We start from the raw sequence: 56270 nt of genomic DNA, 5'->3' as shown, positions 1-56270 counted from the left end.
TGCCGGGCAACCTGCCCAAGAAGACGGCCCGCGCGCTGCTCGACATCGAGGACAAGGACTACGTGCCCATCATCCGCAACCCGCAGGCGACCACGGCGGACAGCGAGGCCGTGTTCTATTTCCCGGGCTGCGGTTCGGAGCGCCTGTTCAGCCAGGTGGGCCTGGCCACCCAGGCCATGCTGTGGCATGCCGGGGTGCAGACCGTGCTGCCGCCGGGCTACCTGTGCTGTGGCTACCCGCAGCGTGGCAGCGGCCAGTTCGACAAGGCGGAGAAGATCATCACCGACAACCGGGTGTTGTTCCACCGCGTGGCCAACACGCTCAACTACCTCGACATCAAGACCGTGGTGGTGAGCTGCGGCACCTGCTACGACCAGCTGCAGGGCTATGAGTTCGAGAAGATCTTCCCGGGCTGCCGCATCATCGACATCCACGAGTACCTGCTGGAGAAGGGCATCACGCTCGACACCTCGGGCGGTGGCGCAGGCTACCTGTACCACGACCCCTGCCACACGCCCATGAAGCTGCAGGACCCGATGAAGACCGTCAAGGCCCTGATCGGCGACCAGGTGCTCAAGAGCGAGCGCTGCTGTGGCGAGTCGGGCACGCTGGGCGTGACCCGGCCCGACATCTCCACCCAGGTGCGCTTCCGCAAGGAAGAAGAAATCCGCAAGGGTGAGGCCGAGCTGCGTGCCTCGGGTGCCGTGGGGCCGAAGGACAATGTCAAGATCCTCACCAGCTGCCCGAGTTGCCTGCAGGGCCTGACCCGCTATGGCGACGACCTGAACAACGGCCTGCTTGAGGCCGACTACATCGTGGTCGAGATGGCGCAGCAGATCCTGGGGGCCGACTGGCTGCCGCAGTATGTGTCTGCCGCCAACGCCGGTGGCATCGAGCGCGTGCTGGTCTGATTTCATCGTCAACTTTGTTGTGGAGCCTTTCATGTCGATCGTTCGCCGAGCCCTGATGGTCAACACCCTGCGCGGCCTGGTGGCTGCCGCCACCCTCACGGCCGCGGGCCTGGTGGGTGCGCAGACCGCCAAGCCCATCCGTTTGCTGGTGGGTTTTCCGGCCGGCGGCGGCACCGACGTGATCGCCCGCACCCTGGCCGACAAACTCAAGGACGAGCTGGGCGTGCCGGTGGTGGTGGACAACCGCCCCGGCGCGGGCGGGCAGGTGGCGGCCCAGGCCCTCAAGGCCTCGCCGCCCGATGGCAGCACCTATTTCCTGAGCCATGACCACACCATCTCCATCCTGCCCCTGGTGGTGAAGAACCCGGGCTTCGACCCGGCGCACGATTTCGTGGCGGTGGGCGGTCTGGCCACCTTCGTCAATGCCTTTGCGGTGTCCAGCGGCACACCGGCCAAGTCGTTCAAGGACTATGTCGCGGCAGTGCAAGCGGCGGGCGGCAAGGGCAACGTCGGGGTGCCGGCGCCGGCCTCGGTGCCGGAATTCCTGGTCAAGGTGATTGGCGAGAAGAACAAGCTGGACCTGGTCTCGGTGCCCTACCGGGGCAGCGCCCCCATGCTGGCCGACATGCTGGGCAACCAGATCGGTGCCGGCGTGGCTTCGGTGCCCGATTTCATCGAGAACCACCGGGCCGGCAAGCTGCGCGTGGTGGCGGTGCTGGGCGACAAGCGCCAGGCGGCCCTGCCCGATGTGCCCAGCTTTGCCGAGCTGGGACTGGCTGGTTTCGAAGACGTGCCTTACTACGGCATCTTTACCGTGGCCGGCACGCCCAAGGCCTCGCTGGACCCGTTTTCTGCGGCCCTGGCCAAGGTGCTGGCCCAGCCCGATGTGCACGAACGCCTGACCGCCATGGGCCTGAGCGTGGGTTACTCCACCGGGGCGCAACTGGCAGCGCGCGAGCGCAGCTACGCCCAGACCTGGGCGCGCATCATCAAATCCAGCGGTTTCCAACCTCAGTAAATGCTTTGTGCTGGGGCACAGACTTGACACGCGTCAGGTTTGAGTCCCCCAGGCCTTGCTGATTTGCCCCTTCTTGTCGCAGGCTTCCTGCGGGTGGTGGGACAATGCGCGATGCAGCGCTCCGGGCGCTTTCACCCTCAAGCAAGGCAGGACGATTTTCATGGCAGGACTCACGGCAGGCGCCCCGACCCCCACGGCGCTCACGGTGCACGGGCAGTCGCGCGTGCTGGAAGTGGCATTCTCGGATGGCGCCGTGTTCCGCCTGCCCTTCGAATTGATGCGCGTCTATTCGCCCTCGGCCGAAGTTCAGGGCCACGGCCCGGGCCAGGAAACCCTGCAGACCGGCAAGCGTGAGGTGGGCCTGCTGGGCCTGGAGCCGGTGGGCAACTATGCCGTCAAGCCCTTGTTCACCGATGGCCATGAGAGCGGCATCTTCACCTGGGACTATCTCTATTCGCTGGGCAGCCGCCAGGCCGAACTCTGGGCCGAGTACGAGGCCCGCCTGCAGGCGGCCGGCCGCGGCCGCGATGACCCGATGCCCGTCAAGGGCGGGCATGGCTGCTCCAGCCACTGAACCACTCCGCCCGAACCGGGCCCCACCCTGCCGCAAGCGGGGTTGTCGCCGGTGACAGAGGCACTAACGTATAGCATTCAGCCATGAGCACGACACATTTCGGTTTTCAGTCGGTGGACGAGCAGGAGAAGGCTCGCAAGGTCCGCGGGGTCTTTGACTCGGTCGCGTCACGCTACGACATCATGAACGACCTGATGTCCCTGGGCCTGCACCGGGCCTGGAAGGCCTACACCGTCATGGTGGCCAACCTGCACGAAGGTGATCAGGTGCTCGACATCGCCGGTGGCACCGGCGACCTGGCGATGGCCTTTTCCAAGAAGGTGGGCCGCACGGGGCGGGTGGTGCACACCGACATCAACGAGGCCATGCTGCGCACCGGGCGCAACCGCCTGCTCGATGCCGGCGTGGTGCTGCCCACCCTGGTGTGCGATGCCGAAAAGCTGCCTTTCCCCGACAACCACTTCGATGTGGTCAGCGTGGCCTTCGGCCTGCGCAACATGACCCACAAGGACCAGGCCCTGGCCGAGATGAACCGCGTGCTCAAGCCGCGCGGCAAGCTGTTGGTGCTCGAGTTCTCCAAGGTGGCAGCGCCGCTGGCCAAGCCCTACGACTGGTATTCTTTCAAGATCCTTCCCCGGCTGGGGCAGATGGTGGCCGGCGATGCCGAAAGCTACCGCTACCTGGCCGAATCGATCCGCATGCACCCTGGGCAGGAAGAGCTCAAGGCCCTGATGAAGCAGGCGGGTTTCGGTCATGTGGATTACCACAACCTCACCGGTGGGGTGGTGGCTCTGCACGTCGGCATCAAGTGTTGAGGGGCGTGCGCGTCCCAAGCGAATGAACGGGGCTTGCCCCCACTGAACGAGAAGATGGAGATGACATGATGAAGCTTTGGTCCGTGGTGCTGGCGCTGGCACTGGTGATGGCTGGCCAGGAGGCCGAGGCCGCACGCAGGCTGGGTGGCGGCCAATCGATCGGGCGTCAATCCTCGAATGTGACTCAGCGTGAGGGGGCTTCGCCCGCTCCGGCAACGCCCGCTTCGCCATCGGTGGCCCCGGCTGGCGCCGCGTCCTCCGTGGCCAAACCCGCACCTGCACCTGCCCCGGCCGCTGCCCAGGCTCCGCGCCGCCCCTGGGGCGCCATGCTGGGTGGCCTGGCGGCCGGCCTGGGCTTGGCCTGGCTGGCGCACTCGCTGGGCTTTGGTGAGGCCTTTGGCCAGATCCTCATGGTGGCCCTGTTGGCCATGGTGGCCATGGCCGTGATCGGCTGGTTCATGCGCAGCCGCCGGGGTGTCGCTGCGGCCTCCGGCCCCTACGCGTTCCAGGGCGCGGGTTCGCCCGCCGCCGCACCGGCCCTGCGCCAGTACAGCCCCGATCACGTCGGCAACGACGCCTCGGCTCGCCCCTGGGAGCGCCAAAGCCAGTTCGGCCCCGAGGCCGCGGGCCGCCAGTCTGGCGGTGCCATGATCGGCACGGCGCTGGGCGGCAGCCAGAGCTGGGGCATTCCGGCCGGTTTCGACACCGAGGGTTTCCTTGGCGCGGCCAAGCGCAACTTCGTGGCCCTGCAGGCCGCCTGGGACCGTTCCGACATCCCGACCCTGCGCGCCATGATGACCGACGGCATGCTCGACGAGATCCGTGTGCAGCTCAACGAGCGCGAAGCCCACCGCCCGGGGCAGCAGAACAAGACCGACGTGGTCATGATCGAGGCGCAGCTGCTGGGCATCGAAGACCTGGGCGAGGGCTACATGGCCAGCGTCGAGTTCTCCGGCATGATCCGCGAGGAGCCCTCGGCGGGCCCCAATCCGTTCCGTGAGGTCTGGAACATGACCAAGCCCAAGGACGGCAGTGCGGGCTGGCTGGTGGCCGGCGTGCAGGCGCTGCAATAAACACGCCGCCTGCCCGGGCCTGTGCAGGGTCATCGGGCTGGCGCCTCACTTTCGGGGAATAATCGCCGGCTATGGCCCAAGCATCCCCTTTCTCTCTGATCGATCAACTGTTTGACCGCGTCACCAGCACCTTCCAGCCACCTGCCTGGCTGGTGAGCGAGTTGCAGCACCGTGGTGTGCTGCTCATCAACCACGTGTTGATGCAAGAGCCCGAGGCCATGGCCCGGCTTGCGCGCCAGAAGGGCCGCGTGGCCAGCGTGCAATGGCGCCTCTTTGACATCAAACTGATCATCACCCCGGCAGGGCTGATCGACCTGGCCGAGCCGGGTGCGAACTCCGACTTGCACCTGGCCGTCACCGAAAGCTCGCCCACCTCCCTGGTGCAGGCGGTCGTGGCGGGCGAGAAGCCGCCGGTGCGCATCGAGGGCGATGTGCAATTTGCCGCCGAAATCAACTGGATCGTCGATCACGTGCGCTGGGATCTCGAAGAAGACCTGGCCCGCGTGGTGGGCGACGGCCCGGCCCACACGGTTGTGCAGGCGGTCAAAAACCTGGCGCGCGGTCTGAAGGATTTTGTGACCCGCTTCCCCGCCACCTCCATCGTGCGTGACAAGGACGGTCTATGAGCCGTCTGTTGCGAGGGTGCTACATCCTCTGGGTGGTCTTGCGCTATGGCCTCGACGAGATGGTGCTGACCCATTTCGGCAGGCCCTGGATGACCCGCCTGGCGCGCATCATCACCATCGGCCGCACGCTGGATGCACCGCGCGGGCAGCGCCTGCGTGAGGCGCTGGAGCAACTGGGCCCCATCTTCGTGAAGTTCGGCCAGGTGCTGTCCACCCGGCGCGACCTGCTGCCCCCTGACATTGCCGAAGAGCTGGCCCATCTGCAGGACCGGGTGCCTCCGTTCAGCTCCGACGTGGCCGTCGCCACCATCGAGAGGGCCTTCCGTCGTCCGGTGGACGAGGTGTTTCTGGCTTTTGACCGCGAGCCCGTGGCCAGCGCCTCGATTGCCCAGGTGCACTTCGGCGTGGTGCGCACGGCCGCCGGGGTGGAGCGTGAGGTGGCGATCAAGGTGCTGCGCCCCGGCATGCTGCCCGTGATCGACAAGGACCTGGCCCTGATGCGCATGATGGCCGGCTGGGTTGAGGGCCTGAGTTCGGATGGCAAGCGCCTCAAACCGCGCGAAGTGGTGGCCGAGTTCGACAAATACCTGCACGACGAACTGGACCTGGTGCGCGAGGCCTCCAATGCCGCCCAGTTGCGGCGCAACATGAGCGGGCTGGATCTGGTGCTGATCCCCGAGGTGTTCTGGGACTTCTGCCACCCCGAGGTGATGGTCATGGAGCGCATGAAGGGCGTGCCCATCAGCCAGCTCGAGCGCCTGCGCGACGCCGGGGTCAACATTCCCCAGTTGGCGCGCGATGGCGTCACCATCTTCTTCACCCAGGTGTTCCGCGATGGCTTCTTCCACGCCGACATGCACCCGGGCAACATCCAGGTCAGCCTGGCGCCCGGCACCTTCGGGCGCTACATCTCGCTGGACTTCGGCATCGTCGGCACCCTGACCGAGTACGACAAGGAATACCTGGCGCAGAATTTCACGGCCTTTTTCCGTCGCGACTACAAACGGGTGGCCGAGCTGCACATCGAAAGCGGCTGGGTGCCCCCGGAAACCCGGGTGGACGAGCTGGAGGCCGCCATCCGCAGTGTGTGCGAGCCCTATTTCGACCGTCCGCTCAAGGAAATCTCGCTGGGCATGGTGCTGATGCGCCTGTTCCAGACCTCGCGCCGCTTCCAGGTCGAAATCCAGCCCCAGCTGGTGTTGTTGCAGAAGACCCTGCTCAACATCGAGGGCCTGGGCCGGCAACTGGACCCCGAGTTGGACCTCTGGAGCACGGCTAAGCCCTTCCTGGAGAAGTGGATGCTCGACCAAGTGGGCCCACAGCGCCTGTTCAAGCAGCTGCGCGATGAGTTTCCGCGCTACGCCAAGCTGCTGCCCGAGCTGCCTCGCCTGCTGGCCGGTTACCTGGAGCAGGGGCCGTCCGGGCATAAGAAGGAGTTGGCCCTGCTGCTGGCCGAGCAGCGGCGCACCAACCGCCTGCTGCAGTCCATCGTCTACGGTGGCATGGGATTTGTATTGGGTCTGCTGGTGTTGCAACTGGTGATCAGAATCCGCCTGTTCTGACGGCCAGCAGCCCGCCTGGGCCCGATTTCGGGATAATCCGCCGTCTTCCTGGAGGTTTCCGTGCTGCTGACCCTGGTCATCATCTACTTGCTCGTCACCATCGCCATCGGCCTGTGGGCGGCCAAGCGGGTGAAAAACACCGCCGATTTCGCGATCGCCGGGCGCCATCTGCCCTTGTTCATGATCGTGACCACCACCTTTGCCACCTGGTTCGGGTCGGAAACGGTGATGGGCATTCCGGCCACCTTCATCAAGGAAGGCCTGCATGGCGTGGTCGAAGACCCGTTTGGGGCGGGCTTCTGCCTGATCCTGGTCGGGCTGTTCTTCTCGGCGCGGCTGTACAAGATGTCGCTGCTCACCATCAGCGATTACTACCGTGAACGTTATGGCCGGGTGATCGAGATCCTGTGTTCGCTGATCATCCTCATCAGCTACCTGGGTTGGGTGGCAGCCCAGGTCACGGCGCTGGGGCTGGTCTTCAACGTGCTGTCCGAAGGCGCCATCTCGCAGCCGGCGGGCATGCTGATCGGCACGGCCTCCATCCTGGCCTACACCTTGTTCGGCGGCATGTGGTCGGTGGCGGTGACCGATTTCATCCAGATGATCATTCTGGTCTGCGGCCTGCTGATCCTGGCCGTGTTTGCCGGGCAACAGGCGGGTGGGGTGGACAAGGTACTGGCCTATGCCCAGGAAAAAGACCTGTTCGCCTTCTGGCCGCCCATGCAGTTCAAGGACATCCTGTTCTTCATCGGCGCGGGCATGACCATGATGCTGGGCTCGATCCCGCAGCAGGACGTGTTCCAGCGGGTGATGTCGGCCAAGGACGAGCGCGCCGCCACCCGGGGCCCGGTGATCGGCGGCATCTGCTACATCCTGTTTGCTTTCGTGCCCATGTTCCTGGTCACCAGCGCCTTGATCATCATGCCCGAGACCACCGAGCAGCTTCTGTCCACCGGCCGCAAGGTGGACAGTCAGATGATCCTGCCCACCCTGGTGCGCACCCACATGCCCTTTGTGATGCAGGTGCTGTTTTTCGGTGCACTGCTGTCAGCCATCAAGAGCACGGCCTCGGCCACCTTGCTGGCGCCGTCGGTGACCTTTGTGGAGAACATCTGGCGCCAGTTCTTTCCGCGCCAGAGCGACCAGCAGGAGCTGCGCACCATGCGCATCACGGTGCTGATCTTCAGCGTCTTCGTGTGCACCTATGCCATCCTGTCCAAGGACAAGCCCATCTATGAAATGGTGTCGGGCGCCTACCAGGTCACGCTGGTGGGGGCCATCGTGCCCCTGACGGCCGGCCTGTACTGGAAGCGGGCCACCACCCAGGGCGCCTTGTTCTCGATCGTGCTGGGTATTTTGTGCTGGCTGATGTTCATCGTGACCTCCGCCGGTGAAGAGGTGCCGGCCCAACTGGCCGGCTTTGTGGCGGCACTGCTGGGCATGCTGATCGGCTCGCTGGGGCCGCAGGGCATCCGCAACAGCCGCGCCTCGCACCATGTCTTGCCGGGGCTTTGAGGCCAGGGCACCTGTGTTCATCCACCGGGCGGCTCTTGCAGAATGACCGCCCGCCTATAATTGAGGGTTTTGCAACCCCCTTCCAAGCTCAGAAAGCCATGCCAATCTACGCCTACAAATGCGAGTCCTGCGGGCACAGCAAAGACGTCTTGCAAAAAATCTCCGACGCCCCGCTGACGGAATGCCCCGCCTGCCATGCCTCGGCCTTCCGCAAACAGATCACCGCGGCCGGTTTCCAGCTTAAAGGCTCGGGCTGGTATGTGACCGATTTCCGGGGCGGCAACAGCGGCGCAAATGGTGCCAGCGCAGGCACCAGTGCCCCGGCCACCGCCCCCGCAGCGGGCGCTGACACCGGTTCCTCCAGCGCGCCGGCCGAGTCGTCGTCGTCCAGCACGGCCAAGGCCGACTCCGCCCCCACCGCCTCGGGTGGCTCGTGCGGTGGCGGTTGCGCCTGTCACGGATGACCACCCCCATGGCTGCCATGCGCAAATGGTTGTTCGCGGGTCTGCTGGTCATCGTGCCGGTGGCCATCACCATCTGGGTGCTCGACTGGATCATCGGCACCCTGGACCAGACCCTGCTCATCCTGCCCCAGAAATGGCGGCCGGACGAGTTGCTGGGTTTCCACATCCCGGGCTTCGGGGTGGTGCTCACGCTGCTCATTTTGCTGGTGGTCGGTGCCGTCGCCAGCAATTTTCTGGGTCGCAAGCTCGTCAAGCTGGGCGATGCCATCGTGCACCGCATCCCGGTGGTGCGCTCGATCTATTCCAGCGTCAAGCAGGTCTCGGACACGCTGTTCTCGGAAAGCGGCAACGCGTTCCGCAAGGCGGTGCTGATCCAGTGGCCGCGCGATGGCGTCTGGACCGTGGCGTTCGTCACGGGGACCCCGGGTGGTGACGTGCTCACCTACCTCAAGGACGACTTTCTCAGCGTCTACGTGCCCACCACGCCCAACCCCACCGGGGGCTATTTCGTCATGTTGCGACGCAGTGATTGCATCGAACTCGACATGAGCGTGGACGAGGCGCTCAAGTACATCGTTTCCATGGGCGTGGTCGCTCCTGCGGGCCCGGCCATCCTCTCTCAATCTTCTCAGTAATGCGCCCCTTGGCGCTGGATGTTTCTTATGGCTATGCGTTCACACTATTGCGGTCTCGTGACCGAAGCCCTGCTGGGCCAAACCGTTACCTTGTCGGGCTGGGTCAATCGTCGTCGTGACCATGGTGGTGTGATCTTCATCGACCTGCGCGACCGCGAAGGTTATGTGCAGGTGGTCTGCGACCCGGACCGTGCCGAGATGTTCAAGGTGGCCGAAGAAGTGCGCAACGAATTCTGCGTGCAGGTCAAGGGGGTGGTGCGTGCCCGTCCGGACGGCACCACCAACGACAAACTCAAGAGCGGTCAGATCGAAGTGCTGTGCCACGAGCTCAAGGTGCTCAACCCCTCGGTCACGCCTCCGTTCCAGATCGATGAGGACAACCTCAGCGAAACCACCCGCCTGACCCACCGCGTGCTGGACCTGCGCCGCCCTTACATGCAGAACAACCTGATGCTGCGCTACCGCGTGGCCATGGAAGTGCGCAAGTTCCTCGATGCCAACGGCTTCATCGACATCGAAACCCCGATGCTGACCAAGTCCACGCCCGAAGGCGCGCGTGACTACCTGGTGCCCAGCCGCGTGCATGACGGCCAGTTCTTCGCGCTGCCCCAGTCGCCCCAGCTGTTCAAGCAGCTGCTGATGGTGGCCGGCTTCGACCGCTACTACCAGATCACCAAGTGCTTCCGCGACGAAGACCTGCGCGCTGACCGCCAGCCCGAATTCACGCAGATCGATATCGAAACGTCCTTCATGGAAGAGCAGGACATCCGTGACATGTTCCAGGGCATGATCAAGACCGTGTTCCAGAACACCCTGGGCGTGGACCTGGGCGAGTTCCCGGTCATGACCTACCAGGACGCGGCCTTCCGTTTCGGCTCTGACAAGCCCGACCTGCGCGTCAAGCTCGAGTTCACCGAGCTGACCGATGTGATGGCCGATGTTGATTTCAAGGTGTTCTCCACCCCCGCCACCACCAAGGGTGGCCGCGTGGTGGCCCTGCGTGTGCCGGGCGGCGCCAAGGAAGGTTCGGGCCTGTCGCGCGGTGAGATCGACAGCTACACCGAGTTCGTCAAGATCTACGGCGCCAAGGGCCTGGCCTGGATCAAGGTCAACGACCTGAGCAAGGGCCGCGACGGCCTGCAAAGCCCCATCGTCAAGAACCTGCACGACAAGGCCATCACCGAGATCCTGGCCCGCACCGGTGCCCAGGACGGCGACCTGCTGTTCTTCGGTGCTGACAAGGAAAAGATCGTCAACGACTCCATCGGAGCCCTGCGCATCAAGATCGGGCACAGCGAATTCGGCAAGAAGAACGGTCTGTTCGAGCACCGCTGGGCCCCGCTGTGGGTGGTCGACTTCCCGATGTTCGAGTTCGACGAAGATGCTCAGCGCTGGAACGCCGTGCACCACCCCTTCACCGCGCCCAAGGACGGTCATGAGGACTGGATGGTCACCGCGCCTGAGAAGTGCATCTCCAAGGGCTACGACATGGTGCTCAATGGCTGGGAAATGGGTGGCGGCTCGGTCCGTATCCACCGCGCCGATGTGCAGCAGAAGGTGTTCGACGCCCTCAAGATCAGCCCCGAAGAAGCCCAGCAGAAGTTCGGCTTCCTGCTCGACGCCCTGCAGTACGGTGCACCTCCGCACGGTGGCCTGGCCTTCGGCCTGGACCGTATCGTGACGCTGATGACCGGCGCCGAGTCGATCCGTGACGTGATCGCCTTCCCCAAGACCCAGCGCGCCCAGTGTCTGTTGACCCAGGCCCCGAGCCCGGTGGACGAAAAGCAGCTGCGCGAACTGCACATCCGCCTGCGCAACGCCACGCCCGCCGCCTGAGGCCGGCAAATCCCCTGATCACCGGACGATCAGGACCGCAGCGGCCACGGCGCAAGCCCTGGCCGCTTTTCTTTTTGCCCCGGAGATTCTCATGCCCGAGTCGCGCGCCCACAAGATTCCCGAGTCGGTGCTGGTGCTGATCCACACACCCGACCGGCAGGTGCTGCTGATCCGGCGTGCCGATGCTGGCGAGCATTGGCAATCCGTCACCGGCAGCAAGGACCATGTGGACGAAAGCTGGCTCGACACCGCGGTGCGCGAGGTGATGGAGGAGACCGGCATCGACGCCCTGGCCCCAGGGCATCGCCTGCTGGATTGGGGGCTGGAGAATGTCTATGACATCTGGCCCGAGTGGCAGCATCGCTACGCACCCGGTGTGCAGCGCAATCGCGAGCGCGTGTTCGGCCTGACCGTACCCAGTCCTCTGTCCGTGCGCCTGAGCCCCCGCGAACACACGGCCAGCCAGTGGCTGCCTTGGCTGGCGGCAGCGGATCGGTGTTTTTCGGCGTCCAATGCCGAGGCCTGCTTGATGCTGCCTCGGTTTCTGGCGTGACCGCCGCCTGCGCCTCAGCGCCCTGGGCGCAGACGCAGCGCGTCCAGGCCCTGGGTCAGAGCCTCTGATTTCGATTCGGCTTGAGGCATGGGTGGTGCCTCTGCTGGCGCTTGGGCGGCTTGCAGGCTTTCAGCCGCCTGGGCCTTGGCCTCAGCGCGTTTGCGCAGGCGCAGCGTCACCCCACCGGGTTGGCGTTCGCTGTCCTGCCCCAGCACGGCCCGCGCCGGGGTGGTGCCGCAGCGGCTTCGCAAGGCGTCGATCTGCTGTTGCAGCGGCTCAGCCTGGGCGATGCGGGCCTGGTGGCGCAACAGCACCTGTTGCGACATGTCGAGCAGCTTGACGTTCAGAGTGGCTTCGCTGTGCTCCAGCAGGCTGCGCACGGCGCCGGCCGGATCGCCTGACAGGCTCAGGCCCATGGCGCGCTCGGCGGTGCCGTTGATCTCTTGCAGGCAGGCGCGAATGGTGTCTGCATAGGGCGTGTGCAGGTGGCACGCGTTGGCCATCAATTCGCTCAGGCCCCGGGTGTTGGCGTAGCGCATGCCCAGTTGTTTGATCCAGCCACTGCCTTCGGAGAGGTCGATCGAGGTGTGGGCCAACACCGACAGCAGGCCTGCGAGGTTGCAGGAGGCCTCGAAATCAAAATCAACATCGCTCAATTGGGCGGCCATTCTGCGCACCATCTCGACCGCACGGGCAAATTGCCTTTGAAGAATCTGTTGCAGTGCGCCAGTCACTTCGGCGAAGCGCCGCACCCGGGGGCTGTCGGGGTGCCGTTCCAGAATGCGGGCGCAGTCGGCCATGCAGCGTTCCATGCCTTTGCGGTCGTTGTCCGCAAAATAGGCAAAGGCCAGCAGCACGATGGACTGGAAGTCGAACAGCTTGGAGTCGATGCCCAGGATGGTGGCCCGGGCCAGGGCCTTGGTCGCTGTGACGCGGTCACCCATGTAGAACGCCATCATGCCGAACTTCTGCTGCCGCCCGACCGAATCGGGGGTCAGCGAGCTGGCGGTGCGGTAGGTCTCCAGGGCCTCGGCAAAATTGCCCACCTCGACCTGGGCGCGCCCGAGCACGTCGTAGGCGTCGGTGTAGCTGGCGTCTTCCCCGATCAGGCCCATCAAGGTGGTGATGGCGCGGGTGGCCTGGCCAGATTCGACCTGGGCCCGGGCCACGCCCAGTTTGGCCCAGGGCAGGGCACGGGCGGCAATCACGGCTTCGAACAGGGTGCGGGCCTCGTCATGGCGCCCCAGGCGCAGCAGCAATTCGGTGCCGATGCGAGCGGCGTACAGCCAATAGGGCTGCTGGGCCTCGAAGCGCTGGACGCACAGGCTGGCGGCCAGCTCGAAGTTCTCGTCTTCGATGGCACTGAAGATCGGCATCAGGTGCACTTTGCGCAGGCGCGCCAGGCTGAGCCGGTCGAACAGGGCCACCGGGGTGAAGGGCTTGAGCAGGTAGCCGTCCAGAGCTGATTCCGCGGCTTCGGCCACCGAGGCGTAGGACGCTTCGGCGGTCACCATGAAAAAAACAGTCGAGAAGGGCAGCAGGTGGGCCCGGCGCAGGTCATCGAGCAGGGTCTGGCCGGATTCGTTGGTTTCGTCGAAGTACTGCTCGCACAGCACAAAATCGAACACCGTGTGCTCCAGCCGGTTGCGGGCATCCCGCACCCGGCTGCACTGCACCACCTTGCCCACGCCGTAGTCGCGCAACTGGCCAGCCAGGATGCTGCGCGAAGTGGCATTGCTGTCGATCACCAGGGCCAGGCAATCGGCAATGTCGCGTTGGGGGGCTGTTGCCATGTGTTGTGTTCGTTGTAGTACTGACCAAGCACCGATTTTTGCCTGAAGATAGTTTAGAACGGGTGTTACGCCGCGAAATCAGAAAATTTACCTAGTCCGTGTCTGTTTCAGGCGGCACGCGCCTGCCGAGGGATGGGCCACAATTCCAGCATGGACAAAGACGGCGTTTTTCGGGTGGCCACCTGGAACATTCACAAAGGCGTGCGCGGCATGGGGCCGACGCGCCGGCTTGAGATTCATGACATTGGCCATGGCGTGGAGCAACTGGACGCCGATGTGGTCTGCCTGCAGGAGGTGCGCAAGGTGCATCGCCGTGAGCAGAGCCACTTTGCACGCTGGCCGGCCATGCCGCAGGCCGACTACCTGGCCCCCGAGGGCTATGAAGCCGTCTACCGGACCAATGCCGTCACCCGCCATGGCGAGCACGGCAATGCCCTGCTCACGCGCTGGCCCGTGGTCAACCACCAGCACGAGGACATGTCCGACCACCGTTTCGAGCAGCGCGGCCTGCTGCATGTGGAGATCATGGTGGCGGATCGGCCGGTGCATGTGATCGTGGTGCACCTGGGGCTGATTCCAGGCAGCCGGGTGCGGCAGGTGGAGCAACTGCGTCGCTTCATCGCCCGCGAAGTGCGGGTCAGCGAGCCCTTGATCGTGGCGGGTGACTTCAATGAGTTTGGCGGCACGCTGAGCCGCACGCTGCGCCACGATGGCCTGATCGAGTTCGAGGCCACACGTCACCCCACCTTCCCGTCGCGCCTGCCCCTGGCGCAGCTGGACCACATTTACGCCCGCGGCCTGGCCCCGATCCGTGCCGAAGTGCCGCATGGGCGGGCCTGGGCCCGCATGTCCGACCACCTGCCCTTGATCACCGATTTCAGGTTCTAGCCATGCCGCGGGCCCATGGCTTGAGTTACCGCGCCGGCCACGAGGTGGAGTTGCTGCAGGGCAGCACCGAGTTCTTTCCGGCCCTGATCGCCGGCATGGATGCGGCGCGCCACAGCATCTGGCTGGAGACCTACATCTTTGATTTCACCGGCAGCGCGCAGGACGTGGCCCAGGCCCTGGCGCGGGCGGCACTGCGCGGCGTGTCGGTGCGCGTGGTGGTGGATGGTGTGGGCACCGATGCGATTCCCACGCTCTGGCGGCAGCGCTGGCAGGCTGCGGGCGTGCAGTGGCGGGTCTTTTCACCCTTGGGGCCGGGCGGTCTGCTGATCCCCAACCGCTGGCGCCGCCTGCACCGCAAACTGTGCGTGCTGGATGGCGAGCGTCTGTTCTGCGGCGGCATCAATGTGTTGGATGACTGGTACGACCCGCACCATGGGGCGCTGCGGCAGCCGCGCTTTGATCTGGCCGTGAGTCTGTCCGGCCCGGTGGTGGCCGAGGCCATGGACACCATGTCGCGCCTGTGGTGGCGCCTGGAAGCGGCGCAGGCCATCCGGTCGCGGCGCCTGCCGCGGGCCCTGGAGGACTGGCGCCAGGCGCTGCCGGCGCCAGCCTCTGGCACCCTGCGCAACGGGCCCCAGGGCCTGCGCGCTGCCCTGGTGCTGCGCGACAACCTGCGGCATCGGGCGCGCATCGAAAAGGCCTACCTGCGGGCCATCGGGGCAGCGCGCGAGGAGGTGCTGATTGCGAACGCGTACTTCCTGCCCGGGCGCAAGCTGCGCCGCGCCCTGGTGATGGCGGCTCAGCGCGGCGTGCGGGTGCAGTTGCTGCTGCAGGGGCGCTATGAAAGCTTCATGCAGCACCACGCGGCCCGTCCGGTGTACGGCCCCTTGCTCGCCGCCGGCGTGGAGATCCACGAGTACGAGCCCAGCTTTCTGCATGCCAAGGTGGCGGTGGTGGACGGCTGCTGGAGCACGGTGGGCTCGTCCAACCTCGATCCGCTGAGCCTGTTGCTGGCCCGCGAGGCCAATGTGGTCATCGACGACCGCGAGTTTGCCGCTGGCCTGCGCAGTGCCTTGCACGCCGCCATGCGGCAGGCCGGGCGCCCGGTGCAGCCCGAGCTACTGGCGCGGCGCTCCTGGCATTTGCGGGTGCTGGACCGGGTGGCGTTCGGTCTGATGCGGCTGGCCTTGTGGCTGACCGGCCATCGTTACTGAGCACAGGTCCGTTCAACAGGGCTTCATTGCTACTTATTGTGTAGCGTGAAACCCTTGTTCCGCAGTGGCTATCGGCCTATAAACCCCAAAATTCAATCGCTGTTACCATCCTTGGCTGTTTGGACAGAGTACAAGCCGCAATGAACCCAATCAACCCGGACGAGGGCACCCCCGTCTCGCTGAAAATCCGTGAGCGCCTGGCCGCAGCGCGCAAGCGTTTCAACGCCAACGACAACATCGCCGAGTTCATCCAGCCCGGTGAACTCGAGAAGCTGCTCGACGAAGTCGAGCACAAGATGCAAGGCGTGCTCGACAGCCTGGTGATCGACACCGAGCGGGACCACAACACCAACAACACCGCCCGCCGGGTGGCCAAGATGTACCTGAACGAGGTGTTCAAGGGCCGCTACGTGGCGGCCCCGCCGATCACCGAGTTCCCCAATGCGGAACACCTCAACGAGCTGATGATCGTCGGCCCGATCACGGTGCGCAGCGCCTGCAGCCACCATTTCTGCCCGGTCATGGGCCGCATCTGGATCGGGGTGATGCCCAATGAGCACACCAATGTGATCGGTCTGTCCAAGTACGCCCGACTGGTCGACTGGGTGATGGGGCGCCCCCAGATCCAGGAAGAAGCTGTGGTGCAGCTGGCCGACCTGATCCAGGAGAAGACCCAGCCTGATGGCCTGGCCATCGTGATGGAGGCCAGTCATTTCTGCATGTCCTGGCGCGGCGTGCGCGAAATGGACAGCAAAATGATCAACTCGGTGATGCGTGGCGTGTTCCTCAAGGATTCCGCGCTGCGCCGTGAATTCCTCTCCCTGATTCCTCGCAAGGACTGACCATGCTTGTTCGTCTGCTCTACGCCAGCCGCGTGGTTGACAATTCGCCGGCCGCGATCGACGCCATCCTGGCCCAGTCGCGCCAACACAACCCGGGTTCGGGCATCACGGGCGTGCTGTGCTACGGCGGCGGCATTTTTCTGCAGGCCATCGAAGGCGGTCGTTCTGCCGTCAATGAACTCTACGGTCATATCCTGCGCGACACCCGACACAGCCAGGTCGAGCTGCTGGTCTATGAAGAAATCTCCGAGCGCCATTTCGGCGGTTGGACCATGGGTTTGGTGAACCTGTCCAAGCTCAACACCTCCATCCTGCTCAAGTACTCCGAGCGCCCCGAACTCGACCCCTATGCCGTGTCTGGCCAGGTCTCTCTGGCCCTGCTCGAAGAGCTGATGGCCACCGCCGCCATCATCGGCCGGGCCTGAGCACGGTCTGGTGTTTCGCCCACGGCGCTTGAGCAGCGCCGGGCTGGCTTCATGAGTCTTCTGTCTTTCTCGCTGGTCATGCTGGCCGGCCTCATCCATGCCCTTTGGAACATCGCGGCCAAACGGGCTGGGGGTGATTCCCGCTTCGCCTTCTTCACCTCCTTTCTGATGATGGGGGTGTGGGCGCCGGCCGGTCTGTGGATGGGCTGGGGCGTGGTCAATGGCTGGGGGGCCGCCGAGTGGGGGCTGATCACCCTCAGCGGGTTGCTGCACGTGGTCTATTACGTCACCCTGCTGCGCGGCTACCAGCGTGCCGACCTCACCGTGGTGTACCCATTGGCGCGGGGCTCCGGGCCTTTGCTGTCCTCTGCCGTGGCCTTGTTGTTGCTGGGTGAGCAGTTGACGGCCTCCAGCGGGCTGGGCCTGCTGGGCGTGGTGCTGGGGGTGTTTCTGGTGGCGGGTGGCCCGGGCCTGTGGCGGGCTGGCCGCAGTGCCGAGCACCAGGCGCGGGTGCGCCTGGGCCTGGTGTACGGGCTGCTCACCGGCGCCTTCATCGCCAGCTACACCGTGGTCGACGGCTATGCTGTCAAGGTGATGCTGATGTCGCCCGTGCTGATCGACTACATGGGCAATTTCGTGCGTGTGGCCGCGCTGGCGCCCCAGGTGTGGCGGGACCGGCCCGAGGCTGCCCGACTGTGGCGCCTGCAATGGAAGCATGCCCTGCTGGTGGCCTGCATCAGCCCAGTCTCTTACGTGTTGGTGCTGTATGCGATGCAGACAGCGCCGCTGTCGCATGTGGCCCCGGCGCGCGAGGTCTCGATGCTGTTTGCCGCGTTGATCGGCGGGCACCTGCTGGGCGAGGGCGATCGCCTGGCCCGCGTGGGCGGGGCCGTGCTGATCGCTGCTGGTGTGGTCTTGCTGGGGCTGGGCTGAACATGGCGGACCCCACCTCCCCGATGCTGCTGCTGGGCTGCGACTTCAGCAGCCGGCCGACGCGGCGCAAGCCGGTGCTGTTGGCCCTGGGCCATGAGCGTGCCGGCCGGGTGGTGCTGAGCCGCCTGGAGCGCCTGCAGACGCTGGAGGCCTACGCCGCCTGGCTGGCCGAGCCCCGTGAATGGGTGGGCGGCTTTGACCTGCCTTTCGGGCTGCCGCGTGAGCTGGTCTGCACCCTGGGCTGGCCCACCGACTGGGCGGCCTGCATGGCGCACTATGCCAGCCTGTCGCGTGAACAGATCCGGGCCGAATTCTCGGCCTTTTGTGATGCCCGCCCCGTGGGGGGCAAGTTCGCCCATCGGGCCACGGACGGGCCGGCCGGGTCCAGCCCGTCGATGAAATGGGTCAACCCACCCGTGGCCTACATGATGCATGCGGGCGTGCCCCCCTTGCTGGCCGCCGGGGTGCAATTGCCGGGCCTGTGGCAGCCTGCGGCATCGCTCGGCGCACCCACCCGGGTGGCGCTGGAGGCTTACCCTGGCCTGCTGGCCCGCGAGGTGCTGGGCAAGCGCTCGTACAAAAGCGATGACCCGGCCAAACAGACGCCCGAGCGCCTGATTGCGCGCAAAGACCTGATCACCGCGCTGGAGCAGGGCCAGACCCGCCTGGGGCTGAGCCTCAAGCTCAGCCACGCCCAGCGCGACGCCCTGGTGGACGACGCCAGCGGCGACAGCCTGGATGCCGTGCTGTGCCTGCTGCAGGCGGCCTGGGCACAGCGCCGTCATGTTGCGGGGGCCCCGCTGTATGGCTTGCCGCCTGGCCTGGACCCGCTGGAGGGCTGGATCGTCAGTGCGGCCTGGCCCGGCTGAGCCGCGCGCGACCGGCGCATCGACACCCGCCAGGGGCCCTCGCTACACTTGCCACATCACTGTGCTTCACCCCGCAGGCCTGAGCAGGCCCCGCGGTGGGAGAACAACACCATGAAATCGACCCGATACTCGTCTTATCAGCCCTTGCTGAAAGTCCTGGCCCAGGCCGCCATCGCTGATCGACCCGAAGGTTGGTCCGAGGGCGAGTTGTGCCTGGTGCAGGATGGACCGGCCTTGGTGTCTCGGCTTCGGCGTTCCGAAGTGGAGCCAGAGCAGCCCGCCCCTGCGCGGGTGCAGGCCGCGGCACAGGCCCTGGCCCAGGCACTGACGCAGGATGGGCTGCCCTGGGTGGGCTGCCGCATCGGGTTTTTCCGCAAGTCGGTGGGTTGGGGGGTGCGGGTGCGAATCACGCCCAGCCATGGAGCGCCCGAGTTGGACCTGACGCCTGACCGGGGGGCCCCTCTGACCGCTCCCAAGCCGACTTTGCCGGCGGCAGGCGCGGTCACTGCGGCATTGGACCGATCGGGGCTGCCTGGGCTGGATGACCCGTTCGTTCTGCAGCCGCAGGCAGGGGTGAGCCCGAGCGTGGCCCCACCAGCGCGACCCCAGACCGAGGCCATGCCGCTCTCAACTCGCCCTGCGCCACCGGATCCGACCCTGCTGGCGGGGCGCCGGCTCTGTCCGCATTGCCGCGTTGACAGCCTGCGCTTCATGTTGCGTGATGCGGGCACCGACCACTACCAATGCGAGCGCTGTGGCTACAAGCTCGCCATGGTGGCGCCAGAGTTTGGTGATGTGTCCTTTCCCATCAAACCTCATCCCGATGAGCGCGATGGGCCACACCCGGCGCAACCCGAGCTCCAGGCCGATGGGCGTATCACCGGCCCAGACTACTCGATTCACCTGAGCAGTCCCGAGACCTTGATGTACCAAAGCGGCAACATGCATGTCCCGGTGCGGGTGGTGCAGGATGTGGCGCGCGGCCTGCGTGTGCTGGAGGCCGAGCGCCTGTCCACGGTCGATACCCCGTTCGGGGCCCGCATGCTGACACCCCGCGAGCACGAGAGCATTCTTCAACACCTGAGGCAGGCGGTTCATCTGCTGCCCGGGCGTTACCTGGTGGAGTGAAGGCATGAACAGGCTGCGATTTCCGCTGTCAGGCCCGCGGTTCCTGGGGATCGGCCTGGCGGCCTGTCTGCTCGCCGGCCTGGCGCAGGCGGGCCCCGCCCCCTGGTTTGTGTGGCGCAGCAAGCTCGACGGCAAGGAGATCTGCGCCCAGGCCTCACCCGGTGCGGGCTGGGCGCAGCAAGGCGGGCCGTTTCTGGACGCCGACTGCCGCAAGCTGCCACCGCGGCTGCTGCCGATGTGAGTCAGCCTGGCACGGAAGTCACCGCGACACCTACCTGTGCCAGATCCAGGTCCTGGTAGAGCTGGCGTGCCAAGGCCGCCAGGCGACGCGATTCGGGCTGCTGGTTGCACAGCGGCTGCAGCAGGTTCTGGGCGCCCACCCACTGGCCTGATTGCAACAGCGCATCCAGGTGGATCTGCGCAAACAGATCGCGCTGCGCATGGCTGCCACCGATTTCACTCAGGCGCGGCAGCGCCTGGCCCAGCCTCTGGGCGCTGCGCTCGTACTGGCCCTCGGCATGGGCCAGCAAGGCTTCGGCGGCATGCACCGCCACCTGCTGCCAGGCGGGGCGCAGCGGGCCGGTGGCCTGCTCCGCATGGTGGTGCAAGGCCTGCAGCCGGGCCCGGGCCTCGCCCCGATGGCCCGCGCGGGCCAGGCCGTACAGGTATTGCAGATCGAGAAAAGGCAGCACGTGGTCGGGCTGGCGCCGCAGCAGATGCTGCCCCAAGTCCTGCCAGCGTGGGCCCACATCGACGCCGGCCAGCTCCAGCCGTGCCAGCAGCGAAATGGCGTTGATCTGGTCCTGGCTGTAGTCCTTCACCACGCCCCAGACCTGCTCGTCAAACAGGTGCAAAGCCTCGTCGAAGTCGCCTCGCTCCAGTTCGAACAAGGCCAGGTGCCACCAGTTGTGGGTCTGCATGAAGGAGTTCAGCCCCACCCAGCTGGCGCTGGCCTCGCGCATGAAGCCACGCCCTTCCTCCAGACGCCCTTCGGTCAGCATCACGTGGGCCAGCGCATGCTGCGCCCAGGGCTCTTTGGGGCTCAGGCGCAGGGCCGTGCGTGCGGCGGCCTCGGCCTGGCGCAGCAGATGGCATTGCTCCCAGGCAAAGGCCGCCATGCCATGCAGGTGGGGCACATCGGCCGCGTGGGGCAGGGCGGCCAGCGCCAGGCGCAGCATGCCGGGCGACTGCCCCTGGTTGAACAGGTGGTATTGCCCCAGCTTGAGCGAGGCCAGATCGCGCGGGAACTGGCGCGCCTGCTCCTCGTGCAGGGCCACAGCGCGGGCCAGATCCCCCCGCACCCAGGCCGCCACTGCGGCAATGAAGCGCTGCTCGCGCTCGGTAGCGCCAGGCGCCTGCGCCTCGGCCCGTTCGATGAAGGGCCGGGCCTGCGCCGGTGCGTCGCCCGTCTCGGCAAACATGTGCAGTGCCGCCGCATAAGCTTGCACCAGCGGGCTGTCGTCCTGCACCGCCTGCAGCACGTTCACACAGCGCGCCTCGCAGGCGATGAAGCCTTCGACAAAGTCATTCAGCGGCCCCAGGCTGGCCGGGTCATGCAGGGTGACCGGGTTGCCCAGGCTGTCGGTGGTGGCGGGCGGCAACTGCGTCATGCTTGCGGCGGTTCCGGCCAGGGGCGTTGCGGGTCGCGGATCAACTCGAAGGCGCGGGCCACGCGCAGCACGCCGAGGTCGTCAAAACGGGCGCCGGCGATCTGCAGGCCGATGGGCAGGCCGGCGCGGGTGTAGCCGCAGTTGATCGAGGCGGCGGGCTGCTCCGACATGTTGAAGGGCACGGTGAAGCCGATGTGCTCCAGCCCATGCAGGGGGTCGTCGGTGGGCGAGGGCAGTTCGGCCGGGAAGGCCGGCATGGGCGCGGTGGGCGAGATCACGTAGTCGAAGGCGCTGCAGGCCTTCACGCTGGCCAGCCGGGTCTGGTGGAACTGGTGGCTGGCGTTGAAGACCTCGACCCCGCTCAGGCCGGCAGCACTGTCGGCCCATCGGCGGATGTAGGGCAGCACCTTGTCGGCCTGGGCCGGCGGCAGGGCCGACAGGTCGATGTGCGAGCGCATGCGCCAGTAGTGGTCCATGCCCTCGAGCATGGCCTGGGTCATGAAGGGTTGCAGGGGCTCGATGTGGGCACCGGCCTGGGCCAGCAGGGCCGCAGCGCGTTCGACGGCGGCCCGCACTTCGGGCTCGACCGGCAGGCCGCAGCCGGCGTCCAGCAGCAGGCCGATGCGCAGGCCGCGCAAGGCGTCGACCCCGGTGTCGAACTGCGACCAGGCGATGTCCTGCCAGGGCAGGCTCATGCTGTCGCGCGCATCGGGCTGCGACAGCACCTGCATCATCAGCGCGGCATCGGCCACGCTGCGCGTCATGGGGCCGGCGGCACGGCCGGTGTAGGGCGGATCGATGGGGATGCGGCCCAGGCTGGGCTTGAGGCCGAAGATGCCGCACCAACTGGCAGGCAGCCGGATCGAGCCGCCGATGTCGGTGCCGATGTGCAGCGGGCCATAGCCAGCGGCCGCTGCAGCCCCTGCGCCCGAGCTGGAGCCGCCCGGGCCCTTGCTCAGGTCCCAGGGGTTGCGCGCCAGGGCATGGAAGGTGGACAGGCCCGAGGAAAGCATGCCGTAGTCGGGCATGGTGGTCTTGCTGACGATGACCGCGCCGGCTTCTTTCATGCGGGCCGCAGGGGGGGCGTCGGCGGCGGCCGGGTTCAGGCTGACGGCTGCGCTGCCCAGGGGGGTGGGGTCGCCCTCGGTGGCGATGTTGTCCTTGAGGGTGGCCGGCACGCCGTCGAGCAGGCCCAGGGGCTGGCCCTTGAGCCAGCGCGCCTCGGCCGCGCGGGCCTGGGCCAGGGCCGCCTCGGGCCGGTACAGCCAGGTGGCGCACAGGGCGGGCTCCCAGCGCTCGATCTGGCGGATCACGGCCTCGGTCACCTCCACCGGTGACAGGGTTCGCTGCCGGTAGGCCGCGATCAGGGTGTGGGCTTCAAGGCTGTGCAGGGGCTGGCCAGCAAGGTCGGCAGTGGGCATGGTTTACCAGGACAGGGCAGAGAGGTCGTTGACGAAGACCGGCATGTCTTTCCACAGGCCCTTGAGGTTCTTGTGGCCGATCGTGATCCATTGCGGCTGGAACAGGAAGGCGTGCACCGAGTCTTCGGCCAGCAGCTTCTGCGCTTCGCCCAGCAGCTTGGCCCGGTCGGCCTCGCGCGGGGTGTTGTTGATCTTCTTGAACAGCTCGTTGAACTTGGGCGACTCGTAGTTCCAGTAGTAGCCCGGCTTGGCAAAGTTGGCCAGGTCGAAGGGTTCGACGTGCGAGATGATGGTCAGGTCGTAGTTCTTGTTGGCGTAGACGCCGCTGAGCCACTGGGCCCATTCCACGTTCTGCGTCTTGGCCACGATGCCGATCTTGGCCAGTTGCGAGGTGATCACCTCACCGCCCTGGCGCGCGTAGGGCACGGGGGGCAGCAACAGGTTCAGCTCGAGTGGCGTGGTGACGCCGGCCTCTTTGAGCAGGGCCTTGGCCTTCTCTGGGTTGAAGGGGTTGATGCCGGTGGTGTCGACATAGCCCAGGGCGCCCGGCACGTAGTGGCTGCCGATGGGCACGCCGTAGCCGTCCACGGCGCCTTCGATCACGGCCTTGCGGTCGATGGCGGCGGCGATGGCACGGCGCACGCGCACATCATCGAGCGGCTTTTTCTTGTTGTTGATGGCCAGGATGGTCTTGGCCCGCGAGCCCGCCACGATGACCTGGAACTGCGGGTTGCCCTTGAACTGAGGCACGGCCCGCTGGGTCACGCGCTGGAAGCCATCCACATCGCCGGCCAGCAAGGCCGCCACCTGGGCCGCCGGGTCGCCGATGAAGCGGAAGGTGGCCTTCTTGATCTTGATGGCGGCCGCATTGCGGTAGCCGTCCCATTTGCCCAGCACCACGCTGGCGCCCTTGTTCCAGGCATCGAGCTTGTAGGGGCCGGTGCCGATGGGCTTGGTGGCGTTGGTGTCGACGCTCTTGGGCTCGACGATGATGGCCGTGGCCTGGCCCAGCACGAACAGGAAGTCGGGATCGATCTCCTTGCGCAGGACCACCACCGTGCTGTCGTCCACCACCTGGGTGCTCATTTCGGCAAAGGTGCGCTTGTCCTTGTTGGTGCTCTTGTCGCCGCCGGCACGGTCGAACGAGAACTTGACGGCGGCGGCATTGAAGGGCTCGCCGTTCTGGAACTTCACACCTTTGCGCAGCTTGAAGGTGTAGGTCTTCAGGTCGGGCGACACCTCCCAGCTTTCGGCCAGCAGGGGGGTGACGCTGCCGTCGGCATTGATCTTGGTGAGGGTCTCGAAGATGTTGTACTGCACCACCTCGGCAATCGCCGAGGCGGCGCCGGCGGTGGGGTCCAGGCCTGGCGGCTCCAGGGTCATGCCCAGCACCACCGAATCTTTGCGGTTTTGGGCCAGGGCTTCCAGGGAGGTGCTTGCGCTCAGGGCGGCCAGGGCGCCAGAGCTCAGGACGGTGCGGCGGTTGATCATGGGGTCATGCTCCAGAAAAAGCCAGAAAAAGCCGGGAATGGACTGGGATCACACCCATACACCAGCGTCCCCGGGGGGCAGGCGCTGGCGGATGGGCCGATGGAAATTTCATTGTAGAAGCCTGCCGCCGGGCGGCGATATGCGGCATCGTCATATCGGCTGTCATGCCGCATCGACCCGGCGCGGCTTGCGTTGGCGCTGCCCGGGCCGGGCCTGCGGAACGGCCTGAAGCAGGGTCTGGGTGTAGGGGTGGGTGGCGGCGCTGAACAGCACATCGGGCGTGCCTTGTTCGACGATCTGCCCCTTGAACAGCACGGCCACGTCGTCGCAGAGGTGGTTGACCACGGCCAGATCGTGGCTGATCAGCATGTAGGTGATGCCATGGTGGGTCTGCAGCTCTTGCATCAGGTTCAGCACCTGCGCCTGCACCGACACATCGAGCGCGCTGACGGGCTCGTCGGCCACGATCAGGCGCGGGCGGGTGATCAGGGCCCGGGCGATGGCGATGCGCTGGCGTTGGCCGCCCGAGAACTCATGCGGGTATTTGTCGAGGTCGGTGGGGCGCAGGCCCACCTCACGCAGCACCTCACCGGCTTGCTGCCGGGCTTGTTCGCGGCTGACACCGTTGGCCACACCCAGGCCGTACAGGGGTTCGGTGACGATGCGCTCCACCGTCTGGCGCGGGTCGAGCGAGCCATAGGGGTCCTGAAACACCATCTGGAAATGCTGGCGGGCCTGGCGCAGTGCGGCCGGCGTCAGCGTGTGCAGGTTCTGGCCTTCCAGCTCGACCGTGCCCGCGGTGGGCTGGTCCAGCGCCATCACCAGGCGGGCCAGGGTGGATTTGCCCGAACCGGATTCGCCCACGATGCCCAGGCTGCGGCCGGCCTGGATCTCGAAGCTCACGCCTTGCAGGGCTTTCACGCTGGCTGGCGGACGCCACAGGCTTTCGCGGGGCAGGGTGTACTCACGCACCAGATGCTGCACTCGCAGCAAGGGGGCGTGGCTTGGCGGGATGGGGGCGCGTGCGCTCATGCCTGGGCCTCTGCGGGCAGTTCGGGGCTGTGCCAGCAGCTCACCAGGTGGGGGGACAGTTCATCCGCTGCTTCGGGGCTGCTGACCTGGCGCGCGACAGGGCGTTGCTGTTCGCATTGCGCTGTGCTCAGGGCGCAGCGGCCGGCAAAGGCGCAGCCCGCAGGCAGGTCGACAAGCTCAGGCACGGTGCCGGCGATGGTGGCCAGCGCCGGGCGCGGCCCGGGGGGGCGGGGGCCCAGGCGGGGGCGGGCGGCGAACAGGCCGCGCGTGTAAGGGTGGGCCATGCGGGCGAAGACGGCCTCGGTCGGGCCGCTTTCGACCACGCTGCCGCCATACATCACCAGCATGCGGTCGACGTTGTTGGCGATCACGCCCAGGTCGTGCGAGATCAGCATCAAGGCCATGCCGCGTTCGTCCACCAGTTCGTTGATCAGGTCCAGGATCTGGCGCTGCACCGTGACATCGAGGGCGGTGGTGGGCTCGTCGGCTATCAGCAGATCGGGGTTGCAGGCCAGGGCCATGGCGATGGTGATGCGCTGGCGCTGGCCGCCCGAGAACTGATGGGGGTAGGCGTCCACGCGCTGGGCCGCGTTCGGGATGCCCACCCGGTCGAGCAGGGCGATGGCTTCGGCGCGTGCTGCGCTGGCACCCATGCCGCGGTGCAGGCGCAGGGGCTCGGCCACCTGGTGGCCGATGGTGTGCACCGGGTTGAGTGCCGTCATGGGCTCCTGGAAGATCATGGCCAGGCGGTCGCCGCGCAGGCGGCACAGCTGGTTTTCGTCCATGCCCACCAGCTCCTGGCCTTCAAAGCGGATGCTGCCGCGCACCTGGGCGCCTTCGGGCAGCAGGCCCATCAAGGCCATCACGGTGAGCGACTTGCCGCAGCCTGATTCGCCGATCAGGCCCAGGGCATCGCCTTTGTCGAGCGAGAAGCTGAGCCCGCGCACGGCGTCGGCCGGGCCCCGTGGGGTTTGCAGCCGGATGTGGAGGTCTTGAACGTCGAGCAGGGCCATCGGTGCTTGCAGGTGGAGCGGGTTGATCAGCGTTTGCGCGCCAGGCGGGGGTCGAGCAGGTCACGCAGGCCGTCGCCGAGCAGGTTCAGGCCCAGCACGGCCAGCGCAATGGCCAGGCCCGGAAACACGGCCAGCAGCGGCGCCTGAAAGAGCATGCTCTGCGCCTCGCTGAGCATGCGGCCCCAGGAGGGCTGGGGGGGCTGCGTGCCCAGGCCCAGGTAGGACAGGGCGGCCTCGGCCAGGATGGCCAGGGCGAACTGGATGGTGGCCTGCACCACCAGCACCGACACGATGTTGGGCAGCACGTGGTCGCGGGTGATCTGCCAGGTGCTGCGGCCGCAGGCCCGGGCGGCCAGCACGAACTCGCGTGACCAGACCGCATTGGCCGAGGCCCGGGTGACGCGGGCAAAGGTGGGGATGTTGAAGATGCCGATGGCGATGATGGAGTTGACCATGCCGGCGCCGAACACGGCCGTCAGCATGATGGCCGACAGGATGGCCGGAAACGCGAAGGTGAAATCGGCCAGGCGCATCACCAGCTCTTCGGTCCAGCCGCGGCGGGCCGAGGCCAGCAGGCCCAGGGCCGTGCCCAGGCCGATGCCGATGCCCACCGCGATCAGGCCCACCGCAATCGAGCTGCGGGCGCCCACCAGCAGCAGCGAGGCCACATCGCGCCCGAAGGTGTCGGTGCCCAGCCAGTGCTGCCACGACGGGCCCTGCAACTTGAGGCTGAGGTCGACCTCATAAGGCGACCAGGGCGTCCAGGCGTAGGACAGGGCGGCCGCCAGGATCAGCAGCGCGGTCAGCACACCACCCAGCACAAAGCTGGGGTGGCGGGCGGCCCGCTTCAGGAATCCGGGGGGTGTGATGGCGGCGGCGGAGGGGGCCGGATGGGGCTGCGGGCTCATATGTCGCTGGCTTTCACGCGGGGGTCGATCACGGCATACAGCAGGTCGACCACAAAGTTCACCACCACCACCATGCTGGCCAGCAGCATCACGCAGTTGCGCACCACGATCAGGTCGCGGTTGGCAATCGACTGGAAGATCAGGCGCCCCAGGCCGGGCAGGAAGAACACGTTCTCGACCACGATGGTGCCGGCCAGCAGGTTGGCAAACTGCAGGCCCATCACGGTGATCACCGGGATCAGGGCGTTGCGCAGCACATGGCGCCACAGCGTGGCGCGCCGGCTCAGGCCCTTGGCCCGGGCGGTGCGCACAAAGTCTTCGCGCATCACCTCCAGGACGGCCGAGCGTGTGATGCGCGCCAGGATGGCGGCCTGCACCACGGCCAGCGAGAGGGCCGGCAGCAGCAGCGACTTGAGGGCTTCCAGGGGTTCGTCTTCCCAGCCCGGAAACCCGCCGGCCGAGAACCATTTGAGGTGCACCGAGAACAGCAGGATCAGCAGGATGGCGAACCAGAAGTTGGGAATGGCGATGCCGATCTGGGCCAGGCTCATCACCCCCACATCGCCCGCCTTGTTGTGGTGTGAGGCCGCGTACAGGCCGGCCAGCAAGGCGATCACCGTGGTGATGAGCATGGCCAGCAGCGCCAGGGGCACGGTCAGGGCCAGCCGCTCCAGCACCAGCTCGAGCACGGGGGTGCTGTACGTGTAGCTGTTGCCCAGATCACCCTGCAGCATGCCGCTCACCCAGTGGCCGTAACGTGTGAGTGCGGGTTGGTCGAGCCCCAGCTGGGTGGTGAGAGCAGCCACGGCCTCGGGGGCGGCGTCTGGCCCCATCAGCATCTGGGCCGCGTTGCCCGGCAGGACCTCCAGCACAGTGAAGATCACGACGGACGCGCCGACCAGGGTGGCCAGAAAGGTCAGAAAGCGTTTGAACAGGAACAGACTCATGGGCCGCTGGGCTGCCAGGGCAGGGCCATGGCGTTGGGGTTGTTTCCGTGAAAGCAGACCAGCATATCGGAAACTGCCGCATCCGGTTGTCGCGCTGGCGGAGTGCCGCAGAAAAGCGACAAATGAATGGAGTGTTCACTTAACCGGACGGCATTGACCGTGGCGTATCGGTGAATGCCTGCGGCCGCAGAGTGGCCGGGGCGATCGCGGGATAATGCAGCCTATGCTTTGCAAGCCCTGTCTACCGTTGAAACAGCCGTCCACGCGATGCGCCAAGGAGTGCGCATGGCACTGATGATCACCGATGAATGCATCAACTGCGATGTGTGCGAACCCGAGTGCCCCAACCAGGCCATTTTCCTGGGGCCTGAGATCTATGAGATCAACCCCGCCAAGTGCACCGAGTGCGTGGGACACTTTGACGAGCCCCAGTGTGTGCAGGTGTGCCCGGTGGCCTGCATCCCGGTGAACCCGCAGCACGTGGAGAACCGCGAGACGCTGATGCAGAAGTATTTGCGTCTGCAGGCTTCGGCTCAGGCCTGAGGATCGGCCGGCGTGGCCGGTGTTGCTGGCGTTGTTGCCGGGGGCTGAGCCGGCGCGGCGGGCTTGGGCGGCTTGGGGCGAGGCGGCTTGCTGGTGTGGATCAGCAGGGTGGCCTTCTCCATCTGCCCTTCCATGAGGGCCGGGGCGGCCTTCAGCGTGCGCTCGATGCAGGTCTCGATGGCGTCGCGTTGCTCGGGTGCGGGTTTCTTGAGCACCCAGTTCACCACCTCTGATTTCACGCCCGGGTGCCCGATGCCCAGGCGCAGCCGCCAATAGCGGTCGGAGCCCAATTGGGCATGGATGTCGCGCAGCCCATTGTGGCCGGCGTGGCTGCCACCGAGTTTGAGCTTGGCTTCGCCGGGCACCACGTCGAGCTCGTCGTGCACCACCAGGATTTCCTCGGGCTGGATCTTGTAGAAGCGCGCCAGCGCAGAGACCGACCGGCCCGAGAGGTTCATGAAGGTCTGCGGCTCCAGCAGCCAGAGCGTCTGGCCATTGACATTGGCCCGTGCCACCTTGGCCTGGTAGGCCTTGTCGGGCGTCAGGCTGACCTTGAGGGTGCGTGCCAGTTCGTCAATCCACCAAAAGCCGGCGTTGTGGCGGGTGGCTTCGTATTCGGTGCCGGGATTGCCCAGGCCTACAAACAGCTTGATCATGGGGTGAGATTATCTGCGGGGTCTGATTCGAGGGGCGCCATGCAAAACGGCCCACCGAGGTGGGCCGTTTTGCAGGGAGGGCAGGCTTGAAGGCCAGCCATCCGAGGGGAGGTAAAAACAGGCCAGGCCTGAGATTACTTCTTGCCCTTCTTGGCGGGAGCAGCAGGAGCAGCGGCCACCGGAGCGATGACTTCTTCCACCGGGGCCACGACCGACACCAGAACCGGGTTCTTCTTGCCGTGGGTGACGGCGGTCACGCCCTTGGGCAATTGGATGTCGTTCAGGTGCAGGGACACGCCCTTCTTCAGGTCCTTCAGGTCCACGGCGATGAACTCAGGCAGGTCGGCCGGCAGGCAGGCGACTTCGAGTTCTGAGACGACGTGGTTGATCAGGCACTTGTCGGCCTTCACAGCAGGCGATTCTTCTTCACCGCTGTAGTGCAGAGGCACTTTCATAGACAGACGGGTCTTGGCATCGACGCGTTGGAAGTCGATGTGCAGAACCAGTTGCTTGAACGGGTGGTATTGCACGTCGCGCAGCAGAACCTTGCCTTCTTGGCCGTTCAGTTCCATGTCCAGGATGGAGGCGTGGAAGGCTTCCTTCTTCAGGGCATGCCACAGAGCGTTGTGGTCCAACTCGATCAGCTGGGGTTCCTTGCCCTCACCACCGTAGACGATACCGGGCGTGCGGCCCGTGATGCGCAGACGGCGGCTCGCACCCGTACCCTGCTTGGCGCGCTCAAAAGCGACGAATTTCATAGTGAACTCCTGATGGGGTCGACCGCGACCAGTGCGACCCTGATTTGAAAATGGGCTGGCGGCATGCTGCCGTCAGCCCTCTGTGTGTTCTATCGACCGGAACGTTCAGTTTCAGTTCTGACCGTCTTGATCGGAGAACAGGCTCATCACCGACTCACCGCGGGCAATGCGCTGGATCGTTTCTGCGATCAGCGGAGCCACGGAGAGTTGGCGGATCTTGCTGCATTCCTTGGCGGCATCGCTCAAGGGAATGGTGTTGGTGACCACGACTTCGTCCAGGGCTGAGCCCTTGGAGATGCGTTCGATGGCCGGGCCCGAGAAGATCGGGTGGGTGCAATAGGCATACACCTTCTTGGCGCCACGTTCCTTCAGAACTTCGGCGGCCTTCACCAGGGTGCCCGCGGTGTCGATCATGTCGTCCATGATCACGCAGTTGCGGCCTTCGATTTCGCCGATCACGTGCATCACTTCGCTCACGTTGGCCTTGGGCCGACGCTTGTCGATGATGGCCAGATCGCAACCCAGTTGCTTCGCCAGGGCGCGTGCACGCACCACACCACCCACATCGGGTGACACGACGATCAGGTCTTCGTAATTCTTTTGACGCAGGTCGCCCAGCAGAACGGGCGAGGCGTAGATGTTGTCCACCGGGATATCGAAGAACCCCTGGATCTGGTCAGCATGCAGATCCATGGTCAGCACGCGGGCCACGCCCACGGTCTGCAGCAGGTTGGCAACGATCTTGGCGGAGATGGGTACGCGGGTGGAGCGAGGACGACGGTCCTGGCGGGCATAGCCGAAGTAGGGGATCACGGCACTGATGCGCTCGGCCGATGCACGCTTGAGTGCGTCGACCATGATGAGCAGTTCCATCAGGTTTTCGTTGGTCGGAGCGCAGGTGGACTGAACCACGAACACATCACGGGCGCGAACGTTTTGGTTGATCTCGACAGTGACTTCACCATCGGAAAAACGACCCACATGGGCCGCGCCGAGCGTGGTGCCGAGGTTTTTAGCAATTTCAGCGGCCAGACCAGGATTGGCGTTGCCCGTGAAAACCATGAAATCAGGAGGGGTGGCTTGCATGAGCGTCCAGCGGTCTGAAGGAAATTGGCCTGTGCGTGCAAAGAATTTGGCAGGGGAGGAAGGGCTCGAACCCTCGAATGCCGGAATCAAAATCCGGTGCCTTAACCAACTTGGCGACTCCCCTACACAGGTTGATGTCTGAAGTCAGACACCCACCGACAACTTTTCGCTGGAAGCCCAACCCAACAAAGGGTGAACTTCCATGTTGCTGCACTCTCGGATCTTCCAGATGCCTGGCGCATCCTTCAAACCTACCGAGTGAGTGATGTGTGAAAACACAGCACTTCCTGAGCCCGTCATTCTAGCATCTAAATTCTGTTGTTTCAGCCAACTGAGGGCATTTGAAACTTCAGGACAAAGTTGCTGAGCAACTGACTGCAGGTCATTTTTACCGTACCGGTAGTGATCAGCAGCGAAGCCTTCGATTGTAGCAGCGTTTTTTGACCACTCCAGCAAAGGCGATGAAAAAATTTTTGCAGTTTCCAGTCCGGCCTGGGGTTTCACCACGATGAAACGTGCCGGCGGGCACTGCGCAGAATTTTCCAACGGGCGGATTATCTCACCAATTCCTTCGACCCAGGCGTTGCGCCCTCGAATGAAGAAAGGCACATCGGCTCCCAGCCGGATCGCCAGCTCGCACAGGCGTTCGGTGCTGAAGTTGAGCTTCCAGAGCCGGTTGAGGGCCAAGAGGGTTGAGGCGGCGTCGGATGAGCCACCGCCCATGCCGGCTTGCGCAGGGATCTGCTTGTCGATGCTGATGTGCACCCCCTCCTGAACCTGGCCGGCTTGTTGCAGCAAGCGGGCGGCCCGCACCGCCAGGTCATCGGCGGGCAGGGGCTCGGTCAGGTCGGTGCGTTCGATGCGGCCATCGTGGCGCAGTTCGAAATGCAGGGTGTCGCACCAGTCGATCAGCATGAACACCGACTGCAGCAGGTGGTAGCCGTCCGGGCGGCGCCCGTTGATGTGCAGAAACAGGTTGAGTTTGGCGGGGGCCGGAACGTCGTAAATCGCCTTCATGGGGCCATTATCCGGCCCCGCTGCGGTTCAGCGGTCCAGCACGATGCGCAATTCGAGGGCGGGCTGAGGCTGGTCGCGCCGGGCTGTCAGGCGTCCGTTGTCGAGCTGGCTGAGGTCGGCCTGCCAGCCGGGCAGGTTGGGCTGCTGACCTTGCAGCCAATGGAACAGTGCCGCGATCGGCACGGGTGTGCCGGTGGCGTCGGCCGCCAGTTGCGCCAGCGTGGTGTAACGGCGGGTTTCGCCACGCGCCTGCCAAAGTGCCTGATCGGGCGTCCATTCAAGGTGGGCCACCGTGCTGCCCAGCGGGCTGAACAGATCGAGCGAGCCCTGCTCGGGCGTGCCCAGCAACTCAAAGCTGGCTGACCAGGATTGGGGGGCGTCCCCATCCACCTTCAAGGCCAGGCGCCCGCTCCACAGGTGGGCCGGGCGCGGGCTGCCGTCGTCGGGTGAGGCACGCCTGCCGCTGGCGCAGCCCAGCAAGCCCAGCGGCGACAGCACGCCCGCAAAGACGAGGCGCCTGCGCAGGCGGCGGGGTTCGGCTGTCATGGCTTGACGTTGAACCGGCGCATCGTGTCCTGAAGGGTTTCGTTGTCGCGGCTCAGTGCAAGGCCTTGCTTCCAGATTGCGGTGGCACGGCTGCGCTGGCCGGCGACCCACAACACCTCACCCAGGTGGGCGGCGATCTCCGGGTCGGGTTTGCTCTGGAACGCCTTGTCCAGGATCTGGATGGCTTCCTGCAAGCGGCCGCGCTTGAATTCCACCCAGCCCAGGCTGTCGCTGATGAAGGGGTCATTGGGGGCCAGCTCCAGAGCCTTGGTCACCAACTGGTGTGCCTCGTCCAGGCGCACGCCGCGATCGGCCAGCGAGTAGCCGAGAGCGTTGTAGGCGTTCTGGTTTTCAGGCTGTTGCGCAATGATGTCGCGCAGCAGCTTTTCCATCTGGTCGAAGCGCCCCAGCTTCTCGGCCATCATGGCCAGGTCGTACATGAGGTCGGTGTCGTCCGGGTTGGACTGCAGGGCGGAGTCCAGCAATTGCAGGGCGGCTTCGTAGGCCTTCTGGCTGCGCAGCAGTTGCACTTCGGCCATCAGCCGGGTGCGCGCTTCGCTGGGGGTGTTGGTGGGCAGGGTTTGCAGCAGCGCACGGGCCTCGTCGACCTTGCCCTGGGCCCCCAGGATGGCGGCCCGCCGGGTGCGCGCCGTGGTCTGTAGCGAAGGGCTGTCGATCTTGCTCAACCAGGCGTTGGCCGCCGCGTAGTCCTGTCGCTTCTCGGCCAGTTGCGCCAGCGACAGGTAGGCCTGCGACAGCCCGCGCTGGCGTGCCTCGCCCTCGGGCTGGGCGCTGGCCAGGCCCAGGTAGCGCTCCAGAGACTTCTGGGCCTGGGCCTGCTGGTTCTCCTCGGTCTGCAGGGCGCCCAGGATGAGCCAGGCCTCGGCCAGCTCCGGTTGGTTGATGGTGACCGTGGTGAGTTGCTGCTGCGCTTCGTTGTAGCGCTGCGCATCCAGCAAGGTGCGGGCGTAGGCGATCCGCATGTCACCCTTCTGGGGATACCTGTCCAGGTAGCCTCTGATCAGGGTTTCTGCCGCGGGTGTCTTGGGGCCCATGATCTGCAGGGCCAGCCGAATCGGTGCCTCGGAGGCCGGTTGCTGCTTCAAACCGGTCTGCACGGCTTCCAGCGCCTGCGGGGTCTGCCCGGCGGCCAGGCGCAATTGGCCCACTGCTGCCCAGGCGTCGCCAGCGATTTCGGGGTCGCGCAGTTCTTTGTCGAGTGCCTCTTCAACCACCTTGGCGGCCAGGGCCCGGTCACCAACCCGGCCGTACAGGGCCGGGATGGCCGCCAGCAACTGGGGTTTTTGCGTGGCTGATGCCAGGGCCAGCTCGCGTTGCAGCGCCGGGATCGAATCGCTCACCCGGTTCAGGGCCAGCAGGATCTGCAGCACATAGCGATTGGCCTCGCGGGACTCGGGTTGGGCCAGGCGCCAGTTCTGCGCGGCCTGCAAGGCCGACTCGCCTGAGCGGGCCTGCAGCGCAATTTCCATCGCGCGCTGGTAAAGGCGGCTGTCGTTGGTGCGGCGGGCGCTGTCGAGCAGCAAGGCAAAGCCGGTGGCCGGGTCGGCGCCCTTGGCATTCATCTCGCCGAGCAGGATCTCGTAGAACAGCTGGGCGTCCATGAGCGACGGAGGCTCGGGGGCCGCGCGCTCGGGCGAGGGAGGCATCTGGGCCTGGACAGGCTGAACAAGGGCCAGCAGGACGGCGGCGGCAACAGGAACCAAGCGGCGAAAAGGCTTCATCGACTCATAATAATCCATGCTTGCAAACGAAATGTGTGATGCCCGAATTACCCGAAGTTGAAGTCACCCGACGCAGTTTTGCCGATCGCATCGCCGGCGCAGAGGTGCTGTCTGCCAGCCTGGGCAAGCCGCTGCGCTGGCCCTTGGGCTGCGAGCCGTCCGCCCTCGTGGGGCGGCGTGTGCTGCGGGTGCGGCGGCGCGGCAAATACCTGTTGCTCGATCTGGATCAGGGCCTGTTGCTGCTGCACCTGGGCATGTCGGGCAGTGTGACTTTCGGTGCGGCTGCCACCCCGGCGGGCGTGCACGACCACTTCGACCTGCTCACCAACCAGGGCCTGTTGCGCCTGCACGACCCGCGCCGCTTTGGTGCGGTGGTGCATGCCCGCGATGAGTCGGACCCTGTGGCCCGCAAGCTGCTGGACCACCTGGGCCTGGAGCCGCTGGGCGATGATTTTCAGGTGGAGAACTTCCACGCCGGCTTGCGCCAGCGGCGCTCGGCCATCAAGCAGGTGCTGCTGGCGGGGGATGTGGTGGTGGGCGTGGGCAACATCTATGCGTCCGAGGCCCTGTTTCTGGCGGGCATCCGCCCCACCACCCGGGCCGATCGCATCAGCCTGACGCGGGCGCGCCGCCTGCATGGTGCCATCCGGGATGTGCTGGCGCGGGCGGTCGAAAAAGGGGGCAGCACCTTGCGCGACTTCAGCAACGCCGAGGGGCAGTCGGGGTATTTTCAGCTTGAGGCCATGGTGTATGGGCGCACCGGGCAACCCTGCCGGGCCTGTGGCACCTTGGTCAAGCAGCTCAAGCAGGGGCAGCGCTCCACTTTCTATTGTCCGCAATGCCAGCATGCCTGAGCGTGCGGGCCTGAGGGCATGCCTTGGCGCCACGGGGGCCGATGCTATAGTCAATCGCACATCGTTTCGGGGCCGCCGTGGGCACAACTTTCAATGAACAATTTGACCAGCATGGGGCTTGGCGGCGTGATTTCGCGCTGCGCCTGAAGCAGCTGGGCGAATGGGCGCGCACGCACCGCCTGGCAGATGCCGCCGTGCAGGGCCAGCTGCAGCGCCTGGAGGCCCAGGTGCGGGCCGACAAGGTCACCGTGGCCTTTGTGGCCGAGTTCTCCCGTGGCAAATCGGAGCTGATCAACGCCTTGTTCTTTGCGGGCTACGGCCGCCGCATCATGCCGGCCGCGGCCGGCCGCACCACCATGTGCCCGACCGAGCTGGGCTACGAACCGGATCTGCCGGCCTGCCTGCGCCTGCTGCCGGTACAGACCCGGCTCGAGCCCCTGGCCCTGGCCGAGTGGCGCGAGCGGGCCGCACAGTGGACCCGCATCGACCTCGACCTGCAAGACCCCGAAGCCCTGGCGCAAACTCTGGAGAAGGTCTCGGAGGTGATCCGGGTCAGCCAGGACGAGGCCCGGGCGCTGGGTTTCTGGCATGACGAAACGCCTGAAGACAACCCCTTGCCCGATGCTGCCGGCCTGATCGAGGTGCCCCGCTGGCGCCACGCGCTGATCAACCTGGCACACCCGCTGCTGGAGCAGGGCCTGGTGATCCTCGACACCCCGGGGCTGAACGCGGTCGGGGCCGAACCTGAGTTGACCGTCAGCCTGATCCCGCAGTCGCACGCCGTGGTGTTCATCCTGGCCGCCGATGCCGGCGTGACCCGCTCCGACCTCACCATGTGGCGTGATCACCTGGCGCCGCCCGAGGGCTCGTCGGTGTCGCGCCTGGTGGTGCTCAACAAGATCGACACCCTGTGGGATGCCTTGAGCAGCCCCGAGCAGATCGAAGCCCAGATCCAGCGCCAGCGTGCCCAGTCGGCCGAGATGCTGGGCGTGCCGGTCGAGCAGGTGCTGGCCGTGTCGGCCCAGAAGGGCCTGGTGGCCAAGGTGTCAAACGACGCATCCTTGTTGGCCGCCAGCCGCCTGCCCGCCTTGGAGGACGCGCTGGGACAAGGCCTGCTGGGCAGCCGCCGGGCGATTCTTCAGCAGGCGGTGGCGCAGGGCGTGGGCGATCTGCGAACCGAGCTGGGGCGCGTGTTCAACATCCGGCGCCGCGATCTGGCCGAGCAGATGCTCGAACTCAACGGCCTGCGTGGCAAGAACGCCTCGGTGATCCATGGCATGCGCATCCGCATCGAGCAGGAGCAGGGCGAGTTCGACGAGAGCAATGCCCGGGTGCAGGCCGTCAAATCGGTGCACCTGAAGCTGCAGCGCGAAGCCTTGCAGACTTTGTCGGCCAGCAACCTGAAGATCATCCTCAGCCAGTTGGCGCAGGCGCTGCGCCAGCCCGGCATCAAGCTGGGGGCGCGCAAGGCCTACCTGGACACCTTTGCTGAGTTGCGCCGGGTGCTGAAAAGCGCCATCAGCGCCAGCGGTGAACTGCAGACCATGTTGTCGAGCTCGTTCAAGCAGTTCAATGCCGAATACGGCTTTTCGCTGCAGGTGCCCACCGCCCCCGACATGACCCGCTACGAGGCCGAGCTGCTGCGCATCGAGAGCAATCACCTGCAGTACCTGAGCCTGGGCAATGTGCTGCGCCTGGCCCAGCCAGCGTTTGGCGAGCGCCTGGTGCGGGCCCTGGGCACGCGCCTGCGCGTGGTGCTGGAGTCTGCCGCCAACGACCTGGAGCTCTGGAGCAGGGCCGCCATGGCGCAGATGGACGCCCAGGTGCGTGAGCGCCGGCGCAGCTTCATCCGCCGGCTGGAGGCGATCGACCGCATCCAGCAGGCGGCCACCAGCCTGGCCGACCGCATTGCCGAAATCGAGGCCAGTGAGCAGCAGCTTGAGCGCCAGTCGCGCCAGTTGCAAGGCCTGACCGAAGACCTGCTCGAAGCAGTCGACCAGGTGCCTCAGCGCCCTGAAACCATCACCGGGTGAGCAAATGACCGAAACACTGGCCCAACGGGTCGTCCGTTGGCAGCGCGAGCATGGGCGCCATGATCTGCCCTGGCAAAACACCCGCGACCCCTATCGGGTCTGGCTGTCGGAAATCATGCTGCAGCAGACGCAGGTGTCGACCGTGCTGGACTACTTCGACCGCTTTCTGGTGCGCTTTCCCGACGTGGCCGCGCTGGCCGCGGCCGAGCAGGACGAGGTGCTGGGCCTGTGGAGCGGCCTGGGCTATTACAGCCGGGCGCGCAACCTGCACGCCTGTGCGCGCCAGGTGGTTGACCTGCACGGCGGGGCGTTTCCGCGCAGCGCCGAGCTGCTGGCCACCTTGCCAGGCATTGGCCGCTCGACGGCGGCGGCCATCGCCTCCTTCTGCTTTGAAGAGCGGGTGGCGATCCTGGACGGCAATGTGAAGCGGGTGCTGACCCGGGCCCTGGGCTTTGGCGACGACTTGGCCGTGGCGGCCCACGAGCGCCGCCTGTGGGACCTGGCCACCGATCTGGTGCCCGATGCGCCCGCAGGCAGCCCCGATCCGGGCCGCTCACCCGACATGCCGGCCTACACCCAGGGCCTGATGGACCTGGGCGCCACGGTCTGCACCACGCGCAAGCCGGCCTGCCTGCTGTGCCCGCTGCAGGCCGCCTGCAAGGCCCTGGCCGAGGGTGAGCCCGAGCGTTACCCGGTGCGCACCCGCAAACTCAAGCGGCGTGCTGAAAGCTGGTGGCTGTTGTGGCTGGTGGGCCCGCAGGGCCAGGTGTGGCTGCAGCGGCGCCCGCAAAAAGGCATCTGGGCGGGGCTGGAGTGCCTGCCTGTGTTTGACAGCGAGGCCGCTCTGCCGGCCAGCCCGGCCGGCCTGTCGGCGCAGGCGCTGCCGGCTTTTCTGCATGTGCTCACCCACCGCGATCTGTACTTGCACCCGGTGCAATGGCGCTGCGAGCAGGCCGATCAGCCCCCGGTGCCGGGCCTGGAGGGGCGCTGGGTGGCCGCGGGCGATTGGCCTGCCCTGGGCTTGCCGGCGCCGGTGCGGCGCCTGTTCGAGGCGCAGTGACCCAGTGACTGGGTGGCTCAGTGGTTCAGTGGCTGTCGAGTTCGCGGTGCCGGGTCAGGGTGACCCAGTCGGCCGCGAAATGCCGTGACAGTTGCTCGACCAGGTACACCGAACGGTGCTGGCCCCCGGTGCAGCCCACGGCCACGGTGACATAGCTGCGGTGATCGCTGGCCATGGAGGGCAGCCAGTTGGCCACAAATTCGGCCACCTGGCGCTGCATCTCCAGCACCGGTGGGCTGGCGGCCAGGTAATCGGCCACGGCCTGGTCCTTGCCGGTGAGGGCGCGCAACTCGGGCTCGTAGTGCGGATTGGGCAGCATGCGCACGTCGAACACAAAATCGGCATCGACCGGAATGCCGCGCTTGAACGCAAACGATTGAAACACCAGCGTCAGCTGGCTGGCCGGCGCCGAGACCAGGTCCTTGACGTGGCGTTGCAGCTGGGCCGCCCGGATGAAGCTGGTGTCGATCACATGGGCCTGCTCACGCAGGTCGGCCAGCAACTCGCGCTCGAGTTCGATGGCCTGCACCAGGGCGCGCTCTTGCGTGGCGCCCTGCGACAGCGGGTGGCGGCGCCGGGTCTCGGAGTAGCGCCGCACCAGGATGTCGGTGGTGGCATCGAGAAACAGCGGCCGCACCGTGATACCCGCGTCGCGCAGGGCACGCAGTTGCTGCGGCACCTGGGGCAGCGAGGTGGCGCTGCGCACATCCATGGCAATGGCCAGTTTGTGGGCATGGTGCTCCTGTTCCAAGGCCACCAGGGGTTGCAACAACTCGGGGGGCAGGTTGTCCACGCAGTAGAAACCGGCGTCTTCGAGCGCGTGCAGCGCCACCGATTTGCCCGAGCCGGACATGCCGGTGATGAGGACGATTTCCATGGGTCAGGCCCTCTTCTTGCGCGCCACAGGCGCAGCGACGGCAACGGGCTCAGGCAGTGCGCCCGGCGGCACCAGGTCCAGCATCTCGCGGGCATGGGCCAGCGAGGCGGCCGACTGTGCGTCGCCACCCAGCATGCGGGCCACCTCCTGCACGCGGGCATCGGCGCTGATGGGGGCCACGCTGCTGCGGGTGCCACGGGCCACCGACAGCTTGGACACCTGAAGGTGCTGGTGCGCATAGGCGGCCACCTGGGCCAGGTGGGTCACGGCCAACACCTGCCGGTCTTGCCCCAGTTGGCGCATCAACTGGCCCACGGTCTGGGCCACGGCGCCGCCCACACCCGAATCCACCTCGTCGAAGATCAGCGTCTGGGCCTGGCCCAGGCGGCTGGTGGTGACGGCAATCGCCAGGGCAATGCGCGACAGCTCGCCGCCCGAGGCCACCTTGCCCACCGGCCGGGGTGTGGTGCCGGCATGCCCCGCCACCAGAAACTCGACGTCTTCCAGCCCGCTGGCACCAGGGCTGGCGGCGGCGGGCAGGGCCACCTCGAAGCGGCCCCCCTTCATTCCCAGCGACTGCATGGCGGTGGTGATGGCCCGCGACAGCTGCGGCGCGGCTACGGCACGCTGGCGCGAGACCTGCCGCGCTTCGGCCAGAAAGGCTTTTTCGGTCTGCGCGGCGGCGCTTTCAAGCTTGTCGAGATCGGCCGCGGCGTCCAGCGTCTGCAACTCGCGCTTCCAGTCGGCCAGCAGGGCGGGCAGGTCGGCCGGGGGGCGCTTGTAGCGCCGTGCCAGGCCCATCCACTGCGTCAGGCGCTGGTCGAGCTCGGCCAGGGTGTCGGGGTCGAGGTCGGTGCGGCGCAGCCAGCTGTTGAGCGAGTGCGCCGCATCTTCGGCCTGGGCCAGGCTGGAGGCCAGCACATCGGCAATGGCCTTGAATTCGGGTTCCAGGTGCTCATGGTCTTGCAGGCGGGCCTGGGCGCGGGCCAGCAGGGCCACGGCGCCGGCGTCTTCGGCTTCCAGGGTTTCGATGGCACCCTGGGCGGCCTCCAGCAAGGTGTGCATGTGGGACAGGCGGGTGTGCTGATTGCTCAGTTCATCCCACTCGTCGGCCGCAGGGGCCAGTTTGTCCAGTTCGCCGATCTGCCAGGTCAGGCGTTCGCGCTCGCGCAGCAGCGTGGCCTGGGCCGCGCGGGCGTGCTCCAGCGCGCTCAGTGCCGTGCGCCACTGTTGCCAGCAGGTTTGCATGGCGCGGGTGTCGATCTGGGCATAGGCATCCAGCAGGCTGCGCACCGACTCGGGTCGGGTCAGGCTCTGCCAGGCATGCTGGCCGTGGATGTCGAGCAGCAGGTCGCCCAGCTGGCGCAGCTGGGTGGCTGTGGCCGGGGTGCCATTGATCCAGGCGCGGCTCTTGCCCTGGGCATCCACCGTGCGGCGCAGCAGCAGGCTGTGGTCGTCGCCCTCCAGGGCGGCTTCTTCGAGCCATTGGCGCACCTCGGGTGTCAGGTCGAACTCGGCACACAGGTCGGCACGGGCCGCGCCGTCACGCACCACCGTGGCATCGGCCCGTGCGCCCAGCGTCAGTTGCACCGCGTCGATCAGGATCGACTTGCCGGCGCCAGTCTCGCCGGTGAGCACCGTGAAGCCCTGCGCCAGGTCCAGTTCGAGTTGCTCCACGATCACGAAGTCGCGAAGGGCTATGCGTTTGAGCGCCACGGTCAGGAACCTCCCTCGTTCCAGTGCATTTTCTTGCGCAGGGTGTCAAAGTAGCTCCAGCCGCGTGGGTGCAGAAACCGGGCCCGGTGCACCGATCGGCGCACGATGATCCGGTCGCCCAGCATCAGCGAGGCCAGCGATTGCATGTCGAAATTGGCGCTCACGTCGCGCCCGCTCACGATCTCGATCGCCACCTCGCCCGTGTCGGCCAGCACGATGGGCCGGTTGGACAGGGTATGAGGGGCAATCGGCGCCAGGATCCAGCCCGGAATGGACGGATGCATCAAGGGCCCGCCGGCCGACAGCGCATAGGCGGTCGAGCCGGTGGGCGAGGCGATGATCAAGCCGTCAGCGCGCTGGTTGGCCACAAAATGACCGTTCACCTCCACCCGCAGCTCGACCATGCCCGAGGTGCCGCCCCGGTTGACCACCACATCGTTCAGGGCCAAGGCATCAAACACCACATGGCCGTCGCGCATCACCTGTGCGTGCATCAGGCTGCGGTGGTCTTCTTCGTACTCGCCACGCAGCATGGGGTGCAGCGTGGTCTGGTAGTTTTCGAGGGGGATGTCGGTGATGAAACCCAGCCGCCCCTGGTTGATGCCGATCAAGGGCACGCCATGGCAGGCCAGCCTGCGGCCTATGCCCAGCATGGTGCCGTCGCCGCCCACCACCAGGCACAGGTCGCAGCGCGTGCCGATTTCTTCGACGCTGAGCGTGGCGTAAGAGCCCAAGCCCGTGTTAGCCTGGGTCTCGCTTTCCAGCACCACCTCGCAGCCTTGACGGGCCAGAAAATGCGCGATGTCATCCAGCACCTGACGCGAGTTGACGGCATTGGCGCCAGGCCCATGAGTCTGGTACTTGCCGATCAGGGCAACGTGGTGGAATTTGGACTTCATTCGATAAATTACATCATTAAAATCGCGCCATGCTCGATGACCGTTCCAAGTTGTTGTTGAAAGCTCTGGTCGAGCGCTATATCGCCGATGGTCAGCCGGTCGGCTCACGCACGCTGTCCAAGGCCTCGGGCCTGGAATTGTCGGCTGCCACCATCCGGAACGTCATGTCCGACCTCGAGGATCTGGGCCTGATCGCCAGCCCCCACACCTCGGCCGGTCGCATCCCCACGGCGCGGGGTTATCGGCTGTTCGTTGACACCATGTTGACAGTGCAACGTGAACAATTGTTGACGCCCCAACTGGCCCCCGAGCAACCCCAGAAGGTGATCGCCAATGCGGCCCACCTGCTGTCCAACCTGTCTCAATTTGTGGGCGTGGTCATGGCACCCCGGCGCACCTCGGTGTTTCGCCACATCGAGTTTCTGCGCCTGTCCGACCGCCGTCTGCTGGTCATCATCGTCTCGCCCGACGGTGATGTGCAAAACCGTGTCATCTTCACCGAGGCCGACTACACCCAGTCTCAGCTGCTGGAGGTGGCCAACTTCCTCAACGCCAACTACGCGGGCCTGGCCATCGAGCAGGTGCGTGAACGGCTCAAGGGCGAGGTCGAAAGCCTGCGCGCCGAAATCGCGGCCCTCATGCAGGCCGCCGTCAATGTCAGCTCGGACGCCCTCACCCAGGCCCAGGACGAGGTCGTCATCTCGGGCGAACGCAACCTGCTGTCGGTCAGTGATTTTTCGGGCGACATGGGCCACCTGCGCCGGGCCTTTGACCTGTTCGAGCAGAAAACCCAGCTCATGCGCCTGCTCGACATCTCCAGCCAGGCCGACGGCGTGAGCATCTTCATCGGCGGCGAAAGTAAGACCGTGCCCTTCGAAGAACTCTCTGTTGTCAGCGCCCCCTACGAGGTCGATGGCCAGATCGTCGGCACCCTCGGCGTCATCGGCCCCACCCGCATGCCCTACGACCGCATGATCCAGATCGTCGACATCACGGCGAAATTGGTCACCAACGCCCTGAGCCACAACAAGTAGCCTCTTACAATACAAAGATCCTGACCCGGTCACGGGCTCAGGTTGGGGGGGGCGTTAGCTCAGTTGGTTAGAGCAGAGGACTCATAATCCTTTGGTCGCGGGTTCAAGTCCCTCACGCCCTACCAAGCTAGATAAAGAAACCGCGCTATCGAATGGGTAGCGCGGTTTTTGTTTTTCAGAGGCGTGTAGCCACTGTGTAGCCAAATTCTGAGTGTTGTACTGAGCGCCAGATGACATAAAGTCCGGCAAGCTTGCCGGACTTTATGTCCTTGGTTCTGGGGGGGGGACTGAGCTGCGCAGATGTTTCGGGGCTTTTGATGGGGTGGCTTGCAGCGAGTAGCAGGCTCTCAGCAGAGAGATTCCGCTCTGCAGCGGTTGCTGACCTTGGCGCTATACTTGCAGTAGGCTGGTATCGGCCATCAGCCGTCTGTTGCGACGGGCAGCTTTTGGGCATCTCATCCTGCGACTGCTGCAAGGTGCTGCTGATCGGAAAACTTCAGGACTTGTGCCGCGACGAAGATCCCATCAAGTCCTTGGAGAGCTTCCTTACTCATGACCAGCAGCAGCCCAAGAAAATGACCGGCTGGCTGAAGAACGAGCCCATCAGGCACAGGCTTTGAACCGCCTCTTACACTGGCCCAAACCATCAGGGAGGAGAAGATGATTTGTTCGGCCTGTGTCACACCCCAGACCCTCAAAGACTTGGTAAACAGCAACGGGCTACTTGGCCCATGCAGCTACTGCAACAAGGTGGGCACCACCGTTTCAAAGTCAGCCCTCTTTGACTACATCTTCGAGCGGGTCAGGGAGAACGTGGCCGCCGAAGACGACCTCTCCAACTACGAGCATGACCTGATCTACGAGCTGGGGTCCGATGAGATCAATGTGACCAGCTACGACATTGTTTTGTCTGAGTGGTTCAACCTCGGGGACGAGGTGTATTTTGACGACCTCTGCGATGCTGTTCCCGCCGATTTCAAAATCAACATTCGAGGGAAGGAAACCCACTTCTACAACGATGATGGGCTCTTGGAGCGGAACTTCTATGAGGACCGATGGGCCGAGTTCATCAACGGCATTAAGCATGCCCATCGCTTCTTTAATCCGAACGCCCGTGGCTTTCTTGACGATGTTTTCAAGCTGCTGGTAACGACTGGCGAGGTCTTGAAGCCCGAAGTAATCCGCACCCTCGATCAGGGCGCCGAGTTGTTCCGTGCTCGCACTGCCGCGAACTACGAGAAGGCCAAGGAGATTGCCGACAACCCAGCTTCACAGCTTGGCCCAACACCCAAGGACAGAGCCAGCAGCCAACGGATGACCCCCAACGGCATTCCTGCTCTGTACTGTGCTCTTGAACGCAAGACTTGCCTGAGCGAGATCCGCTCAATCACGGGGGACGATGTTGTCAGTGTTGCGATGACTCCGACCACCAGCCTGAAGCTCTTGGACTTGACTAAGCTAGAGCAGGTCGAGCCACCCATGCTGACACTGCTGGACAAAGGCTACTTGGATGCCCAGCACCTCAAGACTTTTTTGAAGTCTCTGGTGAAGAAGATGTCCAAGCCCAAGGGGCGAAATGATGAGCTGAGCTACTTGTCCACACAGGTTGTTTTTGAGTACTTACGGCTTCGATTCGGCCAACAGGTTGACGGTCTTGTTTTCCCATCTGTGCAGACTGGAGAGAAGGGCACAAACCTTGTCCTGTTCCCTGAAGCCAGTGTCATCAGTGCCACGAATTTTGAGCGGCCAACTGAGATGGATATTGCCTTCAGGGACAAGCCGCCACAGGTCTTCAACCCCGAAGAAAAGCTTGCTGTCATCAAAGACTCGCTTCGCTTCCACAAGGTCAAGGCCATCACGACCGAGGCCACAACCTACAGCAGGATTGACGGCCTCTACATGAGCGATGAAGTCCGCATGCGGTTTGGCGGTGCCTTTAACTTTGATGTCGCTGAAGACGAAGAAGAAGGGTAGTTTGGCTCGGGGGCCTGCATCTTTCCAACATGCCTATCTACAGCAGTCGATTGAGAACGTCTGGAAGTGGCCGACGGCGTGAGTTTGGCCGTGGAGATCGATGGGATTTTCCACTGCAGCTCCAAGTGCGAATGCCGGTTCAACTGATCACTCGTGCCGGTTCTCGTTGACCAGCCTCGCTGGAGTTGACCAAGTTCCGCAGGCGGCTAGGAGCTGCTGGTCACCTGCGACTGCTATCAGGTACGCGCCCTCACGATGTTTGCCAAGACCTTCTGATTGATTTGGACGCGCTTCGTATGCTGAGCACCAGAGAGCTTCCGTTTTCGCCAAGTATCCATATAGAACTGTCTCTCCCAGTCGTTGATCCAGCCCTTTTCGTGTGCGTGGTCAATGGTCTCAGCGTTGATGGCGCGCTCAACGTCACTTTCGATTCTTTTGACGGCTTGGAAAATGAGGTCAGAAGGTAGGTTAGTGAACTTCTTGACACAGCAGTTTCCAACGATTGCGACGCTGGCGTTTCTTCTGTTCCTGAGGAGGCATATTTCGATGATTGGGAAATGCCCACAAAGGCAGGTTTCGGGTTCATCTTCCCGCCAGACATGGTCAAGAACCCATTCGAGTTTTGCCTCGTCCCAAGTGTCGGCGACACTGAGAGAAATTAGATTTGTGGTCAATTGATATTCGGACATGGCCTGAAGGGCTGATGTAATTTAGACCGAAAAACTTGCGGGGCAAACTAGACGTCCCTGTCAACTCCAGATGGATACCAGCTCGGCAATCTTGGTTGCAACGACCGCCATGGTGTCTTCTGATGTATCAAGTCCGCTTCTCGACGCCAGCATGGGGCTGACATCGCGGAGCGCGGTGTACGTCGTGCCGTGCACGATAGGAACGAGGCGGTTGCCCTGCAGAAGCGTTGAAAGCTCCTTGTCGGCGACGCCCTCTTTCGGTAGACGCGCAAGCAATGCAGGGGTGACAAGGACTAGTCCTATTTTGGAGGCGGCCAGACCCTTGTCGATTGCGCGCATCATTGGTACACCAAGGCCAAGATCCTTTTCGCTGAACCAAACCCTGACACCCGCTGCTTCGAGCAAATCATGCAGTTGTTTGGCGGCTCCCTGTCGGTCATCCCATGCGTGGCAGAGAAAGCAATCCCGAAGGTCAGGCCTCGCCGCCGCCTCTTTTTCAATTGCTTCCCGCACCGGCGTGAGGGACACCACCTGTGCTGGCGTATACAAGACAGCTGAACTGGCGCGGGACCAGCGTGGCCGCGAGCCGCCGCCTCCGCTAGATCGACTTCCACCGCTATAGCTGTTGCCGTTGCTGCCGCCCGACGAGTAGGAAGAGCTGTTGCCACTGCCATAGCCAGTGTAACCACCGTACCGACGACCATAGCTGCCACGGCAGGCGGGACAGGCCGCCGCAGCGCTAGACGAGCGATGGCCTTCGACTGGAGCTGTGCACCGAGCCATGCTTACCCCCTTGGCGGAAAAGTGTCGTTGCCGTGGCTGTCCTTGTATTGAATCCGGCCATTCTGGCCATGGACCACCAACTCGGACTTCTGATTCTGTGAGATCTCCCGGGCGCGATCCACCGCGTCTTGCTTGCGGTCAAAAACTTGCGTATCGCGTTGGGCTCCAGCCCCCCTGACGGCCCAGCCATCTTCACGGGGCACCACATGTTGATTGCGTTTGCTCATATCGAGGCTCCTTGTTGCGGCGTGATTGCCGCTAAATAGGTGTGCGGTCGCTAAATCCGGCGCGGACAATAGCCATATCGCTGTCCGCATAGAAAATGAAGACCGCACACATAAAAGCCCAGGGAGGAGCCGTGCCACCGAAACTGCCTTCAGAACGACATGCCAGTGTTGAGGAGTTATCCCGTTCGCTGATGATGCTGACTTCCGCCGAGCGGCTACGCCTGTTCGCAAGAGCTAGGCTGCTTCTCTGGGGTACTGAGTACACCGATCCCCAGGAGTTGCTCAATGAAGCAGTGAAACGCGCCCTCATTGCAGCAAGCGGGACCAAACATGACGGCGAACGCGGACGTCCTTGGCCTATTGACCGGGTGCCGCTTCCGGCATTTCTGTCTGGCTGCATGGAGAGCATCGCCGATTCATCCCGGGAGTCGCTTGGGCAAACCCAGACCGACCGATTGGAAGCTCTGGCGGGCGAGGTCAGGGACGTTGACACGATGATTTACCGCGCTGGTGGCTGGAACACTGACGTCGTGGAGCAAGCCATTGAGGTGGAGGACGCAGCTGATAGGCAGCAGCGGGCTCGGGCGGACGCGCAATTCATTGAGGCCCACTTCAAAGAAGATCAAGAGGTGCTTGCGGTCATCGAGGGGGAGAAGGCTGACATGTCAGTAGCGGAGGTACTTGCCTTGTTCGATCTTGATCAGAAGACCTATGACACGGCACGGCGGAGACTGAGGAGGCAGGTGGACAAATTGATGCCAGGACGGAAACAGCGATGACCAACGAATCTCAGAAGACGCTCGCCGCAGTGCGAGCTCTGGCACTCAAAGACCTCGAAGCCACGTCTGACGAAGACATTCGGGCCGAGCTCGCCGCTGAGGGCATTGATCCCGATCAGCTGGCAGTCAGCATTGCAGTGAGTCTCGACGGCGTTCTCGCAGCCAGCCTTCGCCAACAAGCTGCGGCCGCCAAGGCGGCCATGCAGGTCCGAGCGATTCCCAAGACGTCACGACGACCTGCGCTGGATCGAATCAAAGAACGCATCGCGCAAGCCTTCGCGGCCGAGCCACAACTGGCTACTGCATTCCGAGAAGGAAGCCGCCAAAGCGATGCCGATCTAGAAACACTCTATGACGATCTTTTGCTGATGGGCAAGATCCCCGACGCCGATGATGGCCGTTGATGTCGATCGGCTCAGCCGTCCTGAGCGCTTGCTCTGGGAGCATGGCGTCAGGAGGCCCGAGCACATTGATCTGGAGGCCATTGCCAGCGCCAGGGGTGCTCACGTCATATACAGAAAGCTCGACGGTTGCGCAGCACGTTTGGTGGCTGCCGGTGATCATGCCGTCATCAGCGTCGCGATGGATGACAACCTCGGACGAAGGCGATTCTCGCTAGGGCATGAGTTGGCCCACTGGATGCAGGATGCCCAGCGGGCATCATTCAAGTGCTCCAGCACGGACATTGGTCCGCAAAATGCTGAAGCCAAGTCTATTGAGGCCGACGCCAATAGCTTTGCCAGTCAGCTGATCCTTCCGGACTATCTGGTCTGGCCATGGGTCGCTGAGCGCAAACCCAGCCTTGATCTTGCGAGCGCAATGGGCGCGGATTTTCAGGCCAGTCTGACTGCATCAGCCCTGAAGTTGCTCCAACGCACCAAAGTTCCTATCGCTATCACCTGCCATGATCAGCTGAGGTTGAAGTGGTCCCGGCGCAGTCGAGACTTTTCAACCGACTTCTACATCCTCAACGAGCTGCATCAAGACACAGGTGCTTTCGAGATGGCCTTTGGGGCAGCCAAAGGTCTGAGCCGTCCGAAGCGAGAGAGTGCTTCACGCTGGATCAGTGGCCCAGGCGTATATCGAATGGAAGTATGGTCGCAGTCGATCAGGCTTCCGGAAGGTTCTGTGCTAACCATGCTTGTGATTACCTAGGGCCTGCCGTTGCGTCGGGCGACAAGATTTGAGTGAACAAGATGATGAGCCGCTTCGGCATGGCCGAGTGCCAGTTTGAACTGACTACACCAAGCGCAATTTCGCCGGCACTCTCGGCGCTGAAACCACATCAGCAGTCCCCGAAACCACGGACAGGTTGGTCAGCTGGAAGGTCAGCGCATTGATCTCATCCACGCTGATACTAAGACTCTCTGCGATTTCACGGCGTCCCTGTTTTCGGCTATGCAGAATGTCGAACACTTTGGTGAGGAGTTGAGAAATTTCTCTCTCCATCGGCTCTGGCTCGTTCGTGCGATAGCCACTCTTGGCAATCTCTATGCACAAGCTTCGATAGTTCCACTCACTGACCAGCTCAAGGGAGTTGAATCGATAGGCCAGCGCAGCCAGTGACACCCCCCAATAGTGCTTCAGCTTCATCAGGTACTTGGTGGTGTAGGCGGGCGGCCGGTTGGCTTCCACGCTTTCCTTCGGCATGAGAAAAGCTGAGGCAAATGCATCGGCCTGGCGCTCCATCTCCGGCCCATGGGCCTGACCATGTTGCATGGAGTAGATGTCCCGTACCAGATGACCGAGCTCGTGAGCAGCATCGAAGCGGCTGCGCTCGGCAGACTTGATGGTGTTGAGAAAGACGAAGGGCTTGCCTTCGTACCAGGTGCAGAAGGCGTCCACCTCTCGAGTTTCTTCTGTCAGAGAAAAAACACGGATGCCTTTGGACTCCAGCAAATGGACCATGTTGGGAATGGGCGCATTGCCTAGGCCCCAGGCCCTGCGCAGGGTAGCCGCAGCCTCCTCAGGGCCCAGGTCGCTCAAGTCCGGCAAATCCGCCTGCGGCAGGCTGAAGCGGTCTTCGACCCATTGGTTGACCTTGAAGGCAATCGCGCCAGCCGCGAAGGCGCACGCCTTCACGCCGTCCGTCATTTTCGAGAGCTTGCGAAAACTCACCGCATGCTCATTGATCTCCGGCATGTCTTCGTCAATGAAAAAAAACTGCCGAGGGAAGTTCAGTAGTTCTGCGATACGGGCAAGAAGTTCCAGGTCAGGAGCAGATGCGCCAGTCTCGTAGTTCTGCAGGCTACGGCTGGTAACACCCAACTCCTTGGCTAACTGCGCCTTGGTCAAGCGCCTTCTGACCCTGGCAAATGTGATTTGCTTGGGGTTGATCTCGGGCATGGTCAACTACTCAAAACGTACCTGTCTTGGGCTCGACTTCCACCGTGGCAGGCGCGTTAGGCTCGTCCTTGCGAATAGTGAAGTTAGCCGGGTTGTTGTGGATGCTGCCCAGAATCAGACGAACGCCCCACTCAGTGATTTTCTTGTTGTCGAAACCGGTCGGCAGAGACAGCTCGAAGCGAACCTCGTTCAACACCTTGTCGTAGTGGTACAGCAGAGCCCAAACCTGGGTTTCCTTCTGTTGCTTTTCTTTAGCGAGCTTGAACGAGCCAAGGTTGAAAAGCTCCAACTGACTGTTCCTATGAATGAAGTTCTCCGCCACGGCCCCCTTCTCGGCCTGGTTCGTGGGATCCTCGAAACCGTTCTTCCCCGTTTCGCTATTACCGGTCATAACCACAATGGAGATCGAGCGATCGGGCGAACTGATGAAGGGGCAGTTCTGCTGCTCGTGGATATGCCACTGGTGCGCCGCGAGCAAAGTGCGCAGATCTTCAACGGTTTTCAGCCATTGCAGCACGCCCGCTGCCGTCGGTGCCGACGCGGGCGTGACTTCGTTGCGCCCTCCCAGACCACCCCTGATGGCATTCCTGAAGAGAATGGCTTTCAAGTCCGGATGCAGTGCCTGCAGTCGTGCCTCCACAAGCGCCAAATCATCCACGATCGTGGCACGGCGAACGAAGGCGTTGGGGGCGGTCAGCTCAAACTTGCGCACGGGGAATCCTTTCAATTTTCCGGAAAGTCTACCTCAGAACGAGGTTGATAAAGCGGAAAATAATTTAATATGTCATTACCGTGCCGCCTGATGCAACAGAGCTGCCCCCGGCAAGCCACAGGAACAACCCCACGGGTCCGCGGGAACATCCCGATTCCGGAGGTTTGCCTTTTTGGAAGACCGCTTCCGACGGTTGCTGACCTTCAGTAGCAGAACCTGGGTGTCTGCTCTCAGCCTGAAGCCGTCCGACACAAGTCGGCCGGCAGCTCTGCAGCGGCTGCGGTCATGCGGTCATGCGGTTTTTCGGGTTGACCGGCCGCCACGTGAAGCAGACGACTAACCATCTGAGGCAGCGATGCGTAACCTCACCGACCTGAACCCATACGCGTCAAGAAGCCACGATTCGCTCGTGGCTTCCTATGCCATTCACCCAAGGGATCTAGCGTCAACGACTTCCAGTCTGGCCAATGCAGTTCATGCTGGCGCTTGGGCCCCCGCTTTTCACCCTTGTGCTTCGGCATTCCTCCCTTGGTCATCGCACGCGCCCCCCTGGGTAGCACACCCCGCACCAAGTAATCCGACTTGCACATGTACCGCACTGCAATTTGAAGACCACACAGTGCGTCGACATCGTGGTACTTGACCTCACCGATCCCGCAGTGTTCGTACTTCTCTTTTTCAGCGTTGCAATTAAAGTACAGCCCCTGGCCTCCTGTGACCTCGCCTGTCCAGTACTCGCCAATGCCCTTGGCGATCAGGATATCGTTCATGTGAAGCTTGGCATCCAGGAACAGCAAAACGTGGTTGTGAAAACCCTTGAGCCAGCCGAACTCTATCTTCCAGACATAGCCCAGAAGGGCCTTGCCGTACTTCTTGCTGAGGTACTTCAGGATCTGGCCTTTGTCAGCGTAAACGGTCTCAAAACCGATGGCGTCTGACGTATCGTGCTCTGCTTCAAGGTCATGTTTGTAGGTCAGATCGATGCGGATCACCAGCATCCGGCTGCGCGCTTCAAACAGCGCACAAACATAGTTCTGAACATTGCGCTCAGTTCTGCGCGCGGCATGGTGGAATGCCTTAACGGCCTTGCGGAACGCTTTTGAATTGCAGTGGCGCCTCACTGCATCGACGAAGGCATTCAATTGGCTTTCAACATACTGAGCTGCCTCGAGCGGCATGTTCTCGTCCAGCTTCATTGAAATCAGTTCGGAGCCGACCTGACCCAGGCAGACCAAGTAGAAGTACAGCTTGAGGTAGGGGTGCAGTTCGTGCTTTGGAAATCGACTGGGCAATTTCCGATCGGTGCAGAACAGGCGGGTCATGAGGCTGCGTCCCAACGGGCTGGAAGACACCCGCCACGCACCAGGTGTCTCTGAAACGGTCCGGAACAATTGCCCGCCGCTTTGAGCAAGCTTGGGCATCAGACGTTCGATGTGCTCTAGCGCGACAACAGCATCTAGGCGATGCGTGGTCACGACCTCGGCTTTACCTTGGCCGCCCATCAAAGTGCGGTGCCACAGCAGGGAGTGCAGGTCCTCAGCGTCGGCCAGCGGTTGAAAAGTTGTCATGTTCGAACTCGATTCAAGTCAATGGGAGGGCAATCACACAGTCACTTGGGTGAATTGAATCCACTTTGTCACCTTGCGTTTGTTTGCTGGATCCGAACTCGGTGCGGAAGTACCCAACAGACAATTGCTACTGGTTAGTAAAAAACCTGAACGGGACTGGTCGAAGGCTTCAGCAGGACCTCTCGTTGCGATGGTGCAAATCAGTTGGACTGGAACACGGCGCGAGGTGTCGAACATTGGACTGGATTGACAATAGTTGATGACTGGCAAGCTCGGGCAGTTGAAGGTGGTAGCGTTGCACCTCTTAGATACCATAAATCCCCCATTTATCTGTGGCCTTGGACGCTCCGCTGCCTTTCATATAGTGGAGATGGTTTCGAACGTCTCCGATACGCTCATAAGTTAGGTACTCCATCACCGTGTTTGGTCCTGTACATAATTTGTTTTGGCAAGAATTGCGACAAACCAAATCGCACGTCGGGGCGTCATTCGCACAGGCGCATTGCAACCATCTCCATGTAGGCGTGCAGAGCCTGCGCTGTACTGAGTTGTGCGATGCGCTTGCTGCCCGTTTGCCGCAAGCACTCCGAGCGCCCGTAGGTTTGGCTGGGCTTGGTCCCTTTGATCTCTAAAAGCCAGCCATACCAGCATTGCAAACGCACTGCGCGTTCCAGGCGTTCCCGCTGGGATGGCAAGTTTCCGCAGATCGAGACCATTGATCTGAACGAATCATCGGGATTGCTTTCTGCAACCCGGGTCACGCCAGGAAAGCGCTGAATCCAGCAGACCTTGAACGTTTCAATGTCAGCGGGCTGAGCCGTGGTGTCGAAGATCAGCAAGCAACGGTAGACGAGTCCTCGCCCTTTGATCCAATGCAAAGTCCACTGCCTGCCGACTAGGCGCTTGCCGACATCTTGATGACGCAAGTTGTTCCAAAAACCTGTCCATACGGAGCGGGTGAATTCATACGCCATTTGACGATCGTTTTCGAGCTCAAATGCCAACTCCAAGTGTTCGACTTTAACGTGTTCATTCGCCCGAAAAATCGAATCAAGCCACTTCAGCGCACCGCTTTCTCGGGCTGCGAAGAGTCGCTGGCGATCTCGAATTCGATTTGCAAACGAACTGTTGTTCAGCTTGTCGCGAATCAGGTCTGTGAAAGCCTCCACGCAGTGCCCAAACTGCCTGATCAGCGGCTGTTCTCGGGATTCAGTAATTCCGTTGGACTGGGTGTTGATACGCTTGTCGTTATCCTCCCTCGTAGGATCCTGAACCGTCGGATTCAGTTTAATCCAATGGTTCGGTTGAATATCCTTGGCCAACTCCGCCATACCGGTGGACGAGGCGCACTCGAGCACTAGGTCAACATAGGGGTGATACGCTTGGTGTGAGTCTTGAAAAAACACCAGGTAACGCATGGACCGAAACAGCTGCGGGCCCAAGTTCGTGTACTGATAATCGGTGTCTGAACCCAACAAGCGCTTGTCCAACCGATTCATGATGTGCCGTTTTTTGATCAACGTGCCTGCAGACGTGGGTGCACCCTTGATCACAATGGCCCACTCCAGTATGGACACGGCATGAAATAACGGCGTCTCGTCCAGCATGTCCCGGTGGTTGTACCAAGTACGCTTGCGCGGCAGGCCGTCGCTGCTGTCCAACTGTTCCGGATACGCCGCGGTGTGGTCTGCACTGCGGGGCCCGGTGGGTTCAGACGGCACGTGCTGGTGAGTCTGACTGAGCTCGTCCAGTATGGTGCGGCTGCGCCAGAGCTCGCCAAGAGCAGCGCCGTTGATGGTCTTCTGGGCGGGTATTGCCGGACCTTCGGCTGGGGGGCTCAATTTGACAAGCGATGGTTGTCGCCGTGTGGCTTTGTCCGTCATGACAAGACCCCTCAGCAAGTCTGCTCGATGGCAGCTTCTTCGCGCTTGGCCGCAACACCATTGGCATTACCAAGGCTGGGCAGGGGGTAGGCAGCTTTGGCCATGAATTCGGAATAGGCCGACGAGCGCGGCTTGGTGTGCCCCAGTTTGGGTTTCCGGTCCATGTCGCGGCTTTGCAGGCCGCAGTACTTGAATCCTGCGAACTGCTCACAACCGATCATTTCAACCGGCCGAACCAGGTACACCGCGACGTTCTCGATACGGTTGGTCAAGGGGTAGCCTTCAGCCACTTCGGGACACATGCCACGGAATTCAAATGGGGACCCCGGAAAATTCGGGTTGAAGAACTCCGCATCTGGATAGTTCTTGCTCCATGCTTGCCGCATGAATTCGATCAAGTGCACGAGTTCGTCAGCGCTGTGATTGTTGACCATGAAGGCGCAATGGATGCGCAAGCCTCGAGGTGAAACCATCAATTGGTAGGCTTCCACCAGGCGGTCCTTTGCCAAGCGTGCTTGAACGTCTGATTGCCAAGTTTTGTGGGCGGAAAAAATCTTGGCTACTTCTTGGTGCAGAGGTGGTGCAGGGAAGTGTTCGAGGGGCGGTCCCATCAGATCGACCTGGACGATGCGCGCGCCAGCGTGGAGTTTGACCTGCGCTTTGAAGGTCTTGAGGATTTCCGTGTAGTGCGCATTATGGCTGCGGCGGTGTTCGTACGCAGCCAAACGCTGGCGGGTTGTACCGGCATTGCGGCGGAAATCCACCATGAAACCTTCGATGCAGTCGTGAACGATTTTGGGGTTCGTGCGAACCATCGCTTCGAGCTCTTCTGGCGCGAGGCCGAAGAATTCGCGGCGCTGATTGAGTTCAATCAGCATGTGTTCAACGTCGGGTTGCAGTGCGAAGGGGATGCGCCCCATTGGTGTAATCATGTTCACCATTGAGCTGCTGTTCTGCAGCAACTCAATGGCGGCTTTCTTCATCTTCAGGCGCGTTGCGCCGTGGACTTTGTTGACCTTGGTGATGGGGTCGGGCGAGTCAATCAAGTCTCGACAGATATCCGTCCAGTTCAAGTGGCGGGAGGCGATCTCATAGGCCTTTTCGCCCGCCTGATCTGGCAAAACCTTCAGGAAATACTCGTTCGTCATGGACTCCGTCATGGCCATGTATTTGGCAATGGGCTTGGTTCGTAACATCATGGAAATGATCCTTTCAGTGCGTTGAATGCGACAGGCCCATCGGAACCAAAGTGGTCAGGATTTGAGGGCCTTTGAAATATGCCAATCCCCACTCCGTACGCGGCTAAGCATTTGAGGATGAGTCTTGACAAGGCAAAGTTTGAAGTGCCGTCGCGAATTGGGGAATGGACGGTTTTCAACGCCATCAACGAAGCAAGCTCGGAAACACAAAAAATATTTGTGCACGCAAGTAAAGTTCGTCCCTCAGATCCCATTTGCGCGGCTGCGAACTCATTGCTGATGGGACCTTCGTTACCCGCTAGAGGGACCAGATGTTCGGTTGCGGCAAGCCTGGATGGACGAGCTCCACGACCGTGAGCGTGTTTGCTGGGCATGGTGAATCACTTCAACCCACCAATCCACCTCGCGGAAGACCGACGTGCCGCCAGGTACTGGGTTCTGCTCAGTCAACAAGCCTGCGCTTCTACAGTGAGTGGTCTGAGTGCTTGGCAGCACCTAGCTCCCAGATCAAAGCGTTTCGGTGCATTGAGATGACGCGACAGTCGATCGGCGGATGCAAGGGGGCGAAGACTCTTGGCATGGATCAACGCGATCCAGACTGTTGACCTCGCGAGTAGGGTTGATGTGCGGACCACCGCCAGATCAAATGGGCAATTCACCGGCGCCTTTTATCTGCACTTGCAGTCAGACGACCCGAATCCCAGCATCTGAGTTGTGCAGTGTGAATCCGGGATCCCGCCATTGTTCGTCGCAGTTGCTTTGGCCCACGATGCAGCTAAGTGTGCAATTGCGGGTGCCGTGGGCGGAGGAGGTAACACTTTCACCCCAGACGATATTGAGCAACAAGGCATCACACATCAATCATGATGTCACTAGTGATTAAATTGTGATTGCCTGGCAACGTCTCCATGTGAGTGACCTGCCCCCTCCCAGCCGTACCAACCTGAAGTTAGTGAAGTCCGTCAACCAACTGGAGAATGACGGATATGAAGAAGAGCAGATTCAGCGAGGAACAGATCATTGGGTTCCTTCGACAGGCTGAGGCAGGCATGCCTATCAAGGAACTCTGCCGCAACGGCGGCTTTAGTGATGCGACTTTCTACAAGTGGCGTGCCAAGTTCGGCGGCATGCAGGTCTCGGAGGCCCAACGCCTGCGAGAGCTGGAGTCTGAGAACGCCAAGCTCAAGCGGCTA

Annotated in this window: 56 protein-coding genes and 2 tRNA genes (1 of these 58 running past the window's edge); 31 read left to right on the top strand and 27 right to left on the bottom strand. The window is 63.6% G+C overall.

What is annotated here, in order from left to right:
* The 12 genes from F624_RS0119775 to nudB all read left to right on the top strand — a co-directional run.
* Positions 1-911: the 3' end of a DUF3683 domain-containing protein gene (locus tag F624_RS0119775; protein ID WP_031255629.1), read on the top strand. The gene continues 2974 nt to the left of window position 1, outside the view; the window shows 911 of its 3885 coding nt (coding positions 2975-3885); the start codon falls outside the window, past its left edge; it ends in the stop codon at positions 909-911.
* 31 nt (positions 912-942) lie between these two features.
* Positions 943-1929 (top strand): Bug family tripartite tricarboxylate transporter substrate binding protein, encoded by a 987-nt coding sequence (locus F624_RS0119770; RefSeq protein ID WP_019576080.1) that lies wholly within the window; start codon positions 943-945, stop codon positions 1927-1929.
* A gap of 160 nt (positions 1930-2089) precedes the next feature.
* Positions 2090-2503 (top strand): gamma-butyrobetaine hydroxylase family protein, encoded by a 414-nt coding sequence (locus F624_RS0119765; protein WP_019576079.1) that lies wholly within the window; start codon positions 2090-2092, stop codon positions 2501-2503.
* Between the two features lie 83 nt (positions 2504-2586).
* Positions 2587-3318: a bifunctional demethylmenaquinone methyltransferase/2-methoxy-6-polyprenyl-1,4-benzoquinol methylase UbiE gene (gene ubiE / locus F624_RS0119760; RefSeq protein ID WP_019576078.1), complete on the top strand. Its 732-nt coding sequence runs from the start codon at positions 2587-2589 to the stop codon at positions 3316-3318.
* Positions 3319-3383: 65 nt separating this feature from the next.
* Positions 3384-4391, top strand: a complete 1008-nt coding sequence (locus F624_RS0119755) for a Tim44 domain-containing protein (protein ID WP_019576077.1) — start codon at positions 3384-3386, stop codon at positions 4389-4391.
* 71 nt (positions 4392-4462) lie between these two features.
* A complete protein-coding gene (locus F624_RS0119750) occupies positions 4463-5017 on the top strand; it encodes a ubiquinone biosynthesis accessory factor UbiJ (protein WP_019576076.1) in 555 nt (184 codons plus the stop codon).
* Positions 5014-6579, top strand: coding sequence for a ubiquinone biosynthesis regulatory protein kinase UbiB (gene ubiB, locus F624_RS0119745; protein WP_019576075.1), 1566 nt, complete (start codon positions 5014-5016; stop codon positions 6577-6579). Before F624_RS0119750 ends, ubiB begins: the two co-directional genes overlap by 4 nt.
* A gap of 60 nt (positions 6580-6639) precedes the next feature.
* Complete coding sequence (locus tag F624_RS0119740; protein WP_019576074.1) at positions 6640-8094, top strand: high affinity choline transporter 1; 1455 nt, start codon at positions 6640-6642, stop codon at positions 8092-8094.
* 98 nt (positions 8095-8192) lie between these two features.
* Complete coding sequence (locus F624_RS0119735) at positions 8193-8558, top strand: FmdB family zinc ribbon protein (RefSeq protein WP_019576073.1); 366 nt, start codon at positions 8193-8195, stop codon at positions 8556-8558.
* A gap of 8 nt (positions 8559-8566) precedes the next feature.
* Entirely contained in the window at positions 8567-9193 is a 627-nt protein-coding gene (locus tag F624_RS0119730; protein WP_027478325.1) for a DUF502 domain-containing protein, read from the top strand.
* 27 nt (positions 9194-9220) lie between these two features.
* A complete protein-coding gene (gene aspS, locus F624_RS0119725) occupies positions 9221-11029 on the top strand; it encodes an aspartate--tRNA ligase (protein WP_031255626.1) in 1809 nt (602 codons plus the stop codon).
* A gap of 91 nt (positions 11030-11120) precedes the next feature.
* Positions 11121-11582 (top strand): dihydroneopterin triphosphate diphosphatase, encoded by a 462-nt coding sequence (nudB, locus tag F624_RS0119720; protein WP_019576070.1) that lies wholly within the window; start codon positions 11121-11123, stop codon positions 11580-11582.
* Positions 11583-11596: 14 nt separating this feature from the next.
* Here the strand turns inward: nudB and F624_RS0119715 are convergent, their stop codons facing one another.
* Positions 11597-13375, bottom strand: coding sequence for a response regulator (locus F624_RS0119715; protein WP_019576069.1), 1779 nt, complete (start codon positions 13373-13375; stop codon positions 11597-11599).
* 150 nt (positions 13376-13525) lie between these two features.
* Here F624_RS0119715 and F624_RS0119710 point away from each other — a divergent pair, with 150 nt between their 5' ends.
* From F624_RS0119710 to F624_RS0119675, 8 genes are all read left to right on the top strand, one after another.
* Positions 13526-14263, top strand: coding sequence for an endonuclease/exonuclease/phosphatase family protein (locus tag F624_RS0119710; RefSeq protein WP_157443533.1), 738 nt, complete (start codon positions 13526-13528; stop codon positions 14261-14263).
* Between the two features lie 2 nt (positions 14264-14265).
* Positions 14266-15477 (top strand): cardiolipin synthase ClsB, encoded by a 1212-nt coding sequence (clsB, locus tag F624_RS0119705; protein WP_019576067.1) that lies wholly within the window; start codon positions 14266-14268, stop codon positions 15475-15477.
* Between the two features lie 140 nt (positions 15478-15617).
* Positions 15618-16319 (top strand): GTP cyclohydrolase I, encoded by a 702-nt coding sequence (gene folE, locus F624_RS0119700; RefSeq protein ID WP_019576066.1) that lies wholly within the window; start codon positions 15618-15620, stop codon positions 16317-16319.
* 2 nt (positions 16320-16321) lie between these two features.
* Positions 16322-16744, top strand: a complete 423-nt coding sequence (locus F624_RS0119695; protein ID WP_019576065.1) for a BLUF domain-containing protein — start codon at positions 16322-16324, stop codon at positions 16742-16744.
* Positions 16745-16795: 51 nt separating this feature from the next.
* On the top strand, positions 16796-17677 hold the full coding sequence (locus F624_RS0119690) for an EamA family transporter (protein ID WP_019576064.1): 882 nt from the start codon (positions 16796-16798) through the stop codon (positions 17675-17677).
* A 2-nt stretch (positions 17678-17679) separates the two neighbouring features.
* Positions 17680-18546 carry a DUF429 domain-containing protein gene (locus F624_RS0119685; protein ID WP_019576063.1) on the top strand — a complete coding sequence of 289 codons (867 nt, stop codon included), beginning with the start codon at positions 17680-17682 and terminating at the stop codon, positions 18544-18546.
* A 111-nt stretch (positions 18547-18657) separates the two neighbouring features.
* Positions 18658-19674 (top strand): hypothetical protein, encoded by a 1017-nt coding sequence (locus F624_RS0119680; protein ID WP_157443532.1) that lies wholly within the window; start codon positions 18658-18660, stop codon positions 19672-19674.
* 4 nt (positions 19675-19678) lie between these two features.
* On the top strand, positions 19679-19915 hold the full coding sequence (locus F624_RS0119675) for a hypothetical protein (protein WP_019576061.1): 237 nt from the start codon (positions 19679-19681) through the stop codon (positions 19913-19915).
* Between the two features lies 1 nt (position 19916).
* Here the strand turns inward: F624_RS0119675 and F624_RS0119670 are convergent, their stop codons facing one another.
* The 7 genes from F624_RS0119670 to F624_RS0119640 form a co-directional block, all read right to left on the bottom strand.
* Positions 19917-21284 (bottom strand): tetratricopeptide repeat protein, encoded by a 1368-nt coding sequence (locus F624_RS0119670; protein WP_019576060.1) that lies wholly within the window; start codon positions 21282-21284, stop codon positions 19917-19919.
* Positions 21281-22705, bottom strand: a complete 1425-nt coding sequence (locus F624_RS0119665; protein ID WP_019576059.1) for an amidase — start codon at positions 22703-22705, stop codon at positions 21281-21283. The genes F624_RS0119670 and F624_RS0119665 overlap by 4 nt, the downstream gene beginning before the upstream one ends.
* A 3-nt stretch (positions 22706-22708) precedes the next feature.
* Entirely contained in the window at positions 22709-24196 is a 1488-nt protein-coding gene (locus tag F624_RS0119660) for an ABC transporter substrate-binding protein (RefSeq protein WP_019576058.1), read from the bottom strand.
* A 162-nt stretch (positions 24197-24358) separates the two neighbouring features.
* A complete protein-coding gene (locus tag F624_RS0119655; protein ID WP_031255622.1) occupies positions 24359-25228 on the bottom strand; it encodes an ATP-binding cassette domain-containing protein in 870 nt (289 codons plus the stop codon).
* Positions 25225-26241, bottom strand: coding sequence for an ABC transporter ATP-binding protein (locus F624_RS0119650; RefSeq protein WP_019576056.1), 1017 nt, complete (start codon positions 26239-26241; stop codon positions 25225-25227). Before F624_RS0119650 ends, F624_RS0119655 begins: the two co-directional genes overlap by 4 nt.
* A 26-nt stretch (positions 26242-26267) precedes the next feature.
* A complete protein-coding gene (locus F624_RS0119645) occupies positions 26268-27149 on the bottom strand; it encodes an ABC transporter permease (protein ID WP_019576055.1) in 882 nt (293 codons plus the stop codon).
* A complete protein-coding gene (locus tag F624_RS0119640; protein WP_019576054.1) occupies positions 27146-28096 on the bottom strand; it encodes an ABC transporter permease in 951 nt (316 codons plus the stop codon). Before F624_RS0119640 ends, F624_RS0119645 begins: the two co-directional genes overlap by 4 nt.
* A 285-nt stretch (positions 28097-28381) precedes the next feature.
* On the opposite strand from F624_RS0119640, the gene F624_RS0119635 reads away from it, so the two are divergent.
* Positions 28382-28639 (top strand): YfhL family 4Fe-4S dicluster ferredoxin, encoded by a 258-nt coding sequence (locus F624_RS0119635; RefSeq protein WP_031255619.1) that lies wholly within the window; start codon positions 28382-28384, stop codon positions 28637-28639.
* Here the strand turns inward: F624_RS0119635 and pth are convergent.
* The 7 genes from pth to F624_RS0119600 all read right to left on the bottom strand — a co-directional run bounded on the left by pth (position 28630) and on the right by F624_RS0119600 (position 34444).
* Positions 28630-29295, bottom strand: a complete 666-nt coding sequence (pth, locus tag F624_RS0119630; protein ID WP_019576052.1) for an aminoacyl-tRNA hydrolase — start codon at positions 29293-29295, stop codon at positions 28630-28632. The two genes, F624_RS0119635 and pth, sit on opposite strands and share 10 nt — an antisense overlap.
* A gap of 134 nt (positions 29296-29429) precedes the next feature.
* Positions 29430-30053, bottom strand: coding sequence for a 50S ribosomal protein L25/general stress protein Ctc (locus tag F624_RS0119625; protein ID WP_019576051.1), 624 nt, complete (start codon positions 30051-30053; stop codon positions 29430-29432).
* A gap of 111 nt (positions 30054-30164) precedes the next feature.
* The gene (locus F624_RS0119620; protein ID WP_019576050.1) at positions 30165-31139 is read right to left on the bottom strand and encodes a ribose-phosphate pyrophosphokinase; all 975 of its coding nucleotides are present in this window, start codon (positions 31137-31139) and stop codon (positions 30165-30167) included.
* A gap of 47 nt (positions 31140-31186) precedes the next feature.
* Positions 31187-31263 (bottom strand) — tRNA-Gln (locus tag F624_RS0119615).
* Between the two features lie 20 nt (positions 31264-31283).
* Positions 31284-32156, bottom strand: coding sequence for a 4-(cytidine 5'-diphospho)-2-C-methyl-D-erythritol kinase (gene ispE, locus F624_RS0119610; RefSeq protein WP_019576049.1), 873 nt, complete (start codon positions 32154-32156; stop codon positions 31284-31286).
* 27 nt (positions 32157-32183) lie between these two features.
* Positions 32184-32702 (bottom strand): lipoprotein insertase outer membrane protein LolB, encoded by a 519-nt coding sequence (locus F624_RS0119605; protein ID WP_019576048.1) that lies wholly within the window; start codon positions 32700-32702, stop codon positions 32184-32186.
* Positions 32699-34444 carry a tetratricopeptide repeat protein gene (locus tag F624_RS0119600; RefSeq protein WP_245573688.1) on the bottom strand — a complete coding sequence of 582 codons (1746 nt, stop codon included), beginning with the start codon at positions 34442-34444 and terminating at the stop codon, positions 32699-32701. The genes F624_RS0119605 and F624_RS0119600 overlap by 4 nt, the downstream gene beginning before the upstream one ends.
* Positions 34445-34482: 38 nt before the next feature.
* Here F624_RS0119600 and mutM point away from each other — a divergent pair, with 38 nt between their 5' ends.
* The 3 genes from mutM to mutY all read left to right on the top strand — a co-directional run bounded on the left by mutM (position 34483) and on the right by mutY (position 38391).
* Positions 34483-35298, top strand: coding sequence for a bifunctional DNA-formamidopyrimidine glycosylase/DNA-(apurinic or apyrimidinic site) lyase (gene mutM / locus F624_RS0119595; RefSeq protein WP_019576046.1), 816 nt, complete (start codon positions 34483-34485; stop codon positions 35296-35298).
* Between the two features lie 77 nt (positions 35299-35375).
* Positions 35376-37331 (top strand): dynamin family protein, encoded by a 1956-nt coding sequence (locus F624_RS33555; protein WP_019576045.1) that lies wholly within the window; start codon positions 35376-35378, stop codon positions 37329-37331.
* A 4-nt stretch (positions 37332-37335) separates the two neighbouring features.
* Entirely contained in the window at positions 37336-38391 is a 1056-nt protein-coding gene (mutY, locus tag F624_RS0119585; RefSeq protein WP_019576044.1) for an A/G-specific adenine glycosylase, read from the top strand.
* Between the two features lie 25 nt (positions 38392-38416).
* On the opposite strand, the gene rapZ is transcribed toward mutY, so the two are convergent.
* From rapZ to F624_RS0119570, 3 genes are read right to left on the bottom strand one after another with little or no spacing between them, the layout of a single operon-like run.
* Complete coding sequence (rapZ, locus tag F624_RS0119580; protein ID WP_019576043.1) at positions 38417-39268, bottom strand: RNase adapter RapZ; 852 nt, start codon at positions 39266-39268, stop codon at positions 38417-38419.
* A 3-nt stretch (positions 39269-39271) separates the two neighbouring features.
* Positions 39272-40984, bottom strand: a complete 1713-nt coding sequence (recN, locus tag F624_RS0119575; protein ID WP_051107467.1) for a DNA repair protein RecN — start codon at positions 40982-40984, stop codon at positions 39272-39274.
* Positions 40985-40986: 2 nt separating this feature from the next.
* Positions 40987-41883 carry an NAD kinase gene (locus tag F624_RS0119570; protein WP_019576041.1) on the bottom strand — a complete coding sequence of 299 codons (897 nt, stop codon included), beginning with the start codon at positions 41881-41883 and terminating at the stop codon, positions 40987-40989.
* A 29-nt stretch (positions 41884-41912) separates the two neighbouring features.
* On the opposite strand from F624_RS0119570, the gene hrcA reads away from it, so the two are divergent.
* On the top strand, positions 41913-42917 hold the full coding sequence (hrcA, locus tag F624_RS0119565) for a heat-inducible transcriptional repressor HrcA (protein WP_019576040.1): 1005 nt from the start codon (positions 41913-41915) through the stop codon (positions 42915-42917).
* A gap of 48 nt (positions 42918-42965) precedes the next feature.
* A tRNA-Ile gene (locus F624_RS0119560) sits at positions 42966-43042 on the top strand.
* A 330-nt stretch (positions 43043-43372) separates the two neighbouring features.
* Here the strand turns inward: F624_RS0119560 and F624_RS35385 are convergent.
* Positions 43373-43600, bottom strand: coding sequence for a hypothetical protein (locus F624_RS35385; RefSeq protein WP_169426663.1), 228 nt, complete (start codon positions 43598-43600; stop codon positions 43373-43375).
* Between F624_RS35385 and F624_RS0119550 the strand changes: the two genes are divergently transcribed.
* The gene (locus tag F624_RS0119550; protein ID WP_019576038.1) at positions 43578-44891 is read left to right on the top strand and encodes an RES family NAD+ phosphorylase; all 1314 of its coding nucleotides are present in this window, start codon (positions 43578-43580) and stop codon (positions 44889-44891) included. The genes F624_RS35385 and F624_RS0119550 overlap by 23 nt on opposite strands.
* Positions 44892-45127: 236 nt before the next feature.
* Here F624_RS0119550 and F624_RS0119545 read toward each other — a convergent pair whose 3' ends face one another.
* The 3 genes from F624_RS0119545 to F624_RS0119535 form a co-directional block, all read right to left on the bottom strand.
* Positions 45128-45580 (bottom strand): hypothetical protein, encoded by a 453-nt coding sequence (locus F624_RS0119545; RefSeq protein ID WP_019576037.1) that lies wholly within the window; start codon positions 45578-45580, stop codon positions 45128-45130.
* 60 nt (positions 45581-45640) lie between these two features.
* Positions 45641-46108, bottom strand: coding sequence for a toll/interleukin-1 receptor domain-containing protein (locus tag F624_RS35910; protein ID WP_245573687.1), 468 nt, complete (start codon positions 46106-46108; stop codon positions 45641-45643).
* Positions 46109-46365: 257 nt separating this feature from the next.
* Positions 46366-46590 (bottom strand): DUF2188 domain-containing protein, encoded by a 225-nt coding sequence (locus tag F624_RS0119535; RefSeq protein ID WP_019576035.1) that lies wholly within the window; start codon positions 46588-46590, stop codon positions 46366-46368.
* Positions 46591-46685: 95 nt separating this feature from the next.
* Here F624_RS0119535 and F624_RS0119530 point away from each other — a divergent pair, with 95 nt between their 5' ends.
* The 3 genes from F624_RS0119530 to F624_RS0119520 are packed head-to-tail and all read left to right on the top strand — an operon-like array spanning position 46686 to position 48524.
* Positions 46686-47369 carry a hypothetical protein gene (locus F624_RS0119530; RefSeq protein ID WP_157443531.1) on the top strand — a complete coding sequence of 228 codons (684 nt, stop codon included), beginning with the start codon at positions 46686-46688 and terminating at the stop codon, positions 47367-47369.
* On the top strand, positions 47366-47773 hold the full coding sequence (locus F624_RS0119525) for a hypothetical protein (RefSeq protein WP_019576033.1): 408 nt from the start codon (positions 47366-47368) through the stop codon (positions 47771-47773). Before F624_RS0119530 ends, F624_RS0119525 begins: the two co-directional genes overlap by 4 nt.
* Positions 47760-48524 carry an ImmA/IrrE family metallo-endopeptidase gene (locus tag F624_RS0119520; RefSeq protein ID WP_019576032.1) on the top strand — a complete coding sequence of 255 codons (765 nt, stop codon included), beginning with the start codon at positions 47760-47762 and terminating at the stop codon, positions 48522-48524. Before F624_RS0119525 ends, F624_RS0119520 begins: the two co-directional genes overlap by 14 nt.
* An 84-nt stretch (positions 48525-48608) precedes the next feature.
* Here F624_RS0119520 and F624_RS0119515 read toward each other — a convergent pair whose 3' ends face one another.
* From F624_RS0119515 to F624_RS0119495, 5 genes are all read right to left on the bottom strand, one after another.
* Positions 48609-49715 carry an XRE family transcriptional regulator gene (locus tag F624_RS0119515; protein WP_019576031.1) on the bottom strand — a complete coding sequence of 369 codons (1107 nt, stop codon included), beginning with the start codon at positions 49713-49715 and terminating at the stop codon, positions 48609-48611.
* Positions 49716-49725: 10 nt separating this feature from the next.
* Positions 49726-50427, bottom strand: a complete 702-nt coding sequence (locus F624_RS0119510) for a hypothetical protein (protein ID WP_019576030.1) — start codon at positions 50425-50427, stop codon at positions 49726-49728.
* Positions 50428-50792: 365 nt separating this feature from the next.
* Positions 50793-51995 carry a YagK/YfjJ domain-containing protein gene (locus F624_RS33550; RefSeq protein WP_019576029.1) on the bottom strand — a complete coding sequence of 401 codons (1203 nt, stop codon included), beginning with the start codon at positions 51993-51995 and terminating at the stop codon, positions 50793-50795.
* Between the two features lie 485 nt (positions 51996-52480).
* A complete protein-coding gene (locus F624_RS0119500; protein WP_019576028.1) occupies positions 52481-53878 on the bottom strand; it encodes a hypothetical protein in 1398 nt (465 codons plus the stop codon).
* Between the two features lie 11 nt (positions 53879-53889).
* Positions 53890-55077: a hypothetical protein gene (locus F624_RS0119495; RefSeq protein ID WP_019576027.1), complete on the bottom strand. Its 1188-nt coding sequence runs from the start codon at positions 55075-55077 to the stop codon at positions 53890-53892.
* A gap of 986 nt (positions 55078-56063) precedes the next feature.
* On the opposite strand from F624_RS0119495, the gene F624_RS0119490 reads away from it, so the two are divergent.
* Positions 56064-56270 (top strand): transposase (locus F624_RS0119490; protein WP_031255611.1); only part of this gene is annotated, 207 nt, incomplete at its 3' end.

Origin of the sequence: Curvibacter lanceolatus ATCC 14669, from assembly GCF_000381265.1 — a bacterium.
Lineage (GTDB): Bacteria > Pseudomonadota > Gammaproteobacteria > Burkholderiales > Burkholderiaceae_C > Curvibacter > Curvibacter lanceolatus.
The sequence above is the reverse complement of the archived record's forward strand: the minus strand, read 5'-3'. Positions and strand labels throughout refer to the sequence as shown.

Coding starts and splice junctions, on each gene's coding strand:
- F624_RS0119770 (WP_019576080.1), top strand. CDS start 943: ATGTCGATCGTTCGCCGAGCCCTGATGGTCAACACCCTGCGCGGCCTG.
- F624_RS0119765 (WP_019576079.1), top strand. CDS start 2,090: ATGGCAGGACTCACGGCAGGCGCCCCGACCCCCACGGCGCTCACGGTG.
- ubiE (WP_019576078.1), top strand. CDS start 2,587: ATGAGCACGACACATTTCGGTTTTCAGTCGGTGGACGAGCAGGAGAAG.
- F624_RS0119755 (WP_019576077.1), top strand. CDS start 3,384: ATGATGAAGCTTTGGTCCGTGGTGCTGGCGCTGGCACTGGTGATGGCT.
- F624_RS0119750 (WP_019576076.1), top strand. CDS start 4,463: ATGGCCCAAGCATCCCCTTTCTCTCTGATCGATCAACTGTTTGACCGC.
- ubiB (WP_019576075.1), top strand. CDS start 5,014: ATGAGCCGTCTGTTGCGAGGGTGCTACATCCTCTGGGTGGTCTTGCGC.
- F624_RS0119735 (WP_019576073.1), top strand. CDS start 8,193: ATGCCAATCTACGCCTACAAATGCGAGTCCTGCGGGCACAGCAAAGAC.
- F624_RS0119730 (WP_027478325.1), top strand. CDS start 8,567: ATGGCTGCCATGCGCAAATGGTTGTTCGCGGGTCTGCTGGTCATCGTG.
- aspS (WP_031255626.1), top strand. CDS start 9,221: ATGGCTATGCGTTCACACTATTGCGGTCTCGTGACCGAAGCCCTGCTG.
- nudB (WP_019576070.1), top strand. CDS start 11,121: ATGCCCGAGTCGCGCGCCCACAAGATTCCCGAGTCGGTGCTGGTGCTG.
- F624_RS0119715 (WP_019576069.1), bottom strand. CDS start 13,375: ATGGCAACAGCCCCCCAACGCGACATTGCCGATTGCCTGGCCCTGGTG.
- F624_RS0119710 (WP_157443533.1), top strand. CDS start 13,526: ATGGACAAAGACGGCGTTTTTCGGGTGGCCACCTGGAACATTCACAAA.
- clsB (WP_019576067.1), top strand. CDS start 14,266: ATGCCGCGGGCCCATGGCTTGAGTTACCGCGCCGGCCACGAGGTGGAG.
- folE (WP_019576066.1), top strand. CDS start 15,618: ATGAACCCAATCAACCCGGACGAGGGCACCCCCGTCTCGCTGAAAATC.
- F624_RS0119695 (WP_019576065.1), top strand. CDS start 16,322: ATGCTTGTTCGTCTGCTCTACGCCAGCCGCGTGGTTGACAATTCGCCG.
- F624_RS0119690 (WP_019576064.1), top strand. CDS start 16,796: ATGAGTCTTCTGTCTTTCTCGCTGGTCATGCTGGCCGGCCTCATCCAT.
- F624_RS0119685 (WP_019576063.1), top strand. CDS start 17,680: ATGGCGGACCCCACCTCCCCGATGCTGCTGCTGGGCTGCGACTTCAGC.
- F624_RS0119680 (WP_157443532.1), top strand. CDS start 18,658: ATGAAATCGACCCGATACTCGTCTTATCAGCCCTTGCTGAAAGTCCTG.
- F624_RS0119675 (WP_019576061.1), top strand. CDS start 19,679: ATGAACAGGCTGCGATTTCCGCTGTCAGGCCCGCGGTTCCTGGGGATC.
- F624_RS0119670 (WP_019576060.1), bottom strand. CDS start 21,284: ATGACGCAGTTGCCGCCCGCCACCACCGACAGCCTGGGCAACCCGGTC.
- F624_RS0119665 (WP_019576059.1), bottom strand. CDS start 22,705: ATGCCCACTGCCGACCTTGCTGGCCAGCCCCTGCACAGCCTTGAAGCC.
- F624_RS0119660 (WP_019576058.1), bottom strand. CDS start 24,196: ATGATCAACCGCCGCACCGTCCTGAGCTCTGGCGCCCTGGCCGCCCTG.
- F624_RS0119655 (WP_031255622.1), bottom strand. CDS start 25,228: ATGAGCGCACGCGCCCCCATCCCGCCAAGCCACGCCCCCTTGCTGCGA.
- F624_RS0119650 (WP_019576056.1), bottom strand. CDS start 26,241: ATGGCCCTGCTCGACGTTCAAGACCTCCACATCCGGCTGCAAACCCCA.
- F624_RS0119645 (WP_019576055.1), bottom strand. CDS start 27,149: ATGAGCCCGCAGCCCCATCCGGCCCCCTCCGCCGCCGCCATCACACCC.
- F624_RS0119640 (WP_019576054.1), bottom strand. CDS start 28,096: ATGAGTCTGTTCCTGTTCAAACGCTTTCTGACCTTTCTGGCCACCCTG.
- F624_RS0119635 (WP_031255619.1), top strand. CDS start 28,382: ATGGCACTGATGATCACCGATGAATGCATCAACTGCGATGTGTGCGAA.
- pth (WP_019576052.1), bottom strand. CDS start 29,295: ATGATCAAGCTGTTTGTAGGCCTGGGCAATCCCGGCACCGAATACGAA.
- F624_RS0119625 (WP_019576051.1), bottom strand. CDS start 30,053: ATGAAATTCGTCGCTTTTGAGCGCGCCAAGCAGGGTACGGGTGCGAGC.
- F624_RS0119620 (WP_019576050.1), bottom strand. CDS start 31,139: ATGCAAGCCACCCCTCCTGATTTCATGGTTTTCACGGGCAACGCCAAT.
- ispE (WP_019576049.1), bottom strand. CDS start 32,156: ATGAAGGCGATTTACGACGTTCCGGCCCCCGCCAAACTCAACCTGTTT.
- F624_RS0119605 (WP_019576048.1), bottom strand. CDS start 32,702: ATGACAGCCGAACCCCGCCGCCTGCGCAGGCGCCTCGTCTTTGCGGGC.
- F624_RS0119600 (WP_245573688.1), bottom strand. CDS start 34,444: ATGAAGCCTTTTCGCCGCTTGGTTCCTGTTGCCGCCGCCGTCCTGCTG.
- mutM (WP_019576046.1), top strand. CDS start 34,483: ATGCCCGAATTACCCGAAGTTGAAGTCACCCGACGCAGTTTTGCCGAT.
- mutY (WP_019576044.1), top strand. CDS start 37,336: ATGACCGAAACACTGGCCCAACGGGTCGTCCGTTGGCAGCGCGAGCAT.
- rapZ (WP_019576043.1), bottom strand. CDS start 39,268: ATGGAAATCGTCCTCATCACCGGCATGTCCGGCTCGGGCAAATCGGTG.
- F624_RS0119570 (WP_019576041.1), bottom strand. CDS start 41,883: ATGAAGTCCAAATTCCACCACGTTGCCCTGATCGGCAAGTACCAGACT.
- hrcA (WP_019576040.1), top strand. CDS start 41,913: ATGCTCGATGACCGTTCCAAGTTGTTGTTGAAAGCTCTGGTCGAGCGC.
- F624_RS0119550 (WP_019576038.1), top strand. CDS start 43,578: ATGATTTGTTCGGCCTGTGTCACACCCCAGACCCTCAAAGACTTGGTA.
- F624_RS0119545 (WP_019576037.1), bottom strand. CDS start 45,580: ATGTCCGAATATCAATTGACCACAAATCTAATTTCTCTCAGTGTCGCC.
- F624_RS0119535 (WP_019576035.1), bottom strand. CDS start 46,590: ATGAGCAAACGCAATCAACATGTGGTGCCCCGTGAAGATGGCTGGGCC.
- F624_RS0119530 (WP_157443531.1), top strand. CDS start 46,686: ATGAAGACCGCACACATAAAAGCCCAGGGAGGAGCCGTGCCACCGAAA.
- F624_RS0119525 (WP_019576033.1), top strand. CDS start 47,366: ATGACCAACGAATCTCAGAAGACGCTCGCCGCAGTGCGAGCTCTGGCA.
- F624_RS0119520 (WP_019576032.1), top strand. CDS start 47,760: ATGATGGCCGTTGATGTCGATCGGCTCAGCCGTCCTGAGCGCTTGCTC.
- F624_RS0119515 (WP_019576031.1), bottom strand. CDS start 49,715: ATGCCCGAGATCAACCCCAAGCAAATCACATTTGCCAGGGTCAGAAGG.
- F624_RS33550 (WP_019576029.1), bottom strand. CDS start 51,995: ATGACAACTTTTCAACCGCTGGCCGACGCTGAGGACCTGCACTCCCTG.
- F624_RS0119500 (WP_019576028.1), bottom strand. CDS start 53,878: ATGACGGACAAAGCCACACGGCGACAACCATCGCTTGTCAAATTGAGC.
- F624_RS0119495 (WP_019576027.1), bottom strand. CDS start 55,077: ATGATGTTACGAACCAAGCCCATTGCCAAATACATGGCCATGACGGAG.